Consider the following 55,675-nt stretch of genomic DNA (forward strand, 5'->3'; position numbering starts at 1 on the left):
CTCAAACTGGTTCTCAGCCCGGGCCTGCGCCTGTTCGTGTTGTTGCCACTGGCGATCAACCTGGTGCTGTTCGTCGGATTGATCTATCTGGCCGGCCATCAGTTCAGCCTGTGGGTCGATACGCTGATGCCATCGCTACCCGAGTGGCTGAGTTTCCTCAGCTACATTCTTTGGCCGTTGTTTGTGGTGCTGGTCGCACTGATGGTGTTTTTCACTTTCACCATGCTGGCCAACGTCATCGCCGCGCCGTTCAACGGTTTTCTCGCGGAAAAAGTTGAAGTGGTGGTGCGAGGTACTGATGATTTCCCGGCGTTCAGCTGGGGCGAACTGATCGCGATGATCCCGCGCACCCTCGCCCGGGAAATGCGCAAGCTCGGCTACTTCCTGCCCCGGGCGATCGGCCTGTTCATCCTCTCGTTCATCCCGGTGGTGAACATCATTGCCGCACCGCTGTGGCTGCTGTTCGGCGTGTGGATGATGGCGATCCAGTACATTGACTACCCGGCGGACAACCACAAACTGGGCTGGAACGAGATGCTCGCCTGGCTGCGGCAGAAGCGCTGGCAGAGCATGAGTTTTGGCGGGATTGTCTATCTGGTGCTGCTGATTCCGGTGGTCAACATCCTGATGATGCCGGCGGCAGTGGCCGGAGCGACGTTGTTCTGGGTGCGTGAACGCGGTGGCGAGGTGCTGGCTCAGGAAAAGGCCTGAGCCAGACGCTGTTGTTTTGTCGCTGCTTCAGTGGAAAAAGCTCCACGTCCCGATCAGCACCAATGCCCACAGGGCGATGCCTGGAACGATGATCAAAAAATTCCAAGCATTCAGGCGGTTGTTGCCCAAGCCTTGCGGATCGTTGGCGGCCAGGTTGATCAGTTGCTGGCCTTCACTGGCGACATAGGCCCTGAGCGGCAGCAGTGCCGTGGCAAACAAACTCAGGTACAACAAGCCTTCGAAATGGCTCGATAGTTTATCGAGCACCACTGCAAGCAACGTCAATACAACAAACACCGTTGCCCACTGTTCAAGATCCCAGCTGGATTTTCGGCCGCTGTCGTGAATGATTTTGTCTGCATGGCGATACAGCCTGTGCACGAAAAATATATAGAAGATACCGCGCGCCACTGGCCACAGCTCTTCCTGCGTCCGTTGTTTGTACAGGCTCCAGTTTTTGTACGACCAATAATAGAAATACAGGCCAAAACTGAGCACCGACAGCAGAATGAATTTCCACCGGGCGACCACGTAAAATCCCGCAGCCTGCACATCTTCGTTCAACAGATTCGCCTCAGGGGGCGCGTAGATATTTTCCGACATAGCCATTTTCTTGGTTCAAACGTTCAATCAAGGCTAACGACCGACTGGCGAAAATATTGAGCCCGGTGGGGCCAGTGGCTGTCATCAATCCATCATCAACTCGACACAATGACGACATGGCCTCAGTCGACACTGAGGTCATGACGACAGCTCTACATATCACTCTGATCAGCGAAACCTTCCCACCGGAAATCAACGGCGTGGCCAATACCCTTGGCCGCTTGTGCGATGGCTTGCGCGCGCGCGGCCACCAGGTTGAACTGGTGCGCCCGCGTCAGGCCGGTGATCCGCAGCGCAGCGAAGATGACGCGCTGCTGCTCTGCCGCGGCTGGCCGTTGCCGGGGTATCCGGGGCTGCAATGGGGCCAGTCGTCGATGCACAAACTGCTGCGACGCTGGAAACGTCAGCGCCCCGATGTGTTGTACATCGCCACGGAAGGCCCGCTGGGGTTGTCGGCACTGCGTGCGGCGCGCCGCTTGGGGATATCGGTGGTCAGCGGTTTTCACACCAATTTCCAGCAATACACCAGCCAGTACGGCCTCGGCCTGCTGACGCGGATGCTCACGCATTATCTGCGCTGGTTTCACAATCGCTCGGCCATGACGTTGGTGCCGAGCGTCAGCCAGCGCCTGGAACTGGAGCGGCGGCATTTCGAGCGGTTGGCGCTGTTGTCGCGCGGTGTCGACAGTCAGTTGTTTCATCCGAGCAAGCGCCTGAACGACCTGCGTGAGCAATGGGGACTGAGCGAGCACGACGTTGCCGTCATTCACGTAGGACGACTGGCGCCGGAGAAGAATCTGGGTCTGCTCAAACGCAGCTTTGAACAACTGCGCAGCACCTATCCACAGCGCAATCTGAAAATGATCGTGGTCGGCGACGGCCCGCAGCGCACGGCCCTGGAAAAGGACCTGCCCGAGGCGATTTTCTGCGGTTCGCAGCGCGGCGAAGCATTGGCCGCGCACTATGCATCCGGTGACATGTTTCTGTTTCCGAGCCTTACCGAAACCTTTGGCAATGTCGTGCTGGAAGCCTTGGCTTCAGGCCTTGGCGTGGTGGCTTACGATCAGGCGGCCGCCGCCCAGCATATTCGCCACGGCTACAACGGCGTGCTGGCCATGCCCGGCGATGAGCAGGCCTTTTGCGAAGCAGCGGCGTGGTTACTGGAGGAAGAAGAGACGTTGCGTTGTGTGCGCCTGAATGCGCGGCAGCACGCAAGTCGCCAGGGCTGGCCGGCGGTTATCGAGCAGTTTGAAAAGCATTTGCGCGGGGCTTGTGTGGGGGAGCAAGTGGTGCCGAATGCGCAGACATTGCCCTGATTCTTTGCTGACGTTAGAACCGCCTTCGCGAGCAAGCTCGCTCCCACAGGGGATCTCCAGTGAACACAAATTTTGTGAACAGCAGAGAAACCTGTGGGAGCGAGCTTGCTCGCGAAGGGGTCAGTGAGAGCGCCGCTTAAACCAGCGTCATCAACGCCTCACGGCTGAACGGCAGAATATCCTGTTCACGCCCCTCGCGGACTTTTTGTGCCCAATCCGGATCGACCAGCAACGCACGCCCCACCGCCACCAGATCGAACTCTTCCTTATTCAGACGCTCCAGCAGATTCTCCAGACTGGCCGGCTGCGCGACCTTGTCGGTGTTGACCATGAACTGCAGGAACTCACCATCCAGGCCGACGCTGCCAACGGTGATGGTCGGCTTGCCGGTCAGCTTGCGGGTCCAGCCGGCCAGGTTCAGTTCGGAACCGTCGAACTCCGGCTCCCAGAAGCGGCGCGTCGAGCAATGGAAAATATCCACGCCGGCGTCAGACAGCGGCTTGAGGAACTCACCCAGCGCTTCCGGGGTTTGCACCAGACGCGCCGTGTAGTCCTGCTGTTTCCATTGCGAGAAACGGAAGATGATCGGGAAGCCTTCACCGACCGCTGCACGTACTGCCTGAATCAGCTCGATGGCGAAACGCGAACGGTTGGCCAGGCTGCCGCCGTATTCATCGGTGCGCTGGTTGCTGCCTTCCCAGAAGAACTGGTCGATCAGATAACCGTGGGCGCCGTGGATCTCCACGCCGTCCATGCCGATGCTTTTGGCGTCTTTGGCCGCTTGGGCGAAGGCTGCGATCACATCCTGAATGTCTTGTTTAGTCATGCCGTGCACAACGACCTGACCATCCTTGAGTTTTTCCGACGGACCGTAACCCGGCACGCTGGCATCCGGCTCGGTACCGATGCGACGTACGCTGCCGACATGCCACAGTTGCGGAACGATCTTGCCGCCTTCGGCGTGAACCGCATCGACGACCTTCTTCCAGCCGGCCAATGGCGCGTCGCCAAAGAATTGCGGCACGTTCGGATAGCCGTTAGAGGCAATGTGGCCGACGGTGGTGCCTTCGGTGATGATCAGGCCAACGCCGGCCGCGGCACGACGACGGTAGTACTCGATGACTTTGGAGTTCGGTACGCCGCCCGGGGAAAACGAGCGGGTCATCGGCGCCATGACCACACGGGTCGGCAGTTCGAGGGCACCGAGATGGAACGGTTTGAACAAGGCTTGGACCGGCATTGGAAACTCCGCAGGGAATGGCTTTATGACGGCGATAATATGGAGTGTTACAAGCCTTGAACAGCATTATTGATTTGGGTGATCAAGGATCAGAAACGAAAAGATCGCAGCACCGGCAGGCCCCAGCAGGCGCCGCCGAAGGCTGCGATCTTTTGACCTTGCTGTGTCAGCTCAGCGCTTTTTCAATCGCATGAACAATGGTCGGATCATCCGGCGCCGTGCGCGGCGAGAACCGGGCCAGCACGCGGCCGTCCTTGCCGAGCAGAAACTTTTCGAAATTCCAGGTGATGTCACCGGGAAACTCCGCACCCTCGCCCGCCAGCAAGCGGTAGAGCTGATGACGATCGTGACCGTTGACTTCGAGCTTGCTCGACAAAGGAAACGTCACGCCGTAGTTGAGGCTGCAGAACTCTTTGATTTCCTGCTCGGTGCCCGGCTCCTGGCCGGCGAACTGGTTGCACGGCAGGCCCAGCACACTGAAGCCCTTGCCCTTGAATTGCTGATAGAGGTTTTCCAGCGCCGCGTACTGAGGGGTCAAGCCGCATTTGGAGGCGACGTTGACCACCAGCACGACTTGGCCCTTGAAAGGCGCCAGCGGTAGCTCCTGACCATCCAGGGCTGTCAACTTAAGGTCGTGAAAAGCACTCATGACGTACTCCAGGATTCCCGTGTTCTACTCGAAACAGCCACTTGGCGAGACCACCAAGGACAGCCGCGGACTAAAAAGGCGCCCACAGGCGCCTCTCCAGTACTCGAAGCTTAGCGCAGAAAATCAGTGGTGATGGCCACCTTCGCCATGGACGTGGCCATGAGCGACTTCTTCCTGGCTGGCGTCACGCACAGCAACGACCTTCACTTTGAAGTTCAGGCGCTGACCGGCCAGTGGGTGGTTGCCGTCAACCGTCACGTCATCGCCGTCCAGATCCCGGATGGTCACGATCTGCATCTGGCCGTCCGGCGCCGAAGCGTGGAACTGCATGCCGACTTCCAGCTCGTCGACGCCTTCGAACATGCTGCGGCTCAGGGTGCTGACCAGTTCGGCAGCGTATTCGCCGTAAGCGTCTTCCGGCTCGACGGAAACTTCCAGCTCGTCACCGACAGCTTTGCCTTCCAGGGCTTTTTCCAGGCCCGGGATGATGTTGCCTGCGCCTTGCAGGTAGACCAGCGGAGCGCCGCCGGCGGAGCTGTCGATGACCTCACCAGCGTCGTTGGTCAGGGTATAGTCGATGGAGACAGCCTTATTGGCGGCGATCAGCATGGGGCGAGACCTTTTGCATAAGAATATAGAAAGGCCAAGTTTAGCGAAGCAATCGCGCGAAAGCGAACACAACCCGGACAAACGGGATTCGACGATTGCCGGCTTCCATCAGGATGAGGACGGCCATTGGGTCGTTGAGCTTTCCTGCGGCCACACGCAACACCTGCGTCACCAGCCGCCGTGGCAATCACGGGCGTGGGTGCTCGACCCGGCGCAACGTATTGAAAAAATAGGCCAACCCTTTGCCTGCGGTTGGTGCGCACAAGGCGTGGTTAGCGATAACCTTGGCAACTGAATTTCGGCAGATTGTCAGAGATAGATGATCGCCATTGCCATGCACCCTTAGAGAATCCGCATGCAAACTTTTTTTATCGCGCCCACCGATTTTGGTGTGGGTCTGACCTCCATCAGCCTCGGGCTGGTACGTACGCTTGAGCGCGCCGGGCTGAAGGTCGGCTTCTTCAAACCGATTGCCCAGCCGCACCCGGGCGACACCGGCCCCGAGCGCTCCACTGAACTGGTGGCGCGCACCCACGGCCTGAAACCGCCGCAACCCTTGGGCCTGGCCCACGTCGAGCGCATGCTGGGCGATGGGCAGCTCGATGAACTGCTCGAAGAAATCATCACCCTCTATCAGCAAGCCGCCATCGGCAAGGACGTGCTGGTCGTCGAAGGCATGGTGCCGACGCGCAGTGCCAGTTACGCCGCGCGGGTCAACCTGCACCTGGCCAAGAGCCTGGATGCCGAGGTGATTCTGGTCTCGGCGCCGGAAAACGAAGTGCTCGCCGAACTGTCCGGCCGCGTCGAGTTGCAGGCGCAATTGTTCGGTGGCCCGAAGGATCCGAAAGTCCTTGGCGTGATCCTCAACAAGGTCAAGACCGAGGAGAGCATGGACGCCTTCGCCGCACGTCTGAAGGAACATTCGCCGTTGCTGCGCAGCGGTGATTTCCGCCTGCTCGGCTGCATTCCGTTTCAGCCGGAACTCAACGCGCCGCGCACCCGCGACGTCGCCGATCTGATGGGCGCACAAGTGCTCAACGCCGGCGACTACGAAACCCGGCGCATGACCAAAATCATCATTTGCGCACGGACCATGCGCAACACCGTCGAGCTGCTCAAGCCCGGCGTGCTGGTGGTGACCCCGGGCGATCGCGACGACATCATCCTCGCCGTCAGCCTCGCGGCGATCAACGGCGTGCCGCTGGCCGGCCTGCTGCTGACCAGCGACACCCTGCCCGATCCGCGCATCATGGACTTGTGCCGTGGCGCGTTGCAGGCCGGTCTGCCGGTATTGTCGGTGAGCACCGGCTCGTACGACACCGCCAACCTGCTCAACGGCCTGAACAAGGAAATCCCGATTGATGACCGCGAGCGCGCGGAGATCATCACCGATTTCGTCGCCAGCCATCTCGATGCCAAGTGGCTGCACCAGCGTTGCGGCACCCCACGGGAAATGCGCCTGTCGCCGGCGGTGTTCCGCTATCAGTTGATCCAGCATGCGCAAGCGGCGAACAAACGCATCGTCCTGCCCGAAGGCAGCGAACCGCTCACCGTGCAGGCAGCGGCGATCTGCCAGGAACGCGGGATCGCCCGTTGCGTGTTGCTGGCAAAACCTGCAGACGTCGAAGCCGTGGCGCGCGCGCAGGGCATCGTGTTGCCGCCGGGGCTGGAAATCCTCGATCCGGATCTGATTCGCGAGCGTTACGTCGAACCGATGGTTGCCTTGCGCAAGAGCAAAAGCCTCAACGCACCGATGGCCGAACAGCAACTGGAAGACACCGTGGTGATCGGCACCATGATGCTCGCCCTCGATGAAGTCGACGGGCTGGTGTCCGGGGTGATCAACACCACCGCCAACACCATCCGCCCGGCCCTGCAGCTGATTAAAACAGCACCGGGCTGCACGCTGGTGTCGTCGGTGTTCTTCATGCTCTTTCCTGAAGAAGTGCTGGTCTACGGCGACTGTGTGATGAACCCGCACCCAAGCGCTGCGGAACTGGCCGAGATCGCCCTGCAAAGCGCCGACTCGGCAGCGGCCTTCGGCATCACCCCGCGCGTGGCGATGATCAGCTATTCCAGCGGCGAATCGGCCAGCGGTGAAGAAGTCGAGAAAGTCCGTGAGGCCACCCTGCTCGCCCACGAACAACAGCACTCGTTGCTGATCGACGGCCCACTGCAATACGACGCCGCTGCCAACGCGGATGTTGCCCGGCAACTGGCGCCAAACAGTCAAGTGGCCGGTCGCGCCACGGTGTTCGTGTTCCCTGACCTGAACACCGGCAACACCACGCACAAAGCCGTGCAGCGCAGCGCCGATTGCGTCAGCCTCGGCCCGATGCTGCAAGGCCTGCGCAAACCGGTGAACGATCTGCCGCGCGGCGCGCAGGTCGATGACATCGTCTACACCATCGCCCTGACCGCGATTCAAGCCGCCAACCGACCTATGGATGTGTAAATGCTGGACTTTCTCCCTGCACCGTTGCGCGGTGTGATCGCCTCGCTGCTGTTGGCACTCAATACGATTCTGCTGTGCTCGTTTCTGTTCTGCGTGGCGCTGATCAAAGTGCTGCCGTTCGACCTCGCACGACGCGCCTCGTTGTGGCTGATGAGCCACACCCACGAAGCCTGGATCAGTAACAACAAGGCCTGGATGAACCTGGTACGGCGCACGCGCTGGCATATCAGCGGCCTGCAAGGCCTGGACTACCAGCACTCGTACCTGATCACCAGCAACCACCAGAGCTGGGTCGACATTCTGGTGCTGCAATACGTGCTCAACCGCAAGATCCAACCGCTGAAGTTCTTCCTCAAGCAGGAGCTGATCTGGGTCCCGGTGATCGGTCTGGCGTGGTGGGCGCTGGGCTTTCCGTTCATGAAGCGCTACTCCAAGGCCTACCTGGAAAAGCACCCGGAAAAGAAAGGCAAAGACCTGGAAACCACACGCAAGACCTGTGCGAAATTTCGCGACAACCCGGTGGGGATTTTCAACTTCGTCGAGGGCACACGCTTCACTGAAGGCAAGCATGCGCAGCAGCAGTCGCCGTTCAAATATTTGCTCAAGCCCAAGGCTGGCGGGATCGCCTTTGTGCTGGATGCGATGGGTGAACAACTGGAGTCGATCGTCAACGTGACCATCCACTACCCGGCCGGCCGTCCGGGGTTCTGGGATTTGCTCTGCGGCAATGTGCGCGATGTGGTGGTGCACTTTGAAGAGCTGCAGATTCCGCAGCAATTCATTGGCAAGAACTACGACCAGGACGGAGAATATCGCCTGCAGTTTCAGGGCTGGATCAATCAGCTTTGGCTGGACAAGGATGCATTGCTCGAACAGATGCACCGCGAATACCCAGCGAGGTCTTGAGGCACCTTTTCCGGCCTCATCGCTGGCAAGCCAGCTCCCACAGGTTTCTCCGCCTTACACAATATTTGAGTGCGCTGAAAATCCCTGTGGGAGCTGGCTCGCCAGCGATAGCAATCTCAAGGCAATAAAAAACCCGCAGACAATCACTCGTCTGCGGGTTTCTTTTTTCCGACTAAGCGCTTAGATCGCGCCACGCTTGCGCAGCAGATCCAGCACTTGCTTGACGCTTTCCTCCAGCGACAGCGACTGGGTGTCGATCACCAGGTCGGCGTTCAGCGGCACGTCGTACGGGAAGGATTCGCCCGGGATGTTGTCGCCACCGGCGGCATACAGACCCTGCGGATCACGTTCGGCACACACGGCCGGCGAGGCCTGCACGTAGACCGTCAGCAGACGATCCTTGCCGATCAGCTCCTTGGCCTGCTCGCGACCTTCAGCGCTTGGCGCGACGAACGCTGCCAGGGTCAGCAGACCGGCTTCGTTGAACTGACGCGCGACATGCGCGGCACGGCGCCAGTTCTCGGTGCGACCGGCGCGATCCTGCGGCAGACCTTTGTTGAGGTCATGACGCAGATTCTGACCATCCAGAACAAACACCGCCCGGCCCATGTCGAATAACTTACGCTCGACCGCATAGGCCAGCGTGCTCTTGCCCGCGCCCGACAAACCGCTGAACAACACGGTGGCCGGCTGCTGACCGAAACGCTGAGCGCGCTCTTCGGTGGCAACATGGGCGAGTTTGCCGTGATGCGTGGCAGTGCCATGCGTCACTGGCTGAGCAACGATCATGCCCGCGCCGACGGTGCCATTGGTCAAACGGTCGATGACGATGAAGGCGCCAGTGGTGCGGTTGCTCTCGTAACCGTCGAGGGCGATCGGCGCGTCGAGCGCGATCTTCACCTTGCCGATTTCGTTGAGCTGCAACGCGCTCGCCGGGCCTTCTTCCAAGGTGTTGACGTCGACCTTGTTGACGATGCTGGCGATCGAGCCCGGCACGTAACTGGTAGCGCGCTTGATGTCGTATTTCTTGCCCGGCAGCATCGGCTCTTCAGCCATCCACACCAGCATCGCTTCGAAGCTGTCGGTGACCGGCGGCACGTTGTCGGCATGCACCAGCAGGTCGCCACGGGAGATGTCGATTTCGTCTTCCATGGTCAGCGTCACCGCTTGACCCGGGCCGGCGTGCTCAAGTTCACCTTCGAAGGTGACGATGGATTTCACGCGGCTGCTCTTGCCCGACGGCAGCACCACCACTTCGTCGCCCTTCTTGACGATGCCGCTGGCGAGGGTGCCGGCGAAACCGCGGAAGTTCAGGTTCGGACGGTTGACGTACTGCACCGGGAAACGCAGATCGGTGAAGTTGCGGTCGCCCGCCACTTCCACGGTCTCGAGGATTTCCATCAGCGACTGGCCGGTGTACCACGGCGAGCGCTCGGACTTGTTCACCACGTTGTCGCCCTTCAGCGCCGACATCGGCACGAAGTGCATGCTGGTCGGCTTCATCTTCAAGCCTTCGGCGAACTTCAGGTAATCGGCCTTGATCGACTCGAACACGCCTTCATCGAAGTCCTTGAGGTCCATCTTGTTGATGGCGACGACGATGTGTTTGATGCCCAGCAGGGACGCGATGAAGCTGTGGCGACGGGTCTGGGTCTGCACGCCGTAACGCGCATCGACGAGGATGATCGCCAGGTCACAGGTGGACGCACCGGTGGCCATGTTGCGGGTGTACTGCTCATGGCCGGGGGTGTCGGCGATGATGAATTTGCGTTTGGCGGTGGAGAAATAACGGTAGGCGACATCAATGGTGATGCCCTGCTCACGTTCGGCCTGCAGACCGTCGACCAGCAACGCCAGGTCGATGTCGTCACCGGTGGTGCCGACTTTCTTCGAATCACGGGTGATGGCTTCCAGGTGATCTTCGTAGATCATCTTGGAGTCGTGCAGCAGGCGCCCGATCAGGGTGCTCTTGCCGTCATCGACGTTACCGCAGGTCAAAAAGCGCAGCAGCTCTTTACGCTCGTGCTGGCCCAGGTAGGCGAGGATGTCCTCGCTGATCAAATCAGATGCGTGCGACATGACAGCCCCTTAGAAATAGCCTTGACGTTTTTTATCTTCCATCGAGCCTGCGCCATCGTGGTCGATGACCCGGCCCTGGCGCTCGGAAGTTCGCGTCAGGAGCATTTCCTGAATGATGTCCGTCAGGCTTTCGGCCTCGGACTCTACCGCGCCCGTCAACGGGTAGCAGCCAAGGGTGCGGAAACGCACTTTCTTTTTGACGATGCGTGCCTTGTCCTCATCGGACAGGTGTTCGAGGATACGGTCGTCGTCGATCATGATCAGCGTACCGTTCTTCTCGATCACTTCACGTTCGGCGGCGAAGTACAGCGGCACGATCGGGATGCCTTCGAGGTAGATGTACTGCCAGATGTCCAGTTCGGTCCAGTTCGACAACGGGAACACACGAATGGATTCGCCCTTGTTGACCTTGCCGTTGTAGACGTTCCACAGCTCCGGACGCTGGTTTTTCGGGTCCCAGCGGTGCTTGCTGTCGCGGAACGAGTACACGCGCTCTTTGGCGCGGGATTTCTCTTCATCGCGACGGGCACCGCCGAAGGCTGCGTCGAAACCATGCTTGTCGAGTGCCTGTTTCAGGCCCTCGGTCTTCATGATGTCGGTGTGCTTGGCGCTGCCGTGGGTGAACGGATTGATGTTCTGTGCCACGCCATCGGGGTTGATGTGGGTGATCAGGTCCAGGCCCAGTTCTTCGACCATCTTGTCGCGGAACTTGTACATCTCCTGGAATTTCCAGCGGGTGTCGACGTGCATCACCGGAAACGGCAGTTTGCCCGGGAAGAACGCCTTGCGTGCCAGGTGCAGCATCACGGCGGAGTCTTTACCGATGGAGTACAGCATCACCGGGTTATCGAACTCGGCGGCCACCTCGCGGATGATGTGGATGCTTTCCGCCTCCAGCTGTTTCAGATGCGTCAGTTTGTCGACCATGGCTACTCACGAAAGCTTTCTTATGAACGGCCAGCGGGCCGTGTTCGAGCGGGGAATCCTAGCACAGCGTCCTTCTTCTAATCAGGGCGCAAGCTAGAACGAAAGGGCATATGAATATGCCCACTCGTTTGGGCGCGCGCGCCCCTCTAGGAGCGAGCAGGCTCACTCCTACAGGAGAAATGCGGAGTTCATCAGATCGGGTTGGGGCAGTCGATGAAGATGTGTTCGACGGCGAAGCGTTTCGCCAGATAGTCGCCCAGGGCCTGTACGCCGTAGCGTTCGGTGGCGTGATGACCGGCGGCGATAAAGCTGATGTCGTTCTCGCGGGCGCTGTGGAAGGTCTGCTCGGACGCTTCACCGCTCAGATACAGGTCAACACCTGCCGCGACCGCCTGATCGATATAGCCCTGCCCGCCGCCGGTGCACCAGCCGACCCGACGAATCATCGGGCTGCCTTCGATCAGCAGCGGTTCACGGCCCATGACGTCTTTTACCTTGCGGGCGAAATCACGCGGGGTCATGGGTTCGTTCAACGACCCGACCAGACCGACAATCTTCAGGTTGTCCGGGTCCAGCGGCCCTTCGACGGTGATGTCCAGTTGCCGCGCCAGTTGCACGTTGTTGCCGACCTCCGGGTGCAGGTCCAGCGGCAAGTGGTAGGCGAGCAGACTGATGTCGTGCTTGAGCAAGGTCTTCAAGCGACGCTGCTTCATGCCGGTGATGCAGGGGTTCTCGCCCTTCCAGAAGTAACCGTGGTGCACCAGTATCAGATCGGCCTCGGCTTCGACGGCGGCATCGAGCAATGCCTGACTGGCGGTGACGCCGCTGACAATGCGCATCACCTGTGGCCGGCCTTCGACCTGCAGGCCGTTGGGGCAATAATCGGCAATTTTCGCACTGCCAAGGTAACGGTCGGCTTCTTCAACGAGGGTGCTGAGGGCAACGGCCATGAAAGACTCCTAAATATCCCGTTCAGAGGCGCGCGCGGCCTCGTATAATGCGCGACATTATGGGCGGTCTGACCCCGCCTGCAACTTTTCCAGGACGTGCTTAATGCTCAAGGCGCTGCGTTTTTTCGGCTGGCCGCTGTTGGCCGGTGTGCTTATCGCTCTGTTGATTATTCAGCGTTACCCGCAGTGGGTCGGGCTCCCGAGCCTCGACGTCAACCTGCAACAGGCCCCGCAAACCACCAGCGTGCAGCAAGGGCCGGTGTCCTACGCCGATGCGGTGACCATCGCCGCGCCGTCGGTGGTCAACCTTTACACCACCAAAGTCATCAACAAACCCGCGCATCCGCTGTTTGAAGACCCACAGTTCCGGCGTTTCTTCGGTGACAACTCGCCCAAGCAGAAGCGCATGGAGTCGAGCCTCGGTTCCGGCGTGATCATGAGCCCGGAAGGCTACATTCTGACCAACAACCACGTCACCAGCGGCGCGGATCAGATTGTCGTGGCGCTCAAGGATGGTCGCGAGACATTGGCCCGGGTGATCGGCAGCGATCCGGAAACCGACCTCGCCGTGCTCAAGATCGATCTGAAAAACCTGCCGGCGATCACTATCGGTCGCTCCGACAACATTCGCATCGGTGACGTCGCGCTGGCCATCGGCAACCCGTTCGGCGTCGGCCAGACGGTGACGATGGGCATCATCAGCGCCACCGGGCGCAATCAGCTGGGCCTGAACAACTACGAAGACTTCATCCAGACCGACGCCGCGATCAACCCGGGCAACTCCGGCGGTGCGCTGGTGGATGCCAACGGCAACCTGACCGGCATCAACACGGCGATCTTCTCCAAGTCCGGCGGCTCGCAGGGCATCGGTTTTGCGATTCCGGTGAAACTGGCGATGGAAGTGATGAAGTCGATCATCGAGCACGGCCAGGTGATTCGTGGCTGGCTGGGGATTGAAGTGCAGCCGCTGACTCAGGAACTGGCCGAATCGTTTGGCCTGTCGGGACGCCCGGGGATTGTGGTCGCGGGGATTTTCCGCGATGGCCCGGCGCAGAAAGCTGGCCTGCAGTTGGGTGACGTGATTCTGAGCATTGATGGCGAACCGGCCGGAGATGGCCGCAAGTCAATGAACCAGGTCGCGCGGATCAAGCCGACCGACAAGGTGACCATCCAGGTCATGCGCAACGGCAAAGAGCTGAAGCTCACCGCTGAAATCGGCCTGCGCCCACCACCGGCACCGGCGCAGGAAAAAGAAGGGTAAGAGATTGTTCGCGCCAACGGCGCGAATAGCAGACATTCTCAACAGGCATGTTATATTGTTTCAATTGAACAATTGGAACAACATAACATGTCGTCTCGAAAAAGGGCCTCCCTGCTCCGTCTGACCCTGGGTCTACCCCTTGGCTTGCTGGGCGATCCGGTCTTCGCCGAAGAACCGCAACCGCTCGAACTCGACGCCATCAGCGTCACCTCCGACTACGAATCAGCCACCGACCCGGTCAAGGGCTATCGTGCCACGCGGTCGTCGAGCGCGACGAAAACCGACACCGCGATCCGCGACATTCCGCAAGCGATCAGCGTGATACCGGCCAGCGTGCTCAAGGATCTGGGCAGCAGCAGCGTCGAACGCGCACTGGATTTTGCCGGCGGCGTCTCGAAGCAAAACAACTTCGGCGGTCTGACGCTTTACGAATACAGCGTGCGCGGTTTCACCACTTCGGAGTTCTACAAGGACGGTTTCAGCGCCAACCGCGGTTATCCGAGCACGCCGGACGCCGCCAACATCGAGCGCATTGAAGTGCTCAAAGGCCCGGCTGCCAGCCTGTACGGCCGTGGCGATCCGGGTGGCACAGTGAACATCGTCACCAAGAAACCGCAGCCGCAAGCCTTCACGACGCTGCAAACCAGCGCCGGCAGTTGGGACCGCTATCGCAGCGCACTGGACGTCAACACCCCGCTCGATGAACAGGGTGACGTGCTGTCGCGGGTCAACCTCGCCGTCGAGGACAACCACAGCTTTCGCGATCACGTCGACAGCCAGCGCGTGTTCGTCGCCCCCTCGATCAGTTGGCAACTGAACCCCGACACGTCACTGCTGGTGGAAAGCGAAATCGTCCGTCACAGCTCCACCTTTGATCGCGGCATCGTGGCGCCGAACAACAAATGGAGCGGCGTCTCGCGCTCGACCTTCCTCGGCGAACCGAACGACGGCAACATCGCCAACCATAACAACCTGCTGCAGGCGACACTCGAGCATCACCTCGACGACCGCTGGAAACTGCGTCTGGCCAGCCATTACAAGGAAGGCAAGCTCTGGGGCGACGCGTCCGAAAGCCGACCGCTGAACGCCGATGGCCATACCGTCAACCGCCGTTATCGCGAACGCGACACCAACTGGCACGACAGCATCACCCAACTGGAACTGCGCGGACTGTTCGACCTCGGCCCCTGGCAGCACGAACTGCTGATCGGTACCGAGTATGAAAACTTCCGCAAGAACGAGCGCGTCACCACCATCGCCGGCGGTCCGTACGCCATCGACATCTATAAACCGATCTACGGCCAGGCGAAACCCGACGGCGCGCGCTCGGGCAGCGACTTTTTCGAGCACGTCGAGAGTCAGGCGCTGAACCTGCAGGATCAAATTTTTTTCACCGACAAGCTGCGCGGGATGATCGGCGCGCGTTTTGAACATTTCGATCAACACATCAATGATCGCAGCCGCAATGCCACCAGCCACCAACGTCACGACACCCTCACCCAACGCGCCGGCCTGCTCTATCAAGTGACGCCGGATACCGGCCTGTTCGCCAACGCATCGACCTCGTTCAAACCAAACAATGGGCTCGACGCGTCCGGCAAATCCTTCGATCCGGAAGAAGGCGTCGGTTATGAAATCGGCATCAAGAACGAGCTGTTCGACGAGCGCCTGAGCAGCACCCTTGCCTTCTTCCACATCGACAAGGAAAACGTCCTCGCCCTCGACCCGGCTACCGACAGCAGCCGCGCGATGGGCAAGGCGCGCAGTCGCGGGTTCGATTGGCAGGTCACCGGGCAAGTGACCGACGCCGTGCGGGTAATTGGCGCCTTCGCCTACATTGATGCCGAAGTCACTCAGGGTGACGCGGTGATTCCCACCGGTAGCCGCATTCTCGGCGTGGCTAAACGCAGCGGCAGTCTGCTGGGTGTGTACGAGTTTCAGGACGGCAACCTGCGCGGCTCGGACGTCGGCGCGGCGTTCACCTACGTCGGCGACCGTTCCGGTGAAGCCGGCAGCGACTTCGAATTGCCGGCCTACCACACCGTCGACCTGCTGGCCCATTACAAGGCCAGCGACACCGTCACCGTCGGCCTGAACCTGAACAACCTCTTTGACGAAAAGTACTACGAGCGCGCCTACAGCAACTACTGGGTCAACCCCGGCGAACCGCGCAATTTCACTGTCAGCCTGACTCTCAACCTGTAAAAGGAAGTCCCCATGCAATACGGCAAATCCCTTGTGCTCATCGCCGCGCTGTTCGCCGGCCAGGTCTCGGCCCACGGCCTGTGGACGGAACAACGCCGTGGCAATATCGAAGTGATCTACGGCCATGGCGCCGAAGACAACGCGTTCAAGGCGCAGAAAATCAGCGGCGCCTGGGCCTATGACGCGGGCGGCAAGATGATCCCAGTCAGCGTCGAGCGCCTGGCGGACCATGCACGCTTGAAACCCTTGAAGTCGCCGGCGGTGATGGCCGTGGCGCTGAACAACGGGATGTGGTCGCAGACGGCTGACAAGAAGTGGATCAACGAAGGGCGCAGTAAAGTGCCAGGGGCGGTCGAGGCGACCGAGACGTTCAAATACAGCCTGGCGATTTACCAGCCGGGGGCAAAGTTGCCCAAGCTCGATCAAATCAGGTTGCTGATTTTGCCGGAGGTCGATCCGCTGACCGTTGGCCCGGGCAAATCATTGCCGGTGCGGGTATTGCTCGATGGCAAACCGGCAGCGGGCGTGAAGTTGATCGGTGATTATCGCAGTGCGCCGAACACGCTGAGCACCGAGACCGACAAAGACGGACGTGCGCAGGTGTTGGTGAGGAATGAAGGGTTGAATGTGATTGCGGCGCAGGTGGAAGTGCCGGTCAAGGACAGCGCTGATGTGGACAGTCGTGGACTGTTCAGTTCGCTGACGTTCCTTGGCGAACCTCATCACGAATAAAAGCCGACCCTCACCCCAACCCTCTCCCGGAGGGAGAGGGGGCCGACCGGGTTGTCTTGCGGGATACATCGACCTGAAAGATCAAGTCGATTAGGGATTTGGTACAGCACTTTCACGTCGGCGAAACTCTGCAATATCCCGCAATCAGTCCCCTCTCCCTTTGGGAGAGGAGGCCGACCGGGTTGTCTTGCGGGATACATCGTCCTGAAAGATCAAGTCGATTAGGGATTCGGCACAGCACTTTCACCTCGGCGAAACTCTGCAATATCCCGCAATCAGTCCCCTCTCCCTTTGGGAGAGGGTCAGGGTGAGGGCTTTGCTTTTAGAGCTCGCCAAGGCCAACGATCAGCGCCTGGTTCTGCTCCGGCGTACCGATCGAAATCCGCAGGAACTGCGCAATCCGCTCCTGCTTGAAGTGCCGCACAATCACGCCCTGCTCACGCAACTTCGCTGCCAGACCCGCCGCATCATGCTGCGGGTGCCGCGCAAAAATGAAGTTGGCCGCCGACGGCAACACTTCAAAACCCTTGGCCTGCAACTGCGCGATCACCCACTCGCGGCTCTCGATCACCAGACGGCAAGTCTTGTCGAAATACTCGCGATCTTCGAACGCTGCTGCCGCACCGACAATCGCCAGGCGATCCAGCGGATAAGAGTTGAAGCTGTTCTTGATCCGCTCCAGCGCTTCGATCAGATCCGGATGCCCCACCGCCAGACCCACGCGCAGCCCGGCCAGCGAGCGCGACTTGGACAGCGTCTGCGTTACCAGCAGGTTCGGATAACGGTCAACCAGACTGATCGCCGTCTCGCCACCGAAGTCGATGTACGCCTCATCCACGACCACCACCGAATCCGGGCTGGCCTTGAGAATCTGCTCGACCGCCTCCAGTGCCAGCAGGCAACCGGTCGGTGCGTTCGGGTTCGGGAAAATGATCCCGCCGTTCGGCTTGGCGTAGTCCGCCGGGTTGATCTGGAACTGCGCGTCCAGCGGCACGGCATCGAACTGGATGCCGTACAGACCGCAATACACCGGGTAGAAGCTGTAGCTGATATCCGGGAACAGCAGTGGCTGCTCGTGTTGCAGCAGACCGTGGAAGATGTGCGCCAGCACTTCGTCCGAACCGTTGCCGAGGAACACCTGATTGCTCTGCACGCCGTAGTAGTTGGCGACGGCGGTTTTCAGCAGATCGCTGTTCGGGTCCGGGTACAGACGCAGGTTGTCGTTGAGCTCGGTCTGCATCGCCGCCAGGGCTTTTGGCGACGGGCCGTAGGGGTTTTCGTTGGTGTTGAGCTTGACCAGTCTGGTCAGCTTCGGCTGCTCGCCTGGCACGTAAGGCACCAGATCCTTGACGAACGGGCTCCAGAATTTACTCATGTTCATTCCCCTTGCCCTTGAAGAAAGTCTTGGTCTTTGATGCGGTATTCCGCGCTGCGTGCATGCGCGCTCAGGGATTCGCCACGGGCCAGCACCGATGCGGTCTTGCCCAGCTCGGAAGCACCGGCTTCGGAGCAGAAGATGATCGACGAACGTTTCTGGAAGTCGTACACACCCAGCGGCGAGGAGAAACGCGCGGTGCCGGAGGTCGGCAGCACGTGGTTCGGGCCGGCGCAATAGTCGCCCAGCGCCTCGGAGGTGTGACGGCCCATGAAGATCGCGCCGGCGTGACGGATCTGCGGCAGCCAGGCCTGCGGGTCGGCCACCGACAGCTCCAGGTGCTCCGGGGCGATGCGGTTGGCGACTTCGATGGCTTGCGCCATGTCACGCACGTGAATCAGCGCACCGCGACCGTTGATCGAGGTTTCGATGATGGTCGCGCGGTCCATGGTCGGCAGCAGCTTGTCGATGCTCGCGGCCACCTTGTCGAGGAACCCGGCGTCGGGGCTGACCAGAATCGCCTGGGCGTCTTCGTCGTGCTCAGCCTGGGAGAACAGGTCCATGGCGATCCAGTCCGGATCGGTCTGGCCGTCGCACACCACGAGAATCTCGGACGGGCCGGCAATCATGTCGATACCAACCTGACCGAACACGTGGCGCTTGGCGGTGGCGACATAGATGTTGCCCGGGCCGACGACCTTGTCCACTTGCGGCACGCTTTCGGTGCCGTAAGCCAGCGCGGCAACCGCCTGCGCACCGCCGATGGTGAATACCCGGTCGACGCCGGCGATGCACGCCGCCGCCAGCACCAGCTCATTGATTTCACCGCGCGGGGTGGGCACGACCATGACCACTTCGGTCACGCCGGCGACCTTGGCCGGAATCGCGTTCATCAACACCGACGACGGGTACGATGCCTTGCCGCCCGGCACGTAGAGGCCGGCACGATCCAGTGGCGTGACCTTCTGGCCCAGCACCGTACCGTCGGCTTCGGTGTAGCTCCAGGAGTCCTGTTTCTGTTTTTCGTGGTAGCTGCGCACGCGCGCTGCAGCTTTTTCCAGCGCTTCGCGTTGCGCCACGGTGATGCGGGTCAGGGCCAGCTCCAGGCGCTCGCGCGGCAGGATCAGGTCAGCCATCGAGGCGACTTCAAGGCCGTCGAATTTCTGGGTGAACTCGACCAGCGCCGCATCACCGCGCTCGCGCACAGCCTTGATGATGTCCAGCACGCGCTGATTGACCGAGTCGTCAGACACACTTTCCCAGCTCAGCAGATGATCCAGATGATGCGCGAAATCCGGGTCAGCAGCGTTGAGTCGGCGAATTGCAGTCGGTGCGGTCATAGCGAGAGCCTCATAGGAATGGCAAAAACTCAGGCGCCCTAACTTAGCAGTCGTTTCCGCTTGGGCACCTGAGATTCTGGCTATGAGGCGGATAGACGGGCGCGACTCAAGGTCGCGCAGGTAAATCAGCCGCGGTGTCGCGATTCCACTGCCTTGCGCAGGGTATCGATCAACGCCTGGATCCGGGCGTGTTGCATCTTCATCGAAGCCTTGTTGACCACCAGGCGCGAGCTGATCGTGGCGATCAGTTCCTGAGGTTCCAGGCCGTTGGCGCGCAGGGTGTTGCCGGTGTCGACCACGTCGATGATCTTGTCGGCCAGACCAATCAGCGGTGCCAGCTCCATCGAGCCGTAGAGCTTGATGATGTCGACCTGACGGCCCTGTTCGGCGTAGTAACGCTTGGCAACGTTGACGAACTTGGTCGCCACGCGCAGACGGCCTTTAGGCTCGGCTGCGCCAATCTTGCCGGCGGTCATCAGCTTGCACTGGGCAATCTGCAAGTCCAGTGGCTCGTAAAGGCCCTGGCCGCTGTATTCCATCAGCACGTCCTTGCCGGCCACGCCGAGGTCGGCCGCGCCATGCTCGACATAGGTCGGCACGTCAGTGGCGCGCACGATCAGCAGACGAACGTCGTCCTGGGTCGTGGGGATGATCAGCTTGCGGCTCTTGTCCGGATTCTCGGTCGGCACGATACCCGCTTCGGCGAGAAGCGGCAGGGTGTCGTCAAGGATTCGGCCCTTGGACAGTGCGATGGTCAACATGGGAAACGTCAGTCCTTATCAAGGTACTCATGTCCGGTCGCAATCGGCGCCGGACACACATCGAGCCGGAAACCGGCTCGACTCAAAACGAACTCAGCGGACACGTCCCTGTGTCCTGATGCAGCAATCAGCCCGGAACGCGACGGATCTTGGCGCCCAGCATCTGCAGTTTTTCTTCGATGCACTCGTAACCACGGTCGATGTGGTAGATGCGATCGATCAGGGTATCGCCTTCGGCCATCAGTGCCGAGATCACCAGACTGGCCGACGCCCGCAGGTCGGTCGCCATCACTGGCGCACCCTTGAGGATTTCGGTACCGGTGACGATGGCAGTGTTGCCTTCGACCTGGATCTTGGCGCCCATGCGGTGCAATTCGTACACGTGCATGAAACGGTTTTCGAAGATCGTCTCGATCACGGCACCGGTGCCTTCGGCAATGGCGTTGAGCGAGATGAACTGCGCCTGCATGTCGGTCGGGAACGCCGGGTACGGCGCGGTGCGCACGTTGACCGCTTTCGGGCGTTTGCCGTGCATGTTCAGCTCGATCCAGTCTTCACCGCAGGTGATTTCTGCACCGGCTTCACGGAGTTTTTCCAGAACGGCTTCGAGAATGGTCGGATCAGTGTCCTTGACCTTGACGCGGCCACCGGTGACCGCAGCGGCCACCAGGTAGGTGCCGGTTTCGATACGGTCAGGCATGACCTTGTAGAACGCCGAACCCAGGCGCTCGACGCCATCAATGGTGATGGTGTCGGTACCGGCGCCGGAAACCTTGGCGCCCATGGCGTTGAGGAAGTTCGCCAGGTCAACCACTTCAGGCTCGCGAGCGGCGTTCTGCAGCACGCTGCGGCCCTTGGCCAGAGCAGCGGCCATCATGATGTTTTCGGTACCGGTCACACTGACGGTATCGAAGAAGAAGTGTGCACCGCGCAGGCCGCCTTCCGGCGCCTTGGCCTTGATGTAGCCGCCTTCGACGTCGATGACCGCGCCCATGGCTTCGAGACCACGGATGTGCAGGTCGACCGGACGCGAACCGATGGCGCAACCGCCAGGCAGGGCGACTTCAGCTTCACCGAAACGGGCAACCATCGGGCCCAGCACGAGGATCGACGCACGCATGGTTTTCACCAGTTCGTACGGGGCGATCAGGGTCTTGATGGTGCGCGGGTCGATTTCGACGCTGAGTTTCTCGTCGATCACCGGCTCGATGCCCATGCGACCGAACAACTCGATCATGGTGGTGATGTCATGCAGGTGCGGCAGGTTGCCAACGGTCACCGGGCCATCGCACAGCAGGGTGGCGGCCAGGATCGGCAGGGCAGAGTTCTTTGCCCCGGAAATGCGGATCTCGCCATCAAGACGAGCGCCACCGGTAATAATCAATTTATCCATAAGAATCTCGACGCCCTAGGGCTCAGGTGCGCTCGGCCCAGGCCGCGCGGCTGAAAAATTTCATAGTGACCGCGTGGATGCTGCCATCGGCGATCCATGGGTTCAAATGGGCATAGATGCTTTGCTGACGCTTGACCGGGCTCAACGCCGCCAGTTCATCGCTAATCACGTTCAGCTGAAAGTTACACCCTTCGCCTTCAACTTCTACCAGCGTTCCTGGCAGCTTCCCTTCAAGGAAGCTCTTCACTTCTACGGCCTGCATGCTCAACCTCAATCGGCGCCCTGTGCGCACGGGTCGGACATCATACAAAAAAGCCCCGCGCCTGCGAACCCCGCATGGCAGGACTCTGACGGGGGGCTATTTGACTGATGCGGGTTCAGGGGTGCGCCAACAACTCGGTCAGTTCACTGACCTGAGCGATTTCACGCATGTCTTCGGGCATCGCGCGAATGCTGACGGCCTTGCCGGCCGCCTGGGCATCACGCATGAAGCACAGCAGCAACGACAAGCCGACGCTGCTGGACTTCTTTACCGCCGAGCAGTCGATCACCAGCGACGACGCCTTGCTGGATTTGATCAGCGCCTGGCCTTCCTTTCGCAAGTCCGGCCCGGTGCGATAATCCAGCACTCCGCTGAGCAATAGCTCGTCGACATCACTCATACGAACTGCCGCCTCACTCATTGCGCTGGTTTCTTTTCGGTGGCTTCCTTGGCCTTGGCCACTTCACCGGCCCAACCATTGATGGTCTTGTCCAGATCGTTGCCATTGCGCTGCATCGCATCCGCGAACTGATCACGGAACAGCTTGCCGATGTTGATGCCATTGATGATCACGTTACGCAGCTTCCACTCGCCGCTGATCTTCTCGAGCGTGTACTGCACAGGATAGATCGCGCCATTGCTGCCCTTGACGGTCATGCCGACGCTGGTGCGATCGCCCGACTCATCCTTGGCAGGATCAACCGTGATGCCCTGATTGTTGTACTCCAGCAAAGCGTTGCCGTAGAACTGGAACAGGCCTCTCTTGAAGTTTTCCTGGAAGGTCTTCATCTGCGCGGGCGTGGCCTTGCGCGAATACTTGACCGTCATGATGCTTTTGGAAATGCCTTCGGCATCCACCACCGGACCGACGATGGTATTCAACGCCGTGTAGAAATCCTGCGGATCCTGCTTGTACTTCTCTTTGTTCGCTGCCAGGTCGGCAAGCATCCGGTTAGTAGTGTCCTGAACCAGATCGTGCGCGGATTGCCCGGGCGCAGCGTTAGCCATCAGAGGCAAGGCCGCGAGCAACACCAACAGGCCACGTCGCAAGGTAGAGATCATTCAAAAGCTCCTCATTTGGCGTCTTTGCTAACGGTATTGAGCAGGAATTTACCGATCAGGTCTTCCAGTACCAGTGACGACTGCGTGTCGTGGATGGTTCCACCATCCTTCAGACGGGTGTCCTCCCCGCCTACGCTGATACCGATGTACTTCTCGCCCAGCAGACCAGCGGTCAGGATAGACGCTGTGGAGTCAGTCGGCAGGTTGTCGACCTTTTTATCCACTTGCAGCGTGACCCGACCGGTGAAGCTGTCACGATCCAGATCGATCGCCGTGACCTTGCCGATGGTTACGCCGGCCATGGTCACTTTGGCTCTGACCGTCAAACCGGCGATATTGTCGAAATAGGCATAAAGTTTATACGTGTCGGTGGTCGAAGTCGGAGACAGGCCACTGACCCGCAGAGCAAGCAGCAACAAAGCCAGGATCCCTGCCAGCAGGAACAGGCCGACACCGATTTCCAGGGTGCGGTTTTGCATCAGAAATCTCCAAACATCAAAGCGGTCAGAATAAAGTCCAGGCCGAGCACTGCCAGCGAGGCAAATACCACGGTCTTGGTGGTGGCGCGACTGATGCCCTCGGAAGTGGGCTCACAGTCATAGCCTTGGAATACGGCAATCCAGGTCACGACGAAGGCGAACACGATACTTTTGATGACGCCGTTGAGCACATCGCTGGTGAAGTTCACGCTGTTCTGCATGTTCGCCCAATAAGAGCCTTCATACACACCCAGCCAGTCGACAGCTACCCACGAACCACCCCAGATACCCACCACGCTGAAAATCATGGCCAGCACCGGCAGGGAAATGAAACCGGCCCACAGTCGCGGGGCGATGATGTACTTGAGCGGGTCGACACCGATCATTTCCAGGCTGGAAAGCTGTTCGGTGGATTTCATGTTGCCGATTTCGGCGGTCAGCGCCGAGCCGGCACGCCCGGCGAACAACAGCGCGGTCACCACCGGCCCCAGTTCACGCAGCAGGGTCAACGCAACCATCTGCCCCACGGCCTGCTCCGAACCGTAGCTCGACAGAATGCTGAAGCCTTGCAGCGCCAGGACCATGCCGATGAAAATCCCGGAGACCACGATGATCACCAGCGACATGACGCCGACCGAATGCAGCTGCTTGACCAGCAGGCCGAAACCGCCGCTGATGCCGCCACGACCGAGCAAGGCGTGAAACAGGAACAGCGTGGCACGCCCGAACACCGCAACGGCGTCGATTGCCGACTCGCCGAACCGGCGTACGCGCTCTATTAATGAAATTCTGCGCATCAGCGCTTCCCCAGAAGATCTGCGCGGAAATCCGTCGCTGGAAAATGGTACGGCACCGGGCCATCGGGATTACCGGTCATGAACTGGCGGATACGCGGTTCATCCGAGTTCATCAATTCATCCGGCGTGCCCTGCCCCAGCACCTGACCATCACCCACTACATAGATGTAGTCGGCGATGCTGGCGGTTTCGGCCAGGTCGTGGGAAACCACGATACTGGTGATCCCCAGGGCATCGTTGAGCAGACGGATCAGACGCACCAGCACGCCCATGGCGATCGGGTCCTGACCGACGAACGGTTCGTCATACATGAGGATCTGCGGGTCGAGGGCAATGGCCCGGGCCAGCGCCACACGACGCTTCATGCCTCCGGACAACTCGTCGGGCATCAGATCGATGGCGCCGCGCAGCCCCACCGCCTGCAACTTGAGCAGAACGATGTCGCGGATCATTTCATCCGGCAGATCGGTATGAACGCGCAGGGGAAACGCGACGTTCTCGAAGACATCGAGATCGGTAAACAGCGCGCCGCTCTGAAACAGCACGCCCATGTGCTTGCGCGCATCGAACAGATCGCTGCGCGACAGCGCCGGCAGGTTCTGACCGTTGACCCAGACTTCGCCGCTGCCGGGACGCAACTGTGCGCCCATCAACCGCAGCAGCGTGGTCTTGCCACACCCGGAAGGCCCCATGATGCCGGTGACCTTGCCGCGCGGGATGCGAATATCGACGTTATTGAAAATGCTGCGCGCACCGCGCTTGAAGGAGACTCCCTTCAGCTCGACCGCGTAAGCGTTATCGGCACTCATCTAAACTCCTTGCGATGCAGCCTCTCACTCGGACGCCTGGCTTTCCTGGGAAAGCACATACCTCGAGGGCAGGCCGAACTGGCGGCGAACTATATCACTGCAAAGCCCAAGCGCCCAAGGCCTCTACCGGGCTGTGTTCAGCGACATGACAGGCTTTGAGGGGCTTTTTCCGGGTTTTGGTTACGAGGAATGACAAAGCACGACGAACTTGCGTGAGGCTTTGCCACATAACCGCTATAATCGCCGCCTTTTCATCGGGCTATACGATTCTGACATGAGCCAAACCAGCGACCTGATTCAATCGGCACAACGCACCATTCGCCTCGAAGTGGAAGCCATACAAGGCTTGTTGCCCCATATCGACGCCGATTTCGTACGCGCTTGCGAGATGATTCTGGCCAGCAAGGGCCGTGTCGTCGTGGTCGGCATGGGCAAATCCGGGCACATCGGCAACAAGATTGCCGCCACCCTGGCCAGCACCGGCACCCCGGCATTTTTCGTCCACCCGGCCGAAGCCAGCCATGGCGACATGGGCATGATCACCCGCGAAGACGTGATTCTGGCCCTGTCGAACTCCGGTTCGACCAACGAAATCGTCACCCTGCTGCCACTGATCAAGCGACTGGGCATCCAGTTGATCAGCGTGACCGGCAACCCGGCCTCCCCTCTGGCGAAAGCCGCCGAAGTGAACCTCAATGTTCACGTCGAACACGAAGCCTGCCCGCTGAACCTGGCGCCGACGTCCTCGACCACCGCCGCCCTGGTCATGGGCGATGCCCTCGCCGTGGCATTGCTGGAGGCGCGAGGCTTCACCGCTGAAGACTTCGCTTTCTCGCACCCGGGAGGCGCCCTTGGCCGCCGCCTGTTGCTGAAAGTGGAAAACGTCATGCACGCCGGTCAGGAGCTGCCGCAAGTGCAACGCGGCACCCTGCTCAAGGACGCGCTGATGGAAATGACCCGCAAGGGTCTGGGCATGACCGTCATTCTTGAAACCGACGGCAAACTCGCCGGGATCTTCACGGACGGTGACCTGCGTCGCACCCTGGATCGCAGCATCGACATCCGCAGCGCCACCATCGACCAGGTCATGACCGCGCACGGCAAGACGGCCCGCCCCGAGATGCTGGCTGCCGAGGCCCTGAAAATCATGGAAGACCACCGAATCAACGCACTGGTCGTTGTTGATGAAGAGGATCGCCCGGTGGGCGCCTTCAACCTCTCCGATCTGCTGCGCGCAGGAGTGATGTAATGAGTAACGATCTGCTGCAACGCGGCAAAGCGATCAAACTGGCGGTTTTCGACGTCGACGGCGTACTCACCGACGGTCGCCTGTACTTCCTTGAAGACGGCAGCGAATTCAAGACCTTCAACACCCTCGACGGCCAAGGCATCAAAATGCTGATGAACGCCGGCGTGCAGACCGCTATCATCAGCGGTCGCAAGACCCCGGTGGTCGAGCGTCGGGCGAAAAACCTGGGGATTCCCCACCTGTTTCAGGGCCGCGAAGACAAACTGGTCGTTCTCGACGGCCTGCTTGAAGAACTGGGCCTAAGCTATGAGCAGGTGGCCTACCTCGGTGACGACCTGCCTGACCTGCCGGTGATTCGCCGCGTCGGCCTCGGCATGGCCGTGGCGAATGCCGCCGACTTCGTGCGTGAACACGCTCATGGCGTGACCCGGGCACGTGGTGGCGAAGGTGCCGCCCGCGAATTCTGCGAATTGATCCTGCGCGCCCAGGGCCGCCTCGATGCGGCCAACGCCGCGTACCTGTGAGCCAAACCATGTTTAGCAAAAAATTTCGCAATTTCCTGCTGTTCGGCTGCATAGCGGCGCTATTCGCAGCGGTCGGTTACTGGAACATCAGCCCGGGGCGCTTCCTCGACAAGCCTGCGGTCACGTCCATCGAAAACCCGATCGACTGGTATGCGACCAATACGCATACCCTGCAATACCTGCCGGACGGCAAGGTGCAGTACGAAATGACCTCCGACAAGGCCGAGCACGTGAAGGCCACCGACATCACCCTGGTCACCAAGCCCGACCTGAACATGTACCGCGGCACGGAATTTCCGTGGCACGTGACCAGCGAGCGCGGCGAAGTGAATTCGGGCGGTACTCAGGTCGAATTTATCGATTCTGTGCGCATCAAGCGCACCGATGAGAAGAACCGCGATCTGCTGGTCACCTCCACGCGCATGACAGTGTTCCCACAGGACCAATATGCGCAGACCGAGCAACCCGTTAGAATCGACGGCGCTGGCGGTGTATCGACTGGCGTAGGCATGAAAGCGTATCTGAAGGAAAGCAGGATACACCTGCTATCGAACGTAAGAGGACAGTATGAGGCTCGTTAAAACCCTCCCTATTTTGCTCAGTCTGGGCGCAGCACTGGGAAGCGTGAGCGCCTGGGCTCTGCCGAACGATCAGCAGCAACCAATCCGCATCCAGGCCGACGACGCCCAACTGGACGACAAGAACGGCATCGCCACCTATAAAGGTGACGTGATCATCACCCAGGGCTCGATGAAGGTGACCGGTAACACCGTGACCATCACTCGCACCCCGAGCGGTGATATCGACGTGGTGACCTCGGTGGGCAACCTCGCCTACTTCGAACAACTGCAGACCGCTGGCGACACCAAGCCGGTTCAGGGCTGGGGCGTGACGATCCAGTACCATGCCGCGCAGAATCGCGTCGTACTGATCGACAAGGCCAAGGTTGTCGACAAGGACAACAACACCACCCAGGGCGAGAAAATCGTCTACGACACCGTGAAGAAACTCGCCAGCGCCGGTCGCGCGACCGGCAGCAAGGTCACCGAATCGCGTCCGCGTATCGACATGGTGATCCAGCCGAAGAAGAAAACCGACGAGAAAACCCAGTAATGGCAACTCTGAAAGCTCAGCACCTGGCCAAGGCCTATAAAAGCCGCCAGGTCGTGCGTGACGTCAGCCTGTCGATCGACAGCGGCCAGATCGTCGGTCTGCTCGGCCCTAACGGCGCCGGCAAGACGACGTGCTTCTACATGATCGTCGGCCTGGTGCAGGCCGATCAGGGCCGCGTACTGATCGACGATCTGGACGTCAGCCACCAGCCGATGCACGGTCGTGCCAAGGCCGGTATCGGCTATCTGCCGCAAGAAGCGTCGATCTTCCGCAAACTGTCGGTGGCCGACAACATCATGGCCATCCTCGAGACCCGCCCGGAACTCGACAAGGCAGGCCGTCGCAAGGAGCTGGAAAGCCTGCTGCAGGAATTCCACATCAGCCACATCCGCGACAACCTCGGCATGAGCCTGTCCGGTGGTGAACGCCGCCGGGTGGAAATCGCCCGCGCCTTGGCGACTGCACCGAAGTTCATCCTGCTCGACGAACCGTTCGCCGGTGTCGACCCGATCTCGGTCGGCGACATCAAGCAGATCATCCACCATCTCAAGGCCAAGGGCATCGGCGTACTGATCACCGACCACAACGTCCGCGAGACGCTGGACATCTGCGAAACCGCTTACATCGTCAACGACGGCCAGTTGATTGCCGAAGGTGACGCAGAAACCATTCTGGCCAACGATCTGGTCAAAGAAGTGTATCTGGGTCACGAGTTCCGCCTGTAAGCGCGACGTCCCGGTGGTTCGCGAGGGCGCTGTATCGTTGAAGCAGTTTTTTATACGTTTTAATTGTTACAGCGCTCTAGGCAAACACTTCAGTTTCAGGCATATAATTTGCTTAAGTTTGGCGCTTCGGCGCCCTGTAGTGGATGGCGCATAGCGCCGGCGAATAAGGTGTTAAGCCCCTGCCATGAAACCATCGCTAGTCTTGAGAATGGGCCAGCAGCTGACGATGACACCGCAGCTGCAACAGGCCATCCGCCTGCTCCAATTGTCGACCCTGGATCTGCAACAGGAAATCCAGGAGGCCCTGGAATCCAATCCGATGCTCGAACGCCAGGAAGAAGGCGACGACTTCGACAACTCCGACCCGCTGGCCGACAACGCCGAACACAAGCCCAATACCGAAATCCAGGAACCTTCCTACCAGGAATCCGCCCCGACGGTGGACAACCTCGAGGAGGGCGAATGGAACGAGCGCATCCCCAACGAGCTGCCGGTCGACACCGCGTGGGAAGACGTCTACCAGACCAGCGCCAGCAGCCTGCCCAGCAGCGATGATGACGAGTGGGATTTCACCACCCGCACTTCTGCCGGCGAGAGCCTGCAAAGCCACCTGTTGTGGCAACTCAATCTTGCCCCGATGTCCGACACCGATCGCCTGATCGCCGTGACGCTGATCGACTGCATCAACAACCAGGGCTACCTGGACGAGACCCTTGAAGAGATTCTCGAGGCATTCGACCCGGAACTGGATATCGAACTGGACGAAATCGAAGCCGTCCTGCACCGCATCCAGCAATTCGAGCCGGCCGGTATCGGTGCGCGCAACCTCGGTGAATGCCTGCTGCTGCAACTGCGCCAGTTGCCCGCCAAGACGCCGTGGCTCGCGGAAGCCAAACGCCTGGTCACCGATTACATCGACCTGCTCGGCAGCCGGGATTACAGCCAGTTGATGCGCCGCATGAAGCTCAAGGAAGACGAGCTGCGCCAGGTCATCGAACTGGTGCAAAGCCTCAATCCGCGTCCCGGTTCACAGATCGAATCGACCGAAGCCGAATACGTGGTACCGGACGTCATCGTGCGCAAGGACAACGAGCGCTGGCTGGTCGAACTGAACCAGGAATCAGTGCCACGCCTGCGGGTCAACGCGCAGTACGCCGGTTTCGTCCGTCGCGCCGACACCAGTGCCGACAACACCTTCATGCGCAATCAGTTGCAGGAAGCCCGCTGGTTCATCAAGAGCCTGCAGAGCCGCAACGAGACCCTGATGAAAGTTGCCACGCAGATCGTCGAGCATCAGCGCGGCTTTCTGGAGTACGGCGACGAGGCCATGAAACCGCTGGTCCTGCATGACATCGCTGAAGCGGTAGGCATGCACGAATCGACGATTTCCCGGGTGACCACGCAGAAATTCATGCATACCCCGCGCGGTATTTATGAACTGAAATACTTTTTCTCCAGCCACGTCAGCACCTCCGAAGGCGGCGAATGCTCGTCCACGGCGATCCGCGCGATCATCAAAAAACTGGTTGCCGCGGAAAATCAGAAAAAGCCGTTGAGTGACAGCAAGATCGCTGGTTTACTGGAGGCACAAGGCATTCAGGTGGCTCGCCGCACCGTCGCCAAGTACCGCGAATCCCTCGGGATCGCGCCTTCGAGCGAACGCAAGCGGTTGATGTAAGCCACGTTACAGCGTTCCAGTGGCAGGCTATCCAGCCTGCCGCTTTATGCACTGGCAACGAAGGAGAAGCTGTATGCAAGTCAACATCAGTGGACACCAACTGGAAGTGACCGAACCTCTGCGCGATTACATCAATGAGAAACTTCAACGATTAGAGCGCCATTTCGACAAGATCACCAACGTGCAAGTCACGATGTGCGTCGAAAAGCTGAAGCAGAAAATCGAAGCCACCTTGCATATTCCCGGCAGCGAAGTGGTCGCCAACGCAGAAGATACTGATATGTATGCTGCGATCGACTCACTCACCGACAAGCTGGATCGCCAACTCAAAAAGCATAAGGAAAAGACCCAGAGCCTGCTCCAGGGCGCTACCGGTCGATAACCCCCCTACTCCATGATCCGACTTGAAAGTATCCTGACCCCCGGCCGTTCCCTCGTGAACGTGCCGGGCGGCAGTAAAAAGAAAGCCCTCGAACAGATTGCCAACCTGATCGCCCGTGAAGTGCCTGATCTGGAGATGCAAGATGTCTTCGAGGCGTTGATTGCCCGTGAAAAACTCGGTTCCACCGGTTTTGGTAACGGCATCGCCATTCCTCATTGCCGCCTCAAGGGTTGCGAAGCGCCAATCAGCGCATTGATGCACCTTGATGCACCCATCGATTTCGATGCCATCGACGGCGCTCCGGTTGACCTGTTGTTCGTCCTGCTGGTGCCGGAAGCTGCCACCGATGCTCACCTGGAATTACTGCGCCAGATCGCCAGCATGCTCGATCGCAAGGAAGTTCGTGAAAAACTGCGCAGCGCATCGAGTAACGAAGCCTTGTATCAGGTCGTCCTGAGCGAGCAGAACGGTCACTAATCATGCGCTTGATCATTGTCAGCGGCCGCTCCGGCTCGGGTAAAAGCACCGCCCTGGATGTCCTTGAGGACAACGGCTATTACTGCATCGACAACCTGCCGGCCGGCCTGCTGCCGGAACTGGCCGAACGCGCGCTGATTCATACCGAGCTGGCGCAACCGCTGGTGGCCGTGTCGATTGATGCGCGCAACCTGCCCAGCCATCTGTCGCGCTTTCCGGAGCTGCTTGAAGAAGTCCGCAGCCGCCACATCCAGTGCGATGTGTTGTACCTGGATGCCGACGAAGAAACCCTGCTCAAGCGTTTTTCGGAAACCCGTCGCCGCCACCCTTTGAGCACGGCCAATCGTTCATTGGCCGAAGCGATCAGTGATGAAACCGCTCTCCTCGGCCCGATTGCCGATCTGGCCGACCTGAAAATCAACACCACCAACCTCAACCTCTACCAGTTACGCGACACCATCAAGTTGCGCCTGCTGAACCAGCCGGAGCCGGGAACGGCCTTTCTGGTCGAGTCATTTGGCTTCAAGCGCGGGATGCCGGTGGATGCGGACCTGGTGTTCGACGTCCGCTGCCTGCCCAATCCTTACTGGAAACCGGAGCTGCGCGCGCAGTCCGGGCTGGACGCACCCGTGGCCGAGTACCTGGCGGCGCAACCGGAAGTCGAGGAGATGTTTCAGGACATCTTCAGCTATCTGCACAAGTGGCTGCCGCGCTTCGCCGCGAGTAACCGCGCCTACGTCACCATTGCCATTGGCTGCACCGGCGGGCATCACCGCTCCGTCTACCTGACCGAACGCCTGGGTCAGGCCCTGCAGAAAACCCTGAAGAACGTCCAGGTTCGCCACCGCGACCTCACTTAAAGGATTCACACCGCGATGCCTGCTCTGGAAATCGAAATCATCAATAAACTGGGCTTGCATGCCCGCGCGTCCGCCAAGTTCGTTGGCGTGGCCGGCCAATATCCCGATTGCACGATCAGAGTGGGTCGCACACCGGAGACCACGGTCGATGGCAAAAGCATCATGGCGATGATGATGCTGGCTGCCGGCAAGGGCACCAAAATCTATCTGAGTACCGAAGGCCATCAGGAACAGGAAGCGCTGGATGCGCTGGTGGCGTTGATCAATAACTACTTCGACGAAGGTGGTTGAAAGCCACCAAGGCCATCGCAGCCCACAGCGCACATATCCCCTTGTAGGTGCTGCCGAGGCTGCGATCTTTTGATCTCTTCAACCCAACGCCGTATCCATCACCATCATCAAACAGAAGCCGATCAACAAGCCAAGACTGGCCAGCTTGTCATGACCATTGCGTCGCGACTCCGGGATTACTTCGTGAGTCACCACCAGCAACATCGCCCCCGCCGCCAGTGCCAGCCCCAATGGCAATAACAACTCCGCCAGGCTGACCAGCCACGCACAGAGCAGTGCAAACACCGGCTCGACCAGACCTGACGCCGCGCCGATCAAAAACGCTTTGCCCCGTGACATTCCCGCCCCCGCCAGTACCAGCGCAATCACCAGACCTTCCGGCACATCCTGCAGGGCAATGCCCATCGCCAGACTGTCGGCATCGGGCATGCCGCCGCCGGCGGAAACGCCGACCGCCATGCCTTCCGGGATGTTATGGGCAATGATGGCGAACACGAACAGCCAGATCCGTGGCGCAATCACTGGATGCTCGACAGTGCCAACGAACATTTCCGGTGAAGCTCCCGAGACCTTGCGATCGACCAGAAACAGGCCGAAAGCCCCGAGCATGATGCCGAAGCAGATCAGCCCGCTCGCAGCCCACGGGGTCAAGCCAAGACCTTCTGCAGCGGCGATGCCTGGCACGATCAGCGAAAACGCCGTCGCCGCCAGCATCACCCCGGCGCCGAAGCCGAGCAAAGTATCGCCAAGCGCCTGCGGCATGTTGCGAATCACCAGCACCGGCACCGCGCCGAGCGCGGTGCCCAAGGCGCAGAGCGCTCCACCCTGCAAGGCCCGCAACAGTCTCGGTTCAAGCTCCAGCCATTGCAGTCCGTGGGCGACCAGCAAGGTCATGCCCGCCAGCAGCAATAGCGATCCCACCGCGTAACGAAACATACGCCCACTGCCGATCGCCAGTGTTTCAGTGCCCATAGTCAACCCTGGATGGTTTTTGTAGAAGGCTTACACCAGTGCGGCCCGATAGCGCGCAGCGACTTCAGGCCAATTGATCACGTTGTAGAACGCGCTGATGTACTCCGGGCGACGGTTCTGGTAGCGCAGGTAATAGGCGTGCTCCCAGACGTCCAGACCGAGAATCGGTGTGTTGCCGTTCATCAACGGGCTGTCCTGGTTGCCGCTGCTCTCCACCAGCAGTTTTTTCTCCGGCGTGACGCTGAGCCAGGCCCAGCCACTGCCGAAGCGGGTCAGCGCAGCCTTGGTGAACGCTTCTTTGAAACTGTCGAGGCCGCCCAGTTGCTCATTGATGGCTTCGGCCAGCGCACCTTCCGGCTTGCCGCCGCCGTCGGGCGCCATGACTTCCCAGAACAGCGAATGGTTGGCGTGTCCGCCGCCCTGATTGATGACCGCCGCACGGAGTTTTTCCGGTAGTTGTTGAACGCTGGCGACCAGTTTCTCGACCGGCCACTCGGCAAACTCGGTACCTTCAATCGCTGCGTTGAGGTTGTTGATGTAGGTCTGGTGATGCTTGGTGTAGTGAATCTCCATGGTCTGCGCGTCGATGTGCGGTTCCAGCGCATCGTAGGCGTAAGGCAAGGCAGGCAAGGTAAAAGCCATTTCAATGAACTCCATGGTGATGGGTGGCAGGCGCACGGCGCGCATTGCCGGTGTCGGGATGCAGCAGACGCTGGGTACGCGGGTACTCGCCGTGTTCGCTGATGAAATTCAGCAGTTCGACATAGGTCTTGCTGCTCTGGCGCAGCGCCGCTTCCCGCAGGGCCATGCGCAGGCGCTCGTCCTGCATGGTCTGCAACAGCCGTTGGTGGATCGCGCAGAGATATTCGGCGCTTTCCTCCGGCTGATTCAGGCGCAGGTGCAGATCCGCCAGGTTGTGGTGGGAGATGACGCAGGCCGCCACCGCTTCATCGGCATCCGGCCAGCGCTCGAACAACACTTGCGCCAGGGCCAGCGCTTGCAGATAAGCCTCACGGGCATCTATCAGTTCGCCCAGCATGAAGCAGCGATTGGCCCGTTCGATCGTGCGTTTCCAGTGCTCCATGGTGAACCTCCAAAGCGGTTACGGGATTTACACGCCGCCGGCGGTGAGTTTCTCGGGATTGAGCAACTCTTCCAGTTGGCTGCGCGACAGGTTGGTGTGTTCCAGCGCGACGTCGATCACCGGGCGCCCCTGCTTGTAGGCCTGCTTGGCGATTTCCGCAGCTTTCTGGTAACCGATGATCGGGTTGAGTGCGGTGACCAGAATCGGGTTGCGCGCCAGCGCTTCCTTGAGCCGCGACTCGTTGACCTTGAAGCTGGCGATGGCCTTGTCGCCGAGCAGACGGCTGGAATTGGCCAGCAGTTCGATGCTGCTCAGCAGGTTCTGGGCAATGATCGGCAGCATCACGTTCAGCTCAAAATTGCCCGACTGACCGGCGATGGTGATCACCGAGTCGTTGCCGATCACTTGCGCGGCGACCATGGCGGTGGCTTCCGGAATCACCGGATTGACCTTGCCCGGCATGATCGACGAGCCGGGTTGCAGGCCTTCAAGCTCGATTTCGCCAAGGCCGGCGAGCGGGCCGGAGTTCATCCAGCGCAGGTCGTTGGCGATTTTCATCAGTGACACGGCGGTGGCCTTGAGCTGGCCGGAGACGGCGACGGCGGTGTCTTGCGAGCCGATCAGTGCGAACAGGTCCTTACCCGGCGTGAACTGCACATGGGTCATTTGGCTGAGTTGACGGCTGAAACAGGCGGCAAACTCGGGATGCGCGTTGATCCCGGTGCCCACCGCCGTGCCGCCCTGCGCCAGACATTGCAGGCTCGGCAGCAAATCCTGCAGATGGCTGATGTTGGCCTTGAGCTGCTGCGCCCAACCGTTCAACACCTGGCTCATGCGCACGGGCATCGCGTCCATCAAATGCGTGCGCCCGGTTTTGACGTGGTGATGCACTTGTGCGGCTTTCTTTTCGATCACCTGCACCAGGTGCAGCAGCGCCGGCAGCAGTTGTTCGTGCAACGCCAGGGCGGCACTGACGTGAATGGTGGTAGGGATCATGTCATTGCTGCTCTGGCCGCAGTTGACGTGATCATTGGGATTGACCGGCTCGTCGAGCAGACGGCTGGCGAGGGTCGCGAGCACTTCGTTGGCGTTCATGTTGGAACTGGTGCCAGAACCGGTCTGGAAGATATCCACCGGAAAATGCTGCATGAAATCGCCTTCGAGCAAACCTTGGGCGGCGTCACTGATGGCCTTGCCCTGGGCGGCGCTGAGCTGGTTGAGTTCAACGTTGGCGCGGGCGGCCGCAGCTTTCGCCAGAATCAGCGCGCGGATGAATTGTCTCGGCATCGGCTTGCCGCTGATCGGGAAGTTATCCACGGCGCGCTGGGTCTGTGCGCCGTAGAGTGCGTCCACCGGCACCTGCAGTTCGCCCATGCTGTCACGCTCAATACGTGTCTTGGTCATCTGAAAATCCTTGTACCCGGTCAATGAGAGAAATCGAGGGAAGCAACTCACAGGTCGCGAGCTGCCAGGTGTAGCGTTGCCAGCGCTGGAGCCGGCAGACGCACAGCGACAGGCGCTCCATGTCCCGCAATGGGCGCCAGGCTTGATCGAGACACAGGCTGCGCCAATGCCACGGCAAGGCGATGTCGGTGGCCGTGTCGAGCAGCAGACGGAAGGAAGTTTCAGCGATGGTCCACGGAGAAGTTGCCGTACAACAGGCCAGGTACCGGCCTTCGGCGAGGTAGTGTTCGATCAGGCGCGGCTCGTCGGAATCCATCGCGCAACGGATCTGGCGACTCATCCAGCGCCAGCTTTCGAGGTACGGCTGCTCGTGCAGGGCAGAACTCATGATCCGGGACTCATTCTAAGATGAGATTTATTATTAAATGATAATGAGAACCAAAACAAGCATGAGCTGTGCATCAAATGGTGGGAGCGGGATTTGTGCGCTACAAAAAAAGGCGCGCCACCCAGAGGGATGGCGCGCCTTTTTGTGTGTGACGGGCCGAGCTTAGCTGCCTGCCACCGTCATGCGCTCGATCAACACCGAACCGGTGCGGATATTGCTGCGCAGCTCCAGATCATTGCCGACCGCGACGATCTGCTTGAACATGTCGCGCATGTTGCCGGCGATGGTCACTTCCTGCACCGCGAACTGGATTTCGCCGTTCTCGACCCAGAAACCCGCCGCCCCGCGCGAATAGTCGCCGGTGACCATATTCAAGCCGTGGCCCATCAATTCGGTGACCAACAGCCCACGGCCCATGCGCCGCAGCAGCGCCGCCTGGTCTTCCTCACCATGGGTGACGAACAGGTTGTGCACACCGCCGGCGTTGGCGGTGCTCGGCATGCCCAGCTTGCGCCCGGAGTACGTGCCAAGGATGTACGAGACCAACTCACCCTTTTCGACGAACGGTTTGGCATACGTTGCCAGACCATCACCGTCGTACGAGGCGCTGCCCATCGCACGCATCAAGTGCGGACGCTCGTCGATGGTCAGCCATTCCGGGAACAGCTTCTGCCCCAGCGTGCCTTCAAGGAACGACGATTTGCGGTACAGACTGCCGCCGGACACCGCCGACAGGAAACTGCCGAACAAACCACCCGCCAGTTCTGCAGAAAACAGCACCGGCACCTCGCAGGTCGGCACCGGACGCGCGCCCAGGCGGCTCGCCGCCCGTTGCGCGGCGCGCTGGCCGATACTCACCGGATCCGCCAGCAAACTGCCCTGACGGTTCACGTCGTACCAATAATCGCGCTGCATCTGGCCATCGGCCTCGGCGATCATGACGCAACTCAGGCTATGCCGCGTCGAGGCGTAGCCACCGATGAAACCGTGGCTGTTGCCGTAAACCCGGCAGCCCTGATGGGTGCTGAGGGTGGTGCCGTCAGCGTTCTTGATCCGCGCATCGGCATCGAACGCCGCGGCTTCACAGAGCAGGGCCTTCTCGATCGCCTGCTCCGGGGTGATGTCCCATTCGTGGAACAGGTCGAAATCCTGCAGATCCTTGGCCATCAGTGCCGCATCGGCCAGGCCCGAGGCTTCGTCTTCCGAGGTGTGCCTGGCAATCGCCAATGCGGCGGCGACGGTTTCGCGAATCGCGTCCGGTCCGGTCGCCGACGTACTGGCCGAGCCTTTGCGCTGGCCGACGTACAGGGTGATGCCAAAGCCCTGGTCGCGGTTGAATTCGACCGTTTCGACTTCACGCTGACGCACCGACGTCGACAAGCCTTGCTCCAGCGACACCGCGACTTCACAGGCGCTGGCGCCCTGACGCTTGGCCTCGGCGATGATCTGCTCGACCTGTTCCTGCAGTGCCGGCAATGCCTGCGGGCCGACGCTTTCAACTGCACTCATGCTCATCTCCACTCAAATTCTGCTTTCGGCTGGGGTCATCGAGCGACCGGGCCGGACAAGCGGCCCCCGACTGGTTATCATGGCGGCGTTTCTTTGCGGACTGCCACCATGGTTGATTCTTACGACGACTCCCTCGATACGGGAGAAAAAAGCAAATCTCAGGTCAAACGCGAGCTGCATGCTCTGGTTGACCTGGGCGAGCGCCTTACAACACTCAAGCCCGACTTGCAGGCAAAACTGCCGTTGACCGACGCCTTGCGTCGAGCACTGGCCGATGCGCCCAAGCACACCGCGAATATCGCGCGTAAACGGCACCTGCAGTTCATCGGCAAACTGATGCGCGATCAGGACACTGACGCCATTCTGACCCTGCTCGATCAACTCGATGCCTCTACCCGTCAGTACAACGAGCGTTTCCACAATCTCGAACGCTGGCGTGACCGCCTGATCGCCGGTGACGATGCCGTGCTGGAGAAATTCGTCGTCGAGTACCCTGACGCCGATCGCCAGCAATTGCGTTCCCTGATCCGTCAGGCCCAGCACGAGGTTGCGCAAAACAAACCGCCTGCTTCCAGCCGTAAAATCTTCAAGTACATCCGCGAGCTGGACGATACGCAACGCGGCCTGCGTTGATATTCGTCATCGGGTGGCCGCCCTGCGTGCCACCCGAAGCTCCGCCTCGTCTTATGCGCCCGTGCCACCCACGGTAATCGCATCGATCTTCAGCGTCGGCTGACCGACACCCACCGGCACCGACTGTCCGTCCTTGCCACACGTCCCCACACCGCTGTCCAGCGCCAGATCGTTACCGACCATCGACACCCGGCTCATCGCCTCGGGGCCGTTGCCGATCAACGTCGCGCCTTTGACCGGCGCGGTGATCTTGCCGTCTTCGATCAGGTACGCCTCGCTGGTAGAGAACACGAACTTGCCGCTGGTGATATCGACCTGACCGCCGCCAAGGTTGGCGCAGTAGATGCCTCTCTTCACCGAAGCGATGATTTCCGCCGGATCGCTTTCCCCGCCAAGCATGTAGGTGTTGGTCATCCGTGGCATCGGCAGATGCGCATAGGATTCGCGACGACCGTTGCCAGTACGGGCCACCCCCATCAGCCGCGCGTTGAGCTTGTCCTGCATGTAGCCCTTGAGCACGCCGTTTTCGATCAGCGTGGTGCACTCGGTCGGCGTACCTTCGTCGTCGACGCTCAGCGAACCGCGACGACCGGCCAACGTGCCGTCATCAACGATGGTGCAGAGTTTGGATGCAACCATTTCGCCCATGCGCCCGCTGTAGGCAGAGCTGCCCTTGCGGTTGAAGTCGCCTTCCAGACCGTGGCCGACTGCTTCGTGCAGCAGCACACCGGACCAGCCCGAACCTAACACCACCGGCAAAGTGCCGGCCGGTGCCGGAATCGCTTCCAGGTTCACCAGGGCCTGACGCAACGCCTCACGGGCATAGCCCATGGCGCGGTCTTCGGCGAGGAAATACCGGTAATCGGTACGCCCGCCACCGCCGTGCCCGCCGCGCTCGCGACGGCCATTCTGTTCAACGATCACACTGACATTGAAACGCACCAGCGGCCGCACATCGGCCGCCAGACCGCCATCGGTGGACGCCACCAGAATCCGTTCCCAGACCCCGGCCATGCTCACACTGACCTGCTGAATCCGTGGATCGAGAGCGCGGGTGGCGACGTCGATGCGCTTGAGCAGTTCGACCTTCTCCGCACGGCTCAGCACTTCCAGCGGGTTATCCGGCGCGTACAACTGGGCAACGTCCTGCGTGGTAAACGCCTGCACTTTGCCGTTCTGCCCGGCACGGGAAATCGAACGCGCGGCACGGGCCGCAGCACCGAGGGCTTCGAGGGTAATTGCGTTGCTGTAGGCAAAACCGGTCTTTTCGCCGGATTGCGCACGCACACCGACACCCTGGTCGAGGTTGAAGCTGCCTTCCTTGACGATGCCGTCTTCCAGCGCCCAGGACTCGGAGATCTGCCCCTGGAAATACAGGTCGGCCGCATCGATGCCCGGACCGGCCAGATCGCCGAGCACGCCTTGCAGGCTCTCGAGGGTCACACCGCCCGGGGCCAACAAGTGATCACTGACTGAGGACAACAACTCGCTCATAGGTTTACGCCTTAAATTCGTGTTCTGAAGCAGGTCGCTGTGCGCCCTGCGAGAAAAACCGCCGGTGGCTCGCCACCGGCATGCGCGCCCGGATGGACGCTTGTTCGTCGATATCGCGTTCGGCCAACAACACCGCTTCGCCTTGATCCTGATGCGCCAGCACACGACCCCATGGATCGATGATCGCCGCATGCCCGAAAGTTTCTCGCGGTCCCGGATGGGTCCCGCCCTGCGCTGCCGCCAATATGTAGCACTGAGTCTCGATGGCCCGTGCGCGAATCAGCACGTCCCAATGCGCCGCGCCGGTCACCGCGGTGAAGGCCGACGGCGCCGTAATCAATTCGGCACCGGCAGCACGCAACTCGCTGTACAGCTCAGGAAAGCGCAGGTCGTAACACACCGTCAGGCCGACTCGGCCGACCGGGGTGTCCGCGACCACCACGCCGCTGCCATAAGCATAGTCATCGGATTCGCGGTAACGGCCCCGATTATCCGCCACATCGACATCGAACAAATGCAACTTGTCATAGCGGGCCACGGTGTCGCCCTGATCGTTGATCAGCAGCGAACAGGCATTGGCCTTGGCCATCGGTTGATCCAGCGGCGGTAACGGCAACGTGCCAGCCACTATCCATAACTTGAGGTCGCGGGCGGTCTGTTTCAACCACGGCAGGATCGGGCCTTCGCCCAGTGCTTCGGCGCGGCCAATGTCAGCGATGTCGCGACGGCCCATGGCAGCGAAGTTTTCCGGCAACACCGCCAGCTTCGCACCGCCGGCCGCAGCCTGCTCGAGCAGGCGTCGGGCCTGGGCCAGATTGGCCAGCACATCGCTCTGGCTGACCATTTGAATAACCGCTAAAGACATGGCCGTTCCTTATCCGCAAATCAACACAAACCCTGCAGAAGCTGGCGCAGGGGGCTTCGGCCATGCTACTAGCGGCGGTTCAAAAAGGCTTGTCGAATGTGATTTTCGGCTCTTTCCAAGGGCCCTTGACGGTGTATTTCACACTGGCAAAGCGCGCCACACGGTCGCCGATCAGTTTGTCGATCAGGAATAAGGCACCACCAACAGCCGGTGCGCCCACGATCAGCGCGGCAATCGGCAGGTTGTTGGTCACCGGCAAGGTCACCAGCAACTTGGCATCGACCTGTTCGCCGACCAGATCCAGCGTCCCGTCCAGTTCGATGTTGCTCGACGGCCCGGTCAGGCGGATCGGCTCGCGGGTCACGTAAACGCCGTTGTTCGCCACCAACAGGCCTTTGACCCGGTCATAGCTCAGGCCTTTGCCGAACAGGTCGGAGAAGTCCAGACGCAAGCGGCGGCCGATGGAGTTGAAGTTAAGCAGGCCAAACACCCGCAATGCCTGGGCCCCGCCCTCCACTTCGACAAACTGGCCCTTGTTCAACGATGCATCGAGGGTGCCCGAGAAACGTTTGGTCGCCAGCCACGCCGGCGAGCCCGGCCAACGGCCGTCGACGTCCATGCGGAATTCCTCGCTGGTCACACTCGGGGCAAAGCCCCAGCCTTTGAGGACATCGGCCAGGTTCTTGCCAGCGATCCGCCCCTTGAACCAACTGTTGGTCGCCCCCGGCGCACCTTCCCAGCCACCGTTCCCCTGCAACAGGATGCCTTTGAGGCCCATATCGAGGCTGTTCAGGGCGATGCCTTTGGCGGTCGGTCGCACCTTGAGCGACCAGCCGCCAACCAGATCCTGGCCGAGAAACAATTGATTGATGGTGATATCCAGCGCGGGGATTTTCGTCGGGTCGACCGAGACCAATGGATCGGGCGAGTTCTCATCGGCCTGGACCGACGGGTCTGGTGCCGGCAAGCGGACGTATTGCAGATTCACCGTAAGCGGCGTGCTCTTGGCATCCGGCAAGCTCGCCCAGCCTTTGGCCTGCTGGCTGTCCAGTGCCAGGTTCCACGTACTCGGCTTGCGGTTCACCTGGACCGAGGCCTGGTCAAGTGTGGTGCCAAACGCCGTGAGCTTGCCGATCTTGAAATCGGCACTGTTCAACAGTTGCTTGGCACTGCCACCCGGGTCCTGACCGGCGTATTTGTTGACCAGATCCTGCCACGGCGCCACGTCCAGCTCCGACAGCACACCGCGAATGCGCAAGCCTTTGGCGCCCGGCAGCACGGCTTCGCCGGCACCGAGGAACAGTTCGCCACGTCCGTCGGCAAAACTGCCTGGTGGTGCCGCGAAGGTAAAATTGGCCAGTTGATCGTAGTTGACCCAATAACGTCGCTCCTGCCCTTGCAGGGTCATACGGAACACCGTGCTGCGTCCAACATCCGCCGCCATGCCGAACGGTGCCGGCAGATCCACCGCCACGCCCTTCATGCTGGAGCTGACCAACAACTGACTGTCGGCACCGTCCAGATTCAATTGCAACTGGTACGGGATCGTCCCGGACACCGGCAGCGGTTGCGTCACGCCCAGCCAGTCGGTGAGTTTCTTGACTTCGACCTGCCCCGACGCGGCCACCCGGGTCTTGAGTTTTTTGGCGCTGCCGTCGGCAAAAATCTGCGCCGTGACAGGCTTGTCGAACGCTCGCGCCGCGATGTTCTGCCCGCTGAGGCCTTTGCCGCTGTCGAAACGGAAGTCACCTTTGAGCTGCGTCAGTTCCAGCTTCGGCTCTGCCAGCTGCAACCGTGCATTGGCGGTCTTGAAGTCGACCAGAATCTTCGGCTGATCGCCGCCCTTGTCCAGCGGCACGTCCAGCTTGAGCTTGCCCTGCAGATCGCCGGCGCCTTCCCAGCCGGCGAAGGTTTCGCCCGTACCGATCGGCGCCTCTTGAAGAATCTTCAAGCCATCGCCCAGGCCACCGGCAAAAGCCCCGTCGAGAAACAGATGGGTATGTTGGCCGGCAGGCACATGGGGAATATTGACGAACACATCACTGACCTGAGTATCGAGCAACTGGCCCTTGTCGGCCCAGATGCGCACACCGCTGTCTTCGATGAACACGTCGCCACTGACGTTGTTGACGTGAGGCCAGCCCGGCTGGAAGGCCAGTTCGGCGTCATGCACCTTGAAGAACAGGCTGATACTGCGATCCGCATCGCCCGCGTCCTTGTTCAGCGAGCCTTGATACTGGAAGAAGCCCTGATCCACTGCGCCTTTGAGAATGGCGGTGCGCAGCCATTCATCCAGCGCCGGACTCAAGACCTTGGGCAGATACTTGGCAGTGTAGCGACCATCGCCCTCGACCAGCCCGACCCGCAGGTCCATGTAGTCTTCCTGGCTATGGTCGAAGTGCAGGCGAATCAGGAAGTCGCCGGCAATCTTGCCCTCTTCGCCGAGCACCTTCAGGTACGGTGCGATCAGGGTGAAGCCGTCTTTATCGAGTTTCCAGGTCAGCCGCGCATTGGCCTGCAGATACTGCCAGGGCTTGGCGAAGATCGGATCAAGGTGCAGGACGAAATCCTTACTGTCCATGCGCAACTCGCCACCGTCGAGGTTACCGCTGAGACTGCCACTGACATTACGGGCGGCCGGCGCACCGTGATAGGCATCGAAACCGACGCTATCGAGATTGGCCGCGAAGCTGAACTTGCTGCCATCAGTGGCGTTGGGTCGGAAATCCAGCAACACATTACGCAGGCCGCCGGTGACGTTGAGGTGATCGACCACGGTGGCGAAACCTTGCGGCAATGGCCCCAGGGCGTTGAGCAACGGGGTGATCGGGGTCAGGTCGAGGCGATCGGCCTGCAGATGCCAAAGCTCTTCAACCTTGTCACTCGCACGGGTCTGCTGCAGCTGCACGCGCGATTCCCAGCGGGTTTCGCCAATGCTCATCGCCAGTGAATCGAAGGTGACCGTCGCACCCTCGGCGCTGTTACGGTAGTAAGCGTTGAGCGCCAGATTGTGTATCTGAATCGGTTTGCGCTCGGCATAGGCACCGGTCAGTTGCGGCGCGTTCAGGCGCAGCGAGGCAATTTGCAGAGCGCCCTCGGCCCAGTTGAACCAGAGCTCGCCACCGGCCTTGAGCTCGGAGAAATGCCATTGCTGGGTCAAGCGCTCGGGCAACCACTTCGCCCAGTCGCTTTGCGGCAGGCTGGCATAGCCGTCCACCACACTGTCCTGCCATTGATCAGGGCGAATCCGCGTACGCAGGCTCAGCGCAACGGGCTGGCCATCCGGCAGGGTCAAACGCGCATCGAGGCGTTGCCGACTGGCGCCGGTTTTCAGGTTGAGGCCGACATAGGTCAGCGTCATTGGCGCGTGATCCTGCGGCTGCAAGGTTACCTGACTGTCGAGCACCGACAGTTGCTGGATCATTTGCGAGCGGTTGAACAGTTGCTGCGGATCGAGCGGCTGATCGTTCTGCACCGGCAGGCCTTCCAGCGCCCAACGGCCGTCCGCCGCTTCCTTGAGGCTGATCTTCAGACCATTGAGTTCCAGATGAGCGATGCGCACTTCGCGGGCCAACAGGCTGGCCCACAGATCCGGTACGGCACGCACCCGATCCAGGCGCAGAGCATTGGCGCCGTCGCCAACCATGACGTCGTGGGCGAGCAGGATCGGCGCAAACCCGCTCCAGTTGCCTTCCAGCTCACCGATCTGCAGCGGCATGCCCAAAGCCGCACTGGCCTTGTCTTCGATGTCGGCGCGATACTCGGCCACCAGCGGGGTCAGCTCACGGCCAAGACTGACGTACAACGCCATCAACACCAGAACCAACGCGCACAGGCCCAATCCCCAACGGGTGAGCGCGGCCAGAATGCGTGTCAGACGCTCCATGTCAGTTGGCTCCCATGGCGAAAATACTGCGAAAAGCTGAGGCCAGCCGCGGTGGATTGAATGTGACGCAGGTGATCAGAGCAGCACCACGTCGTATTGTTCCTGGGAATACATGGTTTCCACCTGAAAGCGTATGGTGCGACCGATAAACCCTTCAAGCTCGGCGACGTTACCGGATTCTTCGTCGAGCAGGCGATCGACCACTTTCTGGTTCGCCAGCACTCGATAACCCTCGGCCTGATAGGCGCGGGCCTCGCGAAGAATCTCGCGGAAAATCTCATAACAGATGGTTTCCGCCGTCTTCAGTTTGCCGCGCCCCTGACAACTGCTGCACGGTTCGCACAATACCTGCTCAAGACTTTCACGGGTACGCTTGCGGGTCATCTGCACCAGGCCCAGCTCGGTGATGCCGATGATGTTGGTCTTGGCGTGATCGCGCTCCAGCTGTTTCTCCAGGGTGCGCAGCACCTGGCGCTGATGTTCTTCGTCTTCCATGTCGATGAAGTCGATGATGATGATCCCGCCGAGATTGCGCAGGCGCATCTGCCGGGCAATCGCCGTGGCCGCTTCGAGATTGGTCTTGAAGATGGTTTCTTCCAGATTGCGATGGCCGACGAACGCCCCGGTGTTCACATCAATGGTGGTCATGGCTTCCGCCGGATCGACCACCAGATAACCACCGGACTTCAACGGCACCTTGCGCTCGAGGGCCTTCTGGATTTCGTCTTCGACGCCATACAGATCGAAAATCGGTCGCTCGCCCGGGTAGTGTTCCAGACGATCGGCGATTTCCGGCATCAGTTCGGCGACGAACTGCGTGGTTTTCTGGAAGGTTTCCCGCGAATCAATGCGGATCTTCTCGATCTTCGGATTGACCAGATCACGCAGGGTGCGCAACGCCAGGCCAAGGTCTTCGTAGATCACGCTCGGTGCAGCGATGGTTTTGATCTGCTCGTTGATCTGATCCCACAGACGGCGCAGGTAACGGATGTCCATGAGGATCTCGTCGGCACCGGCACCTTCGGCGGCCGTGCGCAGAATAAACCCGCCCGCCTCCTTGATCCCTTCCTTGGCCACACAATCGCTGACCACCTGCTTGAGGCGCTCGCGCTCGGCTTCGTCTTCGATTTTCAGGGAAATGCCAACGTGGGCGGTGCGCGGCATGTAGACCAGATAGCGCGAAGGAATCGACAACTGTGTGGTCAGGCGCGCGCCCTTGGAACCGATCGGATCCTTGGTGACTTGCACCACCAGACTCTGGCCTTCGTGCACCAGCGAACTGATGCTCTCCACCGCAGGCCCTTCACGCAGGGAGATTTCCGCCGCGTGAATGAACGCGGCACGGTCCAGTCCAATGTCGACGAACGCTGCCTGCATGCCCGGGAGTACGCGGACAATCTTGCCTTTATAGATGTTGCCGACGATCCCGCGTTTTTGCGTGCGCTCGACATGCACTTCTTGCAGCACACCGTTTTCGACCACCGCCACGCGCGACTCCATCGGCGTGATGTTGATCAGAATCTCTTCACTCATGGCAGGATCTCGTTCAGGCATGTTCACGATAATGGCCGCATCTTTTGTGTACGACGCTTATTGCGCATTCAGGTTTTGCCAACAGGGTATGCCGAAATGGTCCAACAGTTCTGCGGTTTCGCAAACGGGCAGGCCGACCACCGCCGAATAGCTACCGTTGAGGCCGGCGACAAACACCGCGCCAAGCCCCTGAATGCCATAGCCACCGGCCTTGTCCCGGGGCTCGCCGCTGGCCCAATAGGCGGCGGCTTCGTCGCGACCGATCGGCCGAAACCGCACCAGACTGCGCACCACCCGCGACTCGCAGCGCTCGCCTTCGCGCACGGCGATCGCAGTCAGCACTTCATGCTCCTTGCCAGACAACATCATCAGCATGGCGCATGCATCGGCTTCGTCCACCGGTTTGCCAAGAATTTTACCGTCGAGCACCACTGCGGTGTCGGCGCCCAGGACGCAGAACGCTGCGTCGGAAACGACCGTGCACTGCCCGGCCTCGGCCTTGCCGCGCGCCAGGCGCTCGACATAAGCCGAAGGCGATTCTTCGGGTAGCGGGGTTTCGTCGATGTCCGCGCTGATGGCGGAGAATGGAACGCCGATCTGCGTGAGCAATTCACGGCGACGCGGCGATCCGGAGGCGAGGTAAAGCGGCTTCATCAAAACATCTCCCTGTTCAGTGCCCTGCTTCACCGGATCAATTGATTTTGTAGCGGCGGCGCAATCCACGCAGAGCAAAGCTGACCCAAGGCCAGAGCAAGGCACTGACCAGTGCCGGAAGTACCAGCGCAAGGGTCGGCTGACGGTTGCCGGTCAAGGCACTGAGCCACAGCTGGACCAGTTGCGCGAGGCCGAAAATCACCAGGATCACCAGGCACTGCTGCCACATCGGGAACATCCGCAGGCGTTGTTGCAATGACAGAACCAGAAAGGTGATCAGGGAAAGGATCAAGGCGTTCTGACCGAGCAGGTCGCCCTGCAGCACGTCTTCGGCCAGTCCCAGGCAGAACGCCGTGACCATGCCCACCGTATGCGGCAGGTACAAGGCCCAGAACGTCAGAAGCAAGGCCAGCCACAGCGGGCGCAGGATCTCCATGAAGATCGGCAATGGCGACACGCTGAGCAATATGCCGACGACAAACGTCAGCCAGACGATCCAGCCGTTACGCGATGCGGTAGCCCCGACCATTATTCTTGCCTCCCGGTGGTTGCCGGCGCGGTGACAGGCGGTTTGGCCGCCGGTCGAGCAGCAGGCGGATTCGCCGGTGGTTTACTGGCGGCCGGTGTGGCGGCCGGTGGTTTTGCAGGCACTGGCGGCTTGCTTGCTGCGGGTTTGGCCGGCGCAGCGCTGGCGGCCGGTGCAGCCGGTGCAGCCGGCGACGTCGCAGGCGTTGTTGCGGCAGCCGGCGGGGTCACGGTTTTCGGCACTGTCGTTGGGATCACCGGGCCACCGCCCTGGGCATCAAGATTTTCCTGCGCCTGCGCTGCGTCGTTGGCACGCTCTTCGGCGGTGCGGTTGTCGCTGAACACCAGCAACATGTAGCGGCTGCGGTTCAGTGCGGCCGTCGGCACGGCGCGGACAATGGCAAACGGCTGACCGGAATCGTGAATCACTTCTTTCACGGTGGCGACCGGATAGCCCGCCGGGAAGCGCTGGCCAAGGCCGGAACTGACCAGCAGATCGCCTTCCTTGATGTCTGCAGTATCGGCGACGTGACGCAATTCCAGTCGTTCAGGGTTACCGGTACCGCTGGCAATCGCCCGCAGGCCGTTGCGGTTCACCTGCACGGGAATGCTGTGGGTACTGTCAGTGAGCAGCAGGACACGGGAGGTGTAAGGCATCAACTCGACCACCTGCCCCATCAAGCCGCGGGCATCGAGCACCGGCTGACCGAGCACCACGCCGTCGCGCTCACCTTTATTGATGATGATGCGATGAGTGAAGGGGTTGGGGTCCATGCCGATCAACTCGGCCACTTCGACCTTTTCGTTGACCAGTGCGGAGGAATTGAGCAACTCGCGCAGCCGCACGTTCTGCTCGGTGAGGGCGGCAAGCTTTTGCATGCGGCCCTGCAACAGCAGGTTCTCGGTCTTGAGTTTTTCGTTTTCGGCAACAAGCTCAGTGCGGCTGCCGAACTGGCTGGCGACACCTTCCCACAGGCGACCGGGCAGGTCAGTGATCCAGTAGGCATCCATCAGCACCAGCGACGCTTGTTTGCGCGCAGGCTTGAGCAGATCGAATCGGGCATCGACCACCATCAGCGCGACCGACAGCACGGCCAGCACCAACAGGCGCACACCCAACGAAGGGCCCTTGGCGAAAAGCGGTTTAATAAGCCGCTCCTCCCAGGCAAATGTTCTGTTTATTCATACGGCATCAAACCGGCCTGGATGAAGACTGACAGAAGATAAACGCCAACAGGCAGCACTGCAAAGTGCTGCCTGCGCGCTCACCCACGTATTGCACTCGGCGACTTATTCGCTCGAGAGCAGGTCCATGGTGTGTTTATCCATCATTTCCAATGCACGGCCACCGCCGCGAGCAACGCAGGTCAGCGGGTCTTCGGCAACGATCACCGGCAGACCGGTTTCCTGGGCCAGCAACTTGTCGAGGTCACGCAGCAGCGCGCCACCACCGGTCAGCACCAGGCCACGCTCGGCGATGTCGGAAGCCAGCTCCGGCGGCGATTGCTCCAGGGCGCTTTTCACAGCCTGAACGATAGTGGCCAGGGACTCTTGCAGAGCTTCCAGCACTTCGTTGGAGTTCAGGGTGAATGCGCGTGGAACGCCTTCGGCCAGGTTGCGACCGCGAACGTCGACTTCGCGAACTTCGCCGCCCGGGTAGGCCGTACCGATTTCCTGCTTGATGCGCTCGGCCGTCGATTCACCGATCAGGCTGCCGTAGTTGCGGCGCACGTAGGTGATGATCGCTTCGTCGAAGCGGTCGCCGCCCACGCGGACGGATTCGGCATAGACCACACCGTTCAGGGAGATCAGCGCGATTTCAGTGGTACCACCACCAATATCGACAACCATCGAACCACGTGCTTCTTCAACCGGCAGACCGGCACCGATCGCAGCAGCCATTGGCTCTTCGATCAGGAATACTTCACGGGCACCGGCACCAAGGGCCGATTCACGGATGGCACGACGCTCCACCTGGGTGGATTTGCATGGAACGCAGATCAGCACACGAGGGCTAGGCTGCAGAAAACTGTTTTCGTGAACCTTGTTGATAAAGTATTGCAGCATCTTTTCGCAGACGCTGAAGTCGGCGATTACGCCGTCTTTCATCGGACGAATGGCAGCAATGTTGCCCGGCGTACGGCCGAGCATGCGCTTGGCTTCGGTGCCGACAGCAACGACACTTTTCTGGTTACCGTGTGTCCGAATGGCCACAACCGATGGCTCATTCAGGACGATACCGCGCTCGCGCACGTAAATAAGGGTGTTGGCAGTGCCCAGGTCAATGGAAAGATCGCTGGAAAACATGCCACGCAGTTTCTTGAACATGGGAAAGGGACCCTAGGCAACGCGTGGGTAAAAAAGTGCGGCAAACTCTAACAACGACAGGGATTTTGGGCAAGGCGCCAATATGTTAAATTGGCCGCTTTTCTGTGCACCAAGCCCCACAATCGCGGCCTTATGACCGTAGAAGTGCGGTAGTGTTCCGACAATCTAACACACGGACGCCGTCCGTTCTGTTTTCCACTGGAGAATCCCGATGGCGCTAGAACGCTCCGACGTGGAAAAAATCGCTCATCTGGCCTGCCTTGGCCTCAATGATGCCGATCTTCCGCACATTACTTCCGCCCTCAACAGCATTCTCGGGCTGGTCGACGAAATGCAGGCCGTCAATACCGACGGTATCGAGCCTTTGGCCCACCCGCTGGAAGCCAGTCAGCGCCTGCGCGCCGACGTTGTGACCGAGACCAATCACCGCGAGGCCTACCAGTCCATCGCACCAGCGGTCGAAAACGGCCTGTATCTGGTTCCGAAAGTCATCGACTAAAGGGAAAGAGCCTGCAATGCATCAAATGACTCTGGCCGAGATCGCCCGCGGTCTCGCCGATAAAAAGTTTTCCTCCGAAGAGCTGACCAAAGTCCTGCTGGCGCGTATCACCCAGCTCGATCCACAGCTCAACAGTTTCATCAGCCTCACCGAAGAGCTGGCGCTCGAGCAGGCGAAAGCCGCCGACGCACGCCGGGCCAACGGTGAGAGCGGCGCCCTGCTCGGCGCGCCGATCGCTCACAAAGACCTGTTCTGCACCCAGGGCATTCGCACCAGCTGCGGCTCGAAGATGCTCGATAACTTCAAGGCCCCGTACGACGCCACCGTGGTCGCGAAACTGGCCGCTGCCGGTGCCGTGACTCTGGGCAAGACCAACATGGACGAATTCGCCATGGGTTCGGCCAACGAGTCGAGCTGGTACGGCGCGGTGAAAAACCCGTGGAACCTGGAAAACGTACCGGGCGGTTCGTCCGGCGGTTCGGCGGCGGCGGTTGCCGCTCGTCTGTTGCCTGCGGCCACGGCCACCGACACCGGCGGCTCGATCCGTCAGCCGGCGGCGTTCACCAACCTCACCGGCCTGAAGCCGACCTACGGTCGCGTGTCGCGCTGGGGCATGATCGCTTATGCCTCCAGCCTCGATCAGGGCGGCCCGTTGGCACGCACCGCCGAAGACTGCGCGATTTTGTTGCAAGGTATGGCCGGGTTCGACCAGAACGACTCCACCAGCATTGATGAGCCGGTTCCGGATTACTCCGCCAGCCTCGGCGATTCGCTGCAAGGCCTGCGCATCGGCGTGCCGAAGGAATACTTCAGCGCCGGTCTCGACCCGCGCATTGCCGAGCTGATCCAGAACAGCATCAAAGAGCTGCAGAAGCTCGGTGCGGTGATCAAGGAAATCAGCCTGCCGAACATGCAGCACGCGATTCCTGCGTACTACGTGATTGCGCCGGCAGAAGCCTCCTCGAACCTGTCGCGTTTCGACGGCGTGCGTTTCGGCCATCGCTGCGAGAACCCGGAAAACCTGATCGACCTGTACAAGCGCTCCCGTGGCGAAGGCTTCGGCCCTGAAGTGCAGCGCCGGATCATGGTCGGTGCCTACGCGCTGTCCGCCGGTTACTACGATGCCTACTACCTGAAAGCGCAGAAGATTCGTCGTCTGGTGAAGAACGACTTCATGGCGGCCTTTAATGAAGTCGACATCATCCTCGGCCCGACCACGCCGAACCCGGCCTGGAAGCTCGGCGCCAAGAACAGCGACCCGGTCGCTGCCTATCTGGAAGACGTCTACACCATCACCGCCAACCTCGCGGGCCTGCCGGGCCTGTCGATGCCGGCCGGTTTTGTCGACGGTCTGCCGGTTGGCGTGCAGTTGCTCGCGCCGTACTTCCAGGAAGGTCGCCTGTTGAACGTTGCCCACCAGTATCAGTTACACACTGACTGGCACACCCGCACCCCGCAGGGGTTTTGAAACTGCTGCGCTCGGTAATGCTGCGTTGAAAACTGGCTCGTAATGCTCATTGACTAACGTCAACTCCGCTTACTCGCCAGTTTTCGCCTTGCCTTACCTTCGCTCGCAACGTTTCAAAATCCCCAGCAAAAGGCTAGGAGACACACATGCAATGGGAAGTCGTGATCGGGCTGGAGATTCACACTCAGCTCACCACCCGGTCGAAAATCTTTTCCGGTAGTTCCACCCAGTTCGGCTCCGAGCCGAACACCCAGGCCAGCCTGATCGACCTGGGCATGCCCGGCGTGTTGCCGGTGCTGAACCAGGAAGCGGTGCGCATGGCGGTGATGTTCGGTCTGGCGATTGACGCCGAGATCGGTCAGCACAACGTGTTCGCCCGCAAGAACTACTTCTACCCGGACCTGCCGAAGGGCTACCAGATCAGCCAGATGGAATTGCCGATCGTCGGCAAGGGCCACCTGGACATCGCCCTGGAAGACGGCACGGTCAAACGTGTCGGCATCACCCGTGCGCACCTGGAAGAAGACGCCGGCAAGAGCCTGCACGAAGAATTCAACGGTGCCACCGGCATCGACCTGAACCGTGCCGGCACGCCGCTGCTGGAAATCGTGTCCGAGCCGGACATGCGCAGCGCCAAGGAAGCCGTGGCTTACGTCAAGGCGATCCACGCGCTGGTGCGTTACCTGGGCATCTGCGACGGCAACATGGCCGAAGGCTCGCTGCGTTGCGACTGCAACGTCTCGGTACGTCCAAAAGGCCAGGTCGAGTTCGGCACCCGCTGCGAGATCAAGAACGTCAACTCGTTCCGCTTCATCGAGAAGGCGATCAACTCCGAGATCCAGCGTCAGATCGAGCTGATCGAAGACGGCGGCAAAGTGATCCAGCAGACCCGTCTGTACGATCCGAACAAGGACGAGACCCGTCCAATGCGTTCGAAAGAGGAAGCCAACGACTACCGTTACTTCCCCGATCCGGACCTGCTGCCGGTGGTCATCGAAGAGTCGTTCCTGGGCGAGGTGCGCGCCACCCTGCCAGAACTGCCACCGCAAAAACGCGAGCGCTTCCAGAGCCAGTTCGGTCTGTCGGCCTACGACGCCAACGTGCTGGCCACCAGCCGTGAGCAAGCGGATTACTTCGAGAAAGTCGCGGCCATCGGCGGTGACGCCAAACTGGCAGCGAACTGGGTGATGGTCGAGTTGGGCAGCCTGCTCAACAAGCAAGGCCTGGACATCGAGGATTCGCCAGTCTCCGCCGAGCTGTTGGGCGGCATGCTGCAGCGCATCAAGGACAACACCATCTCCGGCAAGATCGCCAAAGTGGTGTTCGAAGCGATGGCCAATGGCGAAGGCACTGCGGACGAGATCATCGAAAAGCGCGGCCTGAAGCAGGTTACCGACAGCGGCGCGATCTCGGCGGTGCTGGACGAAATGCTCGCGGCCAACGCCGAGCAGGTCGAGCAATACCGTGCTGCAGACGAAGCCAAGCGCGGCAAGATGTTCGGTTTCTTCGTCGGTCAGGCCATGAAAGCCTCCAAAGGCAAGGCCAACCCGCAGCAAGTGAACGAACTGCTGAAAAGCAAGCTCGAAGGCTGATGAAAATGGAGCCAGACAAACAGCCTGGCTCCATCCCCTGTAGGAGTGACCTGTGGCGAGGGGATTTATCCCCGTTGGGCCGCGAAGCGGCCCCAATGGCTGAGCTTGATTTGCACCAGATAAACCGAGTTCTCAGATTTTGGGACTGCTGCGCAGTCCAACGGGGATAAATCCCCTCGCCACAGGTCACTCCCACATTTGATTCGGGAAACCTTTGAATGAAGCGTTTGTTCATCAGCTGCGCCCTGCTCTCTCTACTGGCCGGTTGCGCCAGCAACGACATCATCGACCCGCACGGTTACGACCAGACCGGCGTTGCCTCTTATTACGGCGCCAAACACCACGGTAAACGCACCGCCAGCGGCGAAGCGTTCAACCAGCATTCCCTGACCGCCGCCCACCGCCAGTTGCCTTTCGGCACCCGGGTGATGGTCACCAACCTGAAAAACGCCAAGTCCTGCGTGGTCCGCATCAATGATCGCGGGCCGCATACCCGTGGTCGCCTGATCGATGTTTCACGCGAAGCGGCCGAACGACTCGGTATGCTCGGCAGTGGCACCGCCCGGGTGCGCATCCAGGCCCTCGACGACTGATGGAGCACCGACCATTTTCGGACTGACCGATTTACCGCTGATCAGCGTGATCGAATTGCTCGCCGGCCTCGGCCTGCTGATCTTCGGCGCCGAACTGATGGTGCGCGCGGCGGTGCGGCTGGCGGCCCGTCTGCACGTACGGCCGCTGATCATCGGTCTGACCATCGTCGCCCTCGGCAGCAGCGCGCCGCAAATGGCCGTCAGCCTGCAAGCTGCGCTGACGCATAACTCCGACATCGCCGTCGGCAGTGTGGTCGGCAGCAGCATCTTCAACATCCTTGTCACCCTCGGCCTGTCGGCGTTGATCATTCCGCTGCGTGTGTCGCGGCAACTGGTGCGCCTCGATATTCCGCTGATGATCGGCGCCAGCCTGCTGGTGTTCGTCCTGGCATGGAACGAGGAGATCGGGCGTTTCGACGGCATCGTGCTACTGGCCGCCCTGGCGTTGTACCTCGGTTTGCTGTTTCGGCAGTCGCGCCACTCGACGCGACCGCATTCCGATCCCCCGCAAGCGCTGCAGGCGTCATGGATCGCCAGCGCGCTGATGATCATCGTCGGCCTGGCCATGCTGGTGTTCGCCGGGCACCTGTTGCTCAACGCTGCGGTTGTGGTGGCGACTGATCTCGGCTTCTCGGAACGCGTCATCGGCCTGACCGTGGTCGCCGTCGGCACGTCGCTGCCGGAACTCGCGACGTCGTTGATCGCGGCCTTGCGCGGACAACGCGACATCGCTGTCGGCAACGTGATCGGCGCCAACCTGTTCAACCTGCTGGGGGTGCTCGGCCTGACCGCACTGATCGCACCGACGCCGCTGTCGGTGTCGCCGAACGCGCTGGATTTCGACCTGCCGGTGATGCTCGGCGTCGCCGCGCTGTGCCTGCCGGTGTTCTATTCCGGCTACCGCGTGACACGTGCCGAAGGTTTGCTGTTGCTCGGTTTGTACCTGGCGTACGGGTTGCACGTGGTGTCGTTCACCACCGGCATGCCGCTGGCCGGCAAGCTCGAGCGGTTGATGCTGTTTTATGTATTGCCGACGCTGTTGACGTTTCTGCTGTTCACGTCGATCCGCGCCTGGCGCCGCCAACACCACAAGAGGGATATGCCATGACCGAATCGAAGAAGTCCGGGGTTGAAGTCCGCCGTCAGGTAATGGGCGATGCATTTGTTGATCGCGCCTTGGGCAACGCCACCGAGTTCACCCAGCCGCTGCAGGATTTCGTCAATGAACACGCCTGGGGCGGCGTGTGGAATCGTGAAGGTCTGCCGCTGAAAACCCGCAGCCTGATCACCCTCGCCGCACTGACCGCGCTGAAGTGCCCACAGGAGTTGAAGGGCCATGTGCGCGGCGCGCTGAACAATGGCTGCACGGTGGATGAGATTCGTGAGGCGCTGCTGCATTGCGCAGTGTATGCCGGCGTGCCGGCGGCGATTGATGCGTTTCGCGCGGCGCAGGAAGTGATCGATAGCTACCAGAAACCTGAGTGACCTTCCGGGCCTCATCGCGGGCAAGCCCGCTCCCACAGGGATCTCAATGTTGATGAAATCTGATTAACAACCGAAAAACCTGTGGGAGCGGGCTTGCCCGCGATGAGGCCGGAAAAATCACCGAAAATCTTTCGGTCAGATCCATCCACCCCACTGCAAAACAAAGATCCCGACATTGGTGGTCACCGCCGCCATCAGCGTGGTCAGCACAATGATCGCCGCCGCCAGCTCATGATTGCCCTGCGCCGCCCGGGCCATGACGAAACTCGCCGCCGCCGTCGGGCTGCCGAAGTACAGAAACAGAATCCCCAGCTCCGCGCCGCGAAATCCCCACAACCAGGCCCCCAAAGTCGCCAGCACTGGCAAACCGATCATCTTCACCAGACTCGAACTGAGCGCCATGTTGCCGCTCTTGCGCAACGCCGCCAGTGACAGGGTTCCGCCGATGCAGATCAGCGCCAGTGGCAACGTGGTCTGCGCCAGATACTGTCCAGATGTCTCCAGCCAGCCCGGCAAACCGATTTTGAAATAGGCAAACGGCGC

At 60.5% G+C, this 55,675-nt stretch carries 57 protein-coding genes (2 of these 57 running past the window's edge); 25 read left to right on the forward strand and 32 right to left on the reverse strand.

The features are described from left to right. Nucleotides 1-711, forward strand: partial view of a sulfate transporter CysZ gene (gene cysZ, locus K5Y35_RS02920; RefSeq protein WP_186745575.1) — the 3' portion only. The gene continues 45 nt to the left of window position 1, outside the view; 711 of the gene's 756 nt are visible here — the last part of the coding sequence; the start codon falls outside the window, past its left edge; the stop codon is at nt 709-711. Between the two features lie 27 nt (nt 712-738). Here cysZ and K5Y35_RS02925 read toward each other — a convergent pair whose 3' ends face one another. Further along, nucleotides 739-1,314, reverse strand: a complete 576-nt coding sequence (locus K5Y35_RS02925; protein WP_222833643.1) for a hypothetical protein — start codon at nt 1,312-1,314, stop codon at nt 739-741. A gap of 116 nt (nt 1,315-1,430) precedes the next feature. Here K5Y35_RS02925 and K5Y35_RS02930 point away from each other — a divergent pair, with 116 nt between their 5' ends. Beyond that, entirely contained in the window at nt 1,431-2,630 is a 1,200-nt protein-coding gene (locus K5Y35_RS02930) for a glycosyltransferase family 4 protein (RefSeq protein ID WP_222833644.1), read from the forward strand. A gap of 136 nt (nt 2,631-2,766) precedes the next feature. Here the strand turns inward: K5Y35_RS02930 and K5Y35_RS02935 are convergent, their stop codons facing one another. From K5Y35_RS02935 to K5Y35_RS02945, 3 genes are all read right to left on the reverse strand, one after another. Further along, nucleotides 2,767-3,870, reverse strand: a complete 1,104-nt coding sequence (locus K5Y35_RS02935) for an NADH:flavin oxidoreductase (protein ID WP_123464704.1) — start codon at nt 3,868-3,870, stop codon at nt 2,767-2,769. A 166-nt stretch (nt 3,871-4,036) separates the two neighbouring features. Then, nucleotides 4,037-4,519 carry a glutathione peroxidase gene (locus tag K5Y35_RS02940; protein WP_123464702.1) on the reverse strand — a complete coding sequence of 161 codons (483 nt, stop codon included), beginning with the start codon at nt 4,517-4,519 and terminating at the stop codon, nt 4,037-4,039. Nucleotides 4,520-4,642: 123 nt separating this feature from the next. Continuing rightward, nucleotides 4,643-5,128, reverse strand: a complete 486-nt coding sequence (locus K5Y35_RS02945; protein ID WP_003221719.1) for a peptidylprolyl isomerase — start codon at nt 5,126-5,128, stop codon at nt 4,643-4,645. Between K5Y35_RS02945 and K5Y35_RS02950 the strand changes: the two genes are divergently transcribed. The 3 genes from K5Y35_RS02950 to K5Y35_RS02960 are packed head-to-tail and all read left to right on the forward strand — an operon-like array spanning nt 5,097 to nt 8,489. Further along, nucleotides 5,097-5,423 (forward strand): DUF3565 domain-containing protein, encoded by a 327-nt coding sequence (locus tag K5Y35_RS02950; RefSeq protein WP_123465978.1) that lies wholly within the window; start codon nt 5,097-5,099, stop codon nt 5,421-5,423. The genes K5Y35_RS02945 and K5Y35_RS02950 overlap by 32 nt on opposite strands. Before the next feature lie 60 nt (nt 5,424-5,483). After that, nucleotides 5,484-7,583, forward strand: a complete 2,100-nt coding sequence (gene pta / locus K5Y35_RS02955) for a phosphate acetyltransferase (RefSeq protein WP_222833645.1) — start codon at nt 5,484-5,486, stop codon at nt 7,581-7,583. Next, complete coding sequence (locus K5Y35_RS02960) at nt 7,584-8,489, forward strand: acyltransferase (RefSeq protein ID WP_123464698.1); 906 nt, start codon at nt 7,584-7,586, stop codon at nt 8,487-8,489. A gap of 180 nt (nt 8,490-8,669) precedes the next feature. Here K5Y35_RS02960 and cysN read toward each other — a convergent pair whose 3' ends face one another. From cysN to K5Y35_RS02975, 3 genes are all read right to left on the reverse strand, one after another. Beyond that, nucleotides 8,670-10,568, reverse strand: coding sequence for a sulfate adenylyltransferase subunit CysN (gene cysN, locus K5Y35_RS02965; protein ID WP_222833646.1), 1,899 nt, complete (start codon nt 10,566-10,568; stop codon nt 8,670-8,672). A 9-nt stretch (nt 10,569-10,577) separates the two neighbouring features. Next, on the reverse strand, nt 10,578-11,495 hold the full coding sequence (gene cysD / locus K5Y35_RS02970) for a sulfate adenylyltransferase subunit CysD (RefSeq protein WP_098967227.1): 918 nt from the start codon (nt 11,493-11,495) through the stop codon (nt 10,578-10,580). A 191-nt stretch (nt 11,496-11,686) separates the two neighbouring features. Next, complete coding sequence (locus tag K5Y35_RS02975) at nt 11,687-12,445, reverse strand: Nif3-like dinuclear metal center hexameric protein (protein ID WP_222833647.1); 759 nt, start codon at nt 12,443-12,445, stop codon at nt 11,687-11,689. A 103-nt stretch (nt 12,446-12,548) separates the two neighbouring features. On the opposite strand from K5Y35_RS02975, the gene algW reads away from it, so the two are divergent. The 3 genes from algW to K5Y35_RS02990 all read left to right on the forward strand — a co-directional run bounded on the left by algW (nt 12,549) and on the right by K5Y35_RS02990 (nt 16,643). Next, complete coding sequence (algW, locus tag K5Y35_RS02980; RefSeq protein WP_123464691.1) at nt 12,549-13,706, forward strand: Do family serine endopeptidase AlgW; 1,158 nt, start codon at nt 12,549-12,551, stop codon at nt 13,704-13,706. An 87-nt stretch (nt 13,707-13,793) separates the two neighbouring features. Beyond that, nucleotides 13,794-15,911, forward strand: a complete 2,118-nt coding sequence (locus tag K5Y35_RS02985; protein WP_222833648.1) for a TonB-dependent siderophore receptor — start codon at nt 13,794-13,796, stop codon at nt 15,909-15,911. Between the two features lie 12 nt (nt 15,912-15,923). After that, nucleotides 15,924-16,643 (forward strand): DUF4198 domain-containing protein, encoded by a 720-nt coding sequence (locus tag K5Y35_RS02990; protein WP_222833649.1) that lies wholly within the window; start codon nt 15,924-15,926, stop codon nt 16,641-16,643. A gap of 322 nt (nt 16,644-16,965) precedes the next feature. Here K5Y35_RS02990 and hisC read toward each other — a convergent pair whose 3' ends face one another. The 10 genes from hisC to K5Y35_RS03040 all read right to left on the reverse strand — a co-directional run bounded on the left by hisC (nt 16,966) and on the right by K5Y35_RS03040 (nt 24,921). After that, a complete protein-coding gene (gene hisC, locus K5Y35_RS02995) occupies nt 16,966-18,018 on the reverse strand; it encodes a histidinol-phosphate transaminase (protein WP_123464686.1) in 1,053 nt (350 codons plus the stop codon). Between the two features lie 2 nt (nt 18,019-18,020). Beyond that, nucleotides 18,021-19,358: a histidinol dehydrogenase gene (gene hisD / locus K5Y35_RS03000; protein ID WP_123464684.1), complete on the reverse strand. Its 1,338-nt coding sequence runs from the start codon at nt 19,356-19,358 to the stop codon at nt 18,021-18,023. A gap of 125 nt (nt 19,359-19,483) precedes the next feature. After that, on the reverse strand, nt 19,484-20,119 hold the full coding sequence (gene hisG / locus K5Y35_RS03005) for an ATP phosphoribosyltransferase (protein WP_123464681.1): 636 nt from the start codon (nt 20,117-20,119) through the stop codon (nt 19,484-19,486). A 127-nt stretch (nt 20,120-20,246) separates the two neighbouring features. Further along, nucleotides 20,247-21,512 carry a UDP-N-acetylglucosamine 1-carboxyvinyltransferase gene (gene murA / locus K5Y35_RS03010; RefSeq protein WP_042608749.1) on the reverse strand — a complete coding sequence of 422 codons (1,266 nt, stop codon included), beginning with the start codon at nt 21,510-21,512 and terminating at the stop codon, nt 20,247-20,249. 22 nt (nt 21,513-21,534) lie between these two features. Further along, the gene (locus K5Y35_RS03015) at nt 21,535-21,774 is read right to left on the reverse strand and encodes a BolA family protein (RefSeq protein ID WP_123464679.1); all 240 of its coding nucleotides are present in this window, start codon (nt 21,772-21,774) and stop codon (nt 21,535-21,537) included. Between the two features lie 115 nt (nt 21,775-21,889). Continuing rightward, a complete protein-coding gene (locus tag K5Y35_RS03020) occupies nt 21,890-22,195 on the reverse strand; it encodes a lipid asymmetry maintenance protein MlaB (RefSeq protein WP_064387999.1) in 306 nt (101 codons plus the stop codon). Then, nucleotides 22,192-22,836 (reverse strand): phospholipid-binding protein MlaC, encoded by a 645-nt coding sequence (locus K5Y35_RS03025; RefSeq protein WP_123464677.1) that lies wholly within the window; start codon nt 22,834-22,836, stop codon nt 22,192-22,194. The genes K5Y35_RS03020 and K5Y35_RS03025 overlap by 4 nt, the downstream gene beginning before the upstream one ends. A gap of 11 nt (nt 22,837-22,847) precedes the next feature. Next, the gene (gene mlaD, locus K5Y35_RS03030; protein ID WP_007967220.1) at nt 22,848-23,315 is read right to left on the reverse strand and encodes an outer membrane lipid asymmetry maintenance protein MlaD; all 468 of its coding nucleotides are present in this window, start codon (nt 23,313-23,315) and stop codon (nt 22,848-22,850) included. Continuing rightward, nucleotides 23,315-24,112, reverse strand: a complete 798-nt coding sequence (mlaE, locus tag K5Y35_RS03035; protein ID WP_064119368.1) for a lipid asymmetry maintenance ABC transporter permease subunit MlaE — start codon at nt 24,110-24,112, stop codon at nt 23,315-23,317. Before mlaE ends, mlaD begins: the two co-directional genes overlap by 1 nt. Further along, nucleotides 24,112-24,921 carry an ATP-binding cassette domain-containing protein gene (locus K5Y35_RS03040; RefSeq protein WP_123464675.1) on the reverse strand — a complete coding sequence of 270 codons (810 nt, stop codon included), beginning with the start codon at nt 24,919-24,921 and terminating at the stop codon, nt 24,112-24,114. Before K5Y35_RS03040 ends, mlaE begins: the two co-directional genes overlap by 1 nt. Nucleotides 24,922-25,195: 274 nt before the next feature. On the opposite strand from K5Y35_RS03040, the gene K5Y35_RS03045 reads away from it, so the two are divergent. The 10 genes from K5Y35_RS03045 (at nt 25,196) to K5Y35_RS03090 (ending at nt 32,220) form a co-directional block, all read left to right on the forward strand. Further along, nucleotides 25,196-26,170 (forward strand): KpsF/GutQ family sugar-phosphate isomerase, encoded by a 975-nt coding sequence (locus K5Y35_RS03045; RefSeq protein WP_123464673.1) that lies wholly within the window; start codon nt 25,196-25,198, stop codon nt 26,168-26,170. Continuing rightward, nucleotides 26,170-26,694 carry a KdsC family phosphatase gene (locus K5Y35_RS03050; RefSeq protein ID WP_123464671.1) on the forward strand — a complete coding sequence of 175 codons (525 nt, stop codon included), beginning with the start codon at nt 26,170-26,172 and terminating at the stop codon, nt 26,692-26,694. The genes K5Y35_RS03045 and K5Y35_RS03050 overlap by 1 nt, the downstream gene beginning before the upstream one ends. An 8-nt stretch (nt 26,695-26,702) precedes the next feature. Further along, nucleotides 26,703-27,275, forward strand: coding sequence for an LPS export ABC transporter periplasmic protein LptC (gene lptC / locus K5Y35_RS03055; protein ID WP_222833650.1), 573 nt, complete (start codon nt 26,703-26,705; stop codon nt 27,273-27,275). Further along, nucleotides 27,262-27,807, forward strand: a complete 546-nt coding sequence (lptA, locus tag K5Y35_RS03060) for a lipopolysaccharide transport periplasmic protein LptA (RefSeq protein WP_123464667.1) — start codon at nt 27,262-27,264, stop codon at nt 27,805-27,807. Before lptC ends, lptA begins: the two co-directional genes overlap by 14 nt. Next, the gene (gene lptB / locus K5Y35_RS03065; protein WP_024011621.1) at nt 27,807-28,532 is read left to right on the forward strand and encodes an LPS export ABC transporter ATP-binding protein; all 726 of its coding nucleotides are present in this window, start codon (nt 27,807-27,809) and stop codon (nt 28,530-28,532) included. Before lptA ends, lptB begins: the two co-directional genes overlap by 1 nt. A gap of 184 nt (nt 28,533-28,716) precedes the next feature. Further along, on the forward strand, nt 28,717-30,210 hold the full coding sequence (locus K5Y35_RS03070; protein ID WP_128615211.1) for an RNA polymerase factor sigma-54: 1,494 nt from the start codon (nt 28,717-28,719) through the stop codon (nt 30,208-30,210). Between the two features lie 73 nt (nt 30,211-30,283). Then, nucleotides 30,284-30,592, forward strand: a complete 309-nt coding sequence (gene hpf / locus K5Y35_RS03075) for a ribosome hibernation-promoting factor, HPF/YfiA family (RefSeq protein WP_077571130.1) — start codon at nt 30,284-30,286, stop codon at nt 30,590-30,592. A gap of 12 nt (nt 30,593-30,604) precedes the next feature. Further along, a complete protein-coding gene (gene ptsN / locus K5Y35_RS03080) occupies nt 30,605-31,069 on the forward strand; it encodes a PTS IIA-like nitrogen regulatory protein PtsN (protein ID WP_123464663.1) in 465 nt (154 codons plus the stop codon). A gap of 2 nt (nt 31,070-31,071) precedes the next feature. Beyond that, a complete protein-coding gene (gene rapZ, locus K5Y35_RS03085) occupies nt 31,072-31,929 on the forward strand; it encodes an RNase adapter RapZ (RefSeq protein ID WP_123464661.1) in 858 nt (285 codons plus the stop codon). Between the two features lie 15 nt (nt 31,930-31,944). Then, nucleotides 31,945-32,220 (forward strand): HPr family phosphocarrier protein, encoded by a 276-nt coding sequence (locus tag K5Y35_RS03090; RefSeq protein ID WP_008085079.1) that lies wholly within the window; start codon nt 31,945-31,947, stop codon nt 32,218-32,220. A 78-nt stretch (nt 32,221-32,298) separates the two neighbouring features. On the opposite strand, the gene K5Y35_RS03095 is transcribed toward K5Y35_RS03090, so the two are convergent. The 6 genes from K5Y35_RS03095 to pmbA form a co-directional block, all read right to left on the reverse strand. Next, entirely contained in the window at nt 32,299-33,192 is an 894-nt protein-coding gene (locus K5Y35_RS03095) for a ZIP family metal transporter (protein ID WP_222833651.1), read from the reverse strand. A gap of 30 nt (nt 33,193-33,222) precedes the next feature. After that, nucleotides 33,223-33,834 (reverse strand): superoxide dismutase, encoded by a 612-nt coding sequence (locus tag K5Y35_RS03100; RefSeq protein WP_222833652.1) that lies wholly within the window; start codon nt 33,832-33,834, stop codon nt 33,223-33,225. Nucleotide 33,835: 1 nt separating this feature from the next. Next, on the reverse strand, nt 33,836-34,276 hold the full coding sequence (locus K5Y35_RS03105; protein ID WP_123464655.1) for a hypothetical protein: 441 nt from the start codon (nt 34,274-34,276) through the stop codon (nt 33,836-33,838). Between the two features lie 27 nt (nt 34,277-34,303). After that, on the reverse strand, nt 34,304-35,680 hold the full coding sequence (locus tag K5Y35_RS03110; RefSeq protein ID WP_222833653.1) for a class II fumarate hydratase: 1,377 nt from the start codon (nt 35,678-35,680) through the stop codon (nt 34,304-34,306). Then, on the reverse strand, nt 35,661-36,068 hold the full coding sequence (locus K5Y35_RS03115; protein ID WP_123464651.1) for a FagA protein: 408 nt from the start codon (nt 36,066-36,068) through the stop codon (nt 35,661-35,663). Before K5Y35_RS03115 ends, K5Y35_RS03110 begins: the two co-directional genes overlap by 20 nt. A 162-nt stretch (nt 36,069-36,230) precedes the next feature. Continuing rightward, nucleotides 36,231-37,577, reverse strand: coding sequence for a metalloprotease PmbA (gene pmbA / locus K5Y35_RS03120; RefSeq protein ID WP_123464649.1), 1,347 nt, complete (start codon nt 37,575-37,577; stop codon nt 36,231-36,233). A gap of 108 nt (nt 37,578-37,685) precedes the next feature. Here pmbA and yjgA point away from each other — a divergent pair, with 108 nt between their 5' ends. After that, a complete protein-coding gene (gene yjgA, locus K5Y35_RS03125; protein WP_025109468.1) occupies nt 37,686-38,210 on the forward strand; it encodes a ribosome biogenesis factor YjgA in 525 nt (174 codons plus the stop codon). Between the two features lie 51 nt (nt 38,211-38,261). Here yjgA and tldD read toward each other — a convergent pair whose 3' ends face one another. The 8 genes from tldD to mreB all read right to left on the reverse strand — a co-directional run bounded on the left by tldD (nt 38,262) and on the right by mreB (nt 49,495). Next, nucleotides 38,262-39,704, reverse strand: a complete 1,443-nt coding sequence (gene tldD / locus K5Y35_RS03130) for a metalloprotease TldD (RefSeq protein WP_123464647.1) — start codon at nt 39,702-39,704, stop codon at nt 38,262-38,264. Between the two features lie 4 nt (nt 39,705-39,708). Next, the gene (locus K5Y35_RS03135; RefSeq protein WP_186745601.1) at nt 39,709-40,569 is read right to left on the reverse strand and encodes a carbon-nitrogen hydrolase family protein; all 861 of its coding nucleotides are present in this window, start codon (nt 40,567-40,569) and stop codon (nt 39,709-39,711) included. A 79-nt stretch (nt 40,570-40,648) separates the two neighbouring features. After that, nucleotides 40,649-44,455 (reverse strand): YhdP family protein, encoded by a 3,807-nt coding sequence (locus K5Y35_RS03140; RefSeq protein WP_222833654.1) that lies wholly within the window; start codon nt 44,453-44,455, stop codon nt 40,649-40,651. 75 nt (nt 44,456-44,530) lie between these two features. Beyond that, entirely contained in the window at nt 44,531-45,988 is a 1,458-nt protein-coding gene (rng, locus tag K5Y35_RS03145) for a ribonuclease G (protein WP_064119353.1), read from the reverse strand. 57 nt (nt 45,989-46,045) lie between these two features. Next, nucleotides 46,046-46,642 (reverse strand): Maf family protein, encoded by a 597-nt coding sequence (locus K5Y35_RS03150; protein WP_123464641.1) that lies wholly within the window; start codon nt 46,640-46,642, stop codon nt 46,046-46,048. Between the two features lie 37 nt (nt 46,643-46,679). After that, complete coding sequence (mreD, locus tag K5Y35_RS03155; protein WP_123464639.1) at nt 46,680-47,171, reverse strand: rod shape-determining protein MreD; 492 nt, start codon at nt 47,169-47,171, stop codon at nt 46,680-46,682. After that, nucleotides 47,171-48,280 (reverse strand): rod shape-determining protein MreC, encoded by a 1,110-nt coding sequence (gene mreC / locus K5Y35_RS03160; RefSeq protein ID WP_261991808.1) that lies wholly within the window; start codon nt 48,278-48,280, stop codon nt 47,171-47,173. Before mreC ends, mreD begins: the two co-directional genes overlap by 1 nt. Before the next feature lie 177 nt (nt 48,281-48,457). Continuing rightward, the gene (gene mreB, locus K5Y35_RS03165) at nt 48,458-49,495 is read right to left on the reverse strand and encodes a rod shape-determining protein MreB (protein WP_002555108.1); all 1,038 of its coding nucleotides are present in this window, start codon (nt 49,493-49,495) and stop codon (nt 48,458-48,460) included. A 211-nt stretch (nt 49,496-49,706) separates the two neighbouring features. Here mreB and gatC point away from each other — a divergent pair, with 211 nt between their 5' ends. From gatC to K5Y35_RS03195, 6 genes are all read left to right on the forward strand, one after another. Continuing rightward, nucleotides 49,707-49,994 carry an Asp-tRNA(Asn)/Glu-tRNA(Gln) amidotransferase subunit GatC gene (gatC, locus tag K5Y35_RS03170; protein ID WP_007901429.1) on the forward strand — a complete coding sequence of 96 codons (288 nt, stop codon included), beginning with the start codon at nt 49,707-49,709 and terminating at the stop codon, nt 49,992-49,994. A 16-nt stretch (nt 49,995-50,010) separates the two neighbouring features. Continuing rightward, nucleotides 50,011-51,462 (forward strand): Asp-tRNA(Asn)/Glu-tRNA(Gln) amidotransferase subunit GatA, encoded by a 1,452-nt coding sequence (gene gatA, locus K5Y35_RS03175; RefSeq protein ID WP_222833655.1) that lies wholly within the window; start codon nt 50,011-50,013, stop codon nt 51,460-51,462. Between the two features lie 146 nt (nt 51,463-51,608). After that, on the forward strand, nt 51,609-53,054 hold the full coding sequence (gatB, locus tag K5Y35_RS03180; RefSeq protein ID WP_123464635.1) for an Asp-tRNA(Asn)/Glu-tRNA(Gln) amidotransferase subunit GatB: 1,446 nt from the start codon (nt 51,609-51,611) through the stop codon (nt 53,052-53,054). A gap of 218 nt (nt 53,055-53,272) precedes the next feature. After that, nucleotides 53,273-53,647, forward strand: a complete 375-nt coding sequence (locus K5Y35_RS03185; RefSeq protein ID WP_123464633.1) for a septal ring lytic transglycosylase RlpA family protein — start codon at nt 53,273-53,275, stop codon at nt 53,645-53,647. Between the two features lie 46 nt (nt 53,648-53,693). Further along, nucleotides 53,694-54,755: a calcium/sodium antiporter gene (locus K5Y35_RS03190; RefSeq protein ID WP_222833656.1), complete on the forward strand. Its 1,062-nt coding sequence runs from the start codon at nt 53,694-53,696 to the stop codon at nt 54,753-54,755. Continuing rightward, entirely contained in the window at nt 54,752-55,132 is a 381-nt protein-coding gene (locus tag K5Y35_RS03195; protein WP_011332452.1) for a carboxymuconolactone decarboxylase family protein, read from the forward strand. The genes K5Y35_RS03190 and K5Y35_RS03195 overlap by 4 nt, the downstream gene beginning before the upstream one ends. Before the next feature lie 135 nt (nt 55,133-55,267). Here K5Y35_RS03195 and K5Y35_RS03200 read toward each other — a convergent pair whose 3' ends face one another. Next, on the reverse strand, nt 55,268-55,675 hold the final stretch of the coding sequence (locus tag K5Y35_RS03200; protein WP_123464628.1) for an AEC family transporter. 534 nt of this gene lie beyond the right edge of the window; the window shows 408 of its 942 coding nt (coding positions 535-942); its start codon lies beyond the right edge, outside the window — the gene reads right to left on this strand; it ends in the stop codon at nt 55,268-55,270.

Origin of the sequence: Pseudomonas sp. SC3(2021) (assembly GCF_019856535.1) — a bacterium.
Classification (GTDB): domain Bacteria; phylum Pseudomonadota; class Gammaproteobacteria; order Pseudomonadales; family Pseudomonadaceae; genus Aquipseudomonas; species Aquipseudomonas monsensis.

What these genes read in the sequence shown, in the direction of transcription:
- K5Y35_RS02925 (WP_222833643.1), bottom strand. Translation starts at nt 1,314, where the DNA reads ATGTCGGAAAATATCTACGCGCCCCCTGAGGCGAATCTGTTGAACGAA.
- K5Y35_RS02930 (WP_222833644.1), top strand. Translation starts at nt 1,431, where the DNA reads ATGGCCTCAGTCGACACTGAGGTCATGACGACAGCTCTACATATCACT.
- K5Y35_RS02935 (WP_123464704.1), bottom strand. Translation starts at nt 3,870, where the DNA reads ATGCCGGTCCAAGCCTTGTTCAAACCGTTCCATCTCGGTGCCCTCGAA.
- K5Y35_RS02940 (WP_123464702.1), bottom strand. Translation starts at nt 4,519, where the DNA reads ATGAGTGCTTTTCACGACCTTAAGTTGACAGCCCTGGATGGTCAGGAG.
- K5Y35_RS02950 (WP_123465978.1), top strand. Translation starts at nt 5,097, where the DNA reads ATGGAGACAGCCTTATTGGCGGCGATCAGCATGGGGCGAGACCTTTTG.
- K5Y35_RS02945 (WP_003221719.1), bottom strand. Translation starts at nt 5,128, where the DNA reads ATGCTGATCGCCGCCAATAAGGCTGTCTCCATCGACTATACCCTGACC.
- pta (WP_222833645.1), top strand. Translation starts at nt 5,484, where the DNA reads ATGCAAACTTTTTTTATCGCGCCCACCGATTTTGGTGTGGGTCTGACC.
- K5Y35_RS02960 (WP_123464698.1), top strand. Translation starts at nt 7,584, where the DNA reads ATGCTGGACTTTCTCCCTGCACCGTTGCGCGGTGTGATCGCCTCGCTG.
- cysN (WP_222833646.1), bottom strand. Translation starts at nt 10,568, where the DNA reads ATGTCGCACGCATCTGATTTGATCAGCGAGGACATCCTCGCCTACCTG.
- cysD (WP_098967227.1), bottom strand. Translation starts at nt 11,495, where the DNA reads ATGGTCGACAAACTGACGCATCTGAAACAGCTGGAGGCGGAAAGCATC.
- K5Y35_RS02975 (WP_222833647.1), bottom strand. Translation starts at nt 12,445, where the DNA reads ATGGCCGTTGCCCTCAGCACCCTCGTTGAAGAAGCCGACCGTTACCTT.
- algW (WP_123464691.1), top strand. Translation starts at nt 12,549, where the DNA reads ATGCTCAAGGCGCTGCGTTTTTTCGGCTGGCCGCTGTTGGCCGGTGTG.
- K5Y35_RS02985 (WP_222833648.1), top strand. Translation starts at nt 13,794, where the DNA reads ATGTCGTCTCGAAAAAGGGCCTCCCTGCTCCGTCTGACCCTGGGTCTA.
- K5Y35_RS02990 (WP_222833649.1), top strand. Translation starts at nt 15,924, where the DNA reads ATGCAATACGGCAAATCCCTTGTGCTCATCGCCGCGCTGTTCGCCGGC.
- hisC (WP_123464686.1), bottom strand. Translation starts at nt 18,018, where the DNA reads ATGAGTAAATTCTGGAGCCCGTTCGTCAAGGATCTGGTGCCTTACGTG.
- hisD (WP_123464684.1), bottom strand. Translation starts at nt 19,358, where the DNA reads ATGACCGCACCGACTGCAATTCGCCGACTCAACGCTGCTGACCCGGAT.
- hisG (WP_123464681.1), bottom strand. Translation starts at nt 20,119, where the DNA reads ATGTTGACCATCGCACTGTCCAAGGGCCGAATCCTTGACGACACCCTG.
- murA (WP_042608749.1), bottom strand. Translation starts at nt 21,512, where the DNA reads ATGGATAAATTGATTATTACCGGTGGCGCTCGTCTTGATGGCGAGATC.
- K5Y35_RS03015 (WP_123464679.1), bottom strand. Translation starts at nt 21,774, where the DNA reads ATGCAGGCCGTAGAAGTGAAGAGCTTCCTTGAAGGGAAGCTGCCAGGA.
- K5Y35_RS03020 (WP_064387999.1), bottom strand. Translation starts at nt 22,195, where the DNA reads ATGAGTGAGGCGGCAGTTCGTATGAGTGATGTCGACGAGCTATTGCTC.
- K5Y35_RS03025 (WP_123464677.1), bottom strand. Translation starts at nt 22,836, where the DNA reads ATGATCTCTACCTTGCGACGTGGCCTGTTGGTGTTGCTCGCGGCCTTG.
- mlaD (WP_007967220.1), bottom strand. Translation starts at nt 23,315, where the DNA reads ATGCAAAACCGCACCCTGGAAATCGGTGTCGGCCTGTTCCTGCTGGCA.
- mlaE (WP_064119368.1), bottom strand. Translation starts at nt 24,112, where the DNA reads ATGCGCAGAATTTCATTAATAGAGCGCGTACGCCGGTTCGGCGAGTCG.
- K5Y35_RS03040 (WP_123464675.1), bottom strand. Translation starts at nt 24,921, where the DNA reads ATGAGTGCCGATAACGCTTACGCGGTCGAGCTGAAGGGAGTCTCCTTC.
- K5Y35_RS03045 (WP_123464673.1), top strand. Translation starts at nt 25,196, where the DNA reads ATGAGCCAAACCAGCGACCTGATTCAATCGGCACAACGCACCATTCGC.
- K5Y35_RS03050 (WP_123464671.1), top strand. Translation starts at nt 26,170, where the DNA reads ATGAGTAACGATCTGCTGCAACGCGGCAAAGCGATCAAACTGGCGGTT.
- lptC (WP_222833650.1), top strand. Translation starts at nt 26,703, where the DNA reads ATGTTTAGCAAAAAATTTCGCAATTTCCTGCTGTTCGGCTGCATAGCG.
- lptA (WP_123464667.1), top strand. Translation starts at nt 27,262, where the DNA reads ATGAGGCTCGTTAAAACCCTCCCTATTTTGCTCAGTCTGGGCGCAGCA.
- lptB (WP_024011621.1), top strand. Translation starts at nt 27,807, where the DNA reads ATGGCAACTCTGAAAGCTCAGCACCTGGCCAAGGCCTATAAAAGCCGC.
- K5Y35_RS03070 (WP_128615211.1), top strand. Translation starts at nt 28,717, where the DNA reads ATGAAACCATCGCTAGTCTTGAGAATGGGCCAGCAGCTGACGATGACA.
- hpf (WP_077571130.1), top strand. Translation starts at nt 30,284, where the DNA reads ATGCAAGTCAACATCAGTGGACACCAACTGGAAGTGACCGAACCTCTG.
- ptsN (WP_123464663.1), top strand. Translation starts at nt 30,605, where the DNA reads ATGATCCGACTTGAAAGTATCCTGACCCCCGGCCGTTCCCTCGTGAAC.
- rapZ (WP_123464661.1), top strand. Translation starts at nt 31,072, where the DNA reads ATGCGCTTGATCATTGTCAGCGGCCGCTCCGGCTCGGGTAAAAGCACC.
- K5Y35_RS03090 (WP_008085079.1), top strand. Translation starts at nt 31,945, where the DNA reads ATGCCTGCTCTGGAAATCGAAATCATCAATAAACTGGGCTTGCATGCC.
- K5Y35_RS03095 (WP_222833651.1), bottom strand. Translation starts at nt 33,192, where the DNA reads ATGGGCACTGAAACACTGGCGATCGGCAGTGGGCGTATGTTTCGTTAC.
- K5Y35_RS03100 (WP_222833652.1), bottom strand. Translation starts at nt 33,834, where the DNA reads ATGGCTTTTACCTTGCCTGCCTTGCCTTACGCCTACGATGCGCTGGAA.
- K5Y35_RS03105 (WP_123464655.1), bottom strand. Translation starts at nt 34,276, where the DNA reads ATGGAGCACTGGAAACGCACGATCGAACGGGCCAATCGCTGCTTCATG.
- K5Y35_RS03110 (WP_222833653.1), bottom strand. Translation starts at nt 35,680, where the DNA reads ATGACCAAGACACGTATTGAGCGTGACAGCATGGGCGAACTGCAGGTG.
- K5Y35_RS03115 (WP_123464651.1), bottom strand. Translation starts at nt 36,068, where the DNA reads ATGAGTTCTGCCCTGCACGAGCAGCCGTACCTCGAAAGCTGGCGCTGG.
- pmbA (WP_123464649.1), bottom strand. Translation starts at nt 37,577, where the DNA reads ATGAGTGCAGTTGAAAGCGTCGGCCCGCAGGCATTGCCGGCACTGCAG.
- yjgA (WP_025109468.1), top strand. Translation starts at nt 37,686, where the DNA reads ATGGTTGATTCTTACGACGACTCCCTCGATACGGGAGAAAAAAGCAAA.
- tldD (WP_123464647.1), bottom strand. Translation starts at nt 39,704, where the DNA reads ATGAGCGAGTTGTTGTCCTCAGTCAGTGATCACTTGTTGGCCCCGGGC.
- K5Y35_RS03135 (WP_186745601.1), bottom strand. Translation starts at nt 40,569, where the DNA reads ATGTCTTTAGCGGTTATTCAAATGGTCAGCCAGAGCGATGTGCTGGCC.
- K5Y35_RS03140 (WP_222833654.1), bottom strand. Translation starts at nt 44,455, where the DNA reads ATGGAGCGTCTGACACGCATTCTGGCCGCGCTCACCCGTTGGGGATTG.
- rng (WP_064119353.1), bottom strand. Translation starts at nt 45,988, where the DNA reads ATGAGTGAAGAGATTCTGATCAACATCACGCCGATGGAGTCGCGCGTG.
- K5Y35_RS03150 (WP_123464641.1), bottom strand. Translation starts at nt 46,642, where the DNA reads ATGAAGCCGCTTTACCTCGCCTCCGGATCGCCGCGTCGCCGTGAATTG.
- mreD (WP_123464639.1), bottom strand. Translation starts at nt 47,171, where the DNA reads ATGGTCGGGGCTACCGCATCGCGTAACGGCTGGATCGTCTGGCTGACG.
- mreB (WP_002555108.1), bottom strand. Translation starts at nt 49,495, where the DNA reads ATGTTCAAGAAACTGCGTGGCATGTTTTCCAGCGATCTTTCCATTGAC.
- gatC (WP_007901429.1), top strand. Translation starts at nt 49,707, where the DNA reads ATGGCGCTAGAACGCTCCGACGTGGAAAAAATCGCTCATCTGGCCTGC.
- gatA (WP_222833655.1), top strand. Translation starts at nt 50,011, where the DNA reads ATGCATCAAATGACTCTGGCCGAGATCGCCCGCGGTCTCGCCGATAAA.
- gatB (WP_123464635.1), top strand. Translation starts at nt 51,609, where the DNA reads ATGCAATGGGAAGTCGTGATCGGGCTGGAGATTCACACTCAGCTCACC.
- K5Y35_RS03185 (WP_123464633.1), top strand. Translation starts at nt 53,273, where the DNA reads ATGAAGCGTTTGTTCATCAGCTGCGCCCTGCTCTCTCTACTGGCCGGT.
- K5Y35_RS03195 (WP_011332452.1), top strand. Translation starts at nt 54,752, where the DNA reads ATGACCGAATCGAAGAAGTCCGGGGTTGAAGTCCGCCGTCAGGTAATG.